This is a genomic window from Staphylococcus sp. AntiMn-1 (assembly GCF_001663395.1).
In the GTDB taxonomy this organism is placed as follows: domain Bacteria; phylum Bacillota; class Bacilli; order Staphylococcales; family Staphylococcaceae; genus Staphylococcus; species Staphylococcus equorum.
Map to the genome: position 1 here is coordinate 461,372 of NZ_CP012968.1, position 57,671 is coordinate 519,042.

The following is a 57,671-nucleotide window of genomic DNA, read 5'->3' on the forward strand; positions in this document are numbered from 1 at the left end:
TTTATTATCAAATTACCAAAGTTAACTGATAATGAGATGTTATAGCACTTACTTGAGTGTTACTGTTTAAATTAAACAATAATATAAAGACCGACGAAATCATTATTGTTATTTCGTCGGTCTTTATTATCAATTATGCTTACAAACTTACTAAAGAGTGTATATTTCCTATAATTCAGTCGCTTTCACTCCTTTTTAACATATTTAGAGCAATAGTATTGTTTTTATCTGAGTAATAAGCTATGATATATTTATAAAAATTTAGGATATTCATCTTCGGGGTAGGGTGCAATTCCCAACCGGCAGTAATTAAAGCCTGCGACCCATTTATTTTCATTTAAATAAATGGCTGATCTAGTGAAAATCTAGAGCCGACAGTAAAGTCTGGATGGGAGAAGATGGAGGGTTGTTTGTTGTGCTATTAAATCCTCCTATTCGATAAAAGATGAATGGAAGGAGATAATTTAATATGCAACAACAAACAAAACGACTTATTACGATAAGTATGTTAAGTGCGGTTTCTTTTATATTGATGTTTATAAAATTTCCAATACCATTTTTACCGCCTTATTTAACTTTAGACTTTAGTGATGTACCCGCATTATTAGCTACATTCACACTCGGACCGCTCGCTGGTATTATTGTGGAATTTATAAAAAATTTATTGAACTTTTTATTCAATCTTGGAGATCCAGTTGGTCCAGTTGCTAACTTTTTAGCAGCATCCAGTTTTTTACTGACAGCTTATTATGTCACTAAAAACAAATATAACCTTAAATCACAAATTATAGGTTTTACTGTAGCAACTATTGTGATGACAATTATTTTAAGTATCTTAAATTACTTTGTGTTGTTACCTTTATATGGCATGATTATGAATTTATCTGATGTTGTTGAAAACGTTAAGATTGTTATTGTATCTGGCGTTATTCCATTCAACATTATTAAAGGCGCTATTATTTCTATAGTGTTCATTGTTTTATTTAAACGTTTAAAAAATGTATTACCAAAATAAATTTAAAAATATCTGGAGATTAATACTCAGATAAATAAAAACAGGGTGATTTCTATTGAAGTAATACAGAAATCACCCTGTTTTTATATTTTAAATTAACTATTAATAATTCAGAACCATCTTAGACATAAAAATTAGCATGTTCCACATAATGAGAACACGCTAACCTTAAACATAGCCATTAGTAATTATAGATAGTAATCACTGTTTTCAGGCAAATGCTTATTATATATAATTAAGTATAAACGGCAATACTTACTTTTATGGAACTAACCTTGCTTTTATTCAAACTTTAATGCATCTCCATCAAATGATTCTTCTTCAATTTTAATTGAATCAGTAGGACAACCATCTAACGCATCTTCCATATCCTCATATAATTCTTCCGGCACCTCTGCTGTACCTTTGTTGTCATCTAGTATCACATAGGCAATACCTTCATCATCATAGTCATATATATCAGGGGCAGCGGCACCACAAGCACCACATGCAATGCATGTATCCATATCAACAATTGTATATTTAGCCAATTTCTTCGCCTCCTTTGACAAAAATGCTACACTAATAGCACAATTATTATTGTAGTCACTGTACTAAGTTTTTTCAAATGTTTTCGTTTTATAAAATGAGGGAGTAAACATGTATAATATAATCCAATTTGCACAAACACATGCACACAATTACAAAACTGAAAAAAGTATATTTAATATTATCACAGGGAAAAAGTCACATCAAACTTTTTTTGATGCCTGTAGTCAACAACTCTTATCATTATATCACAGCATGCCTAACTTGAAATATCAGTCGTTTGAGCGATACCTCAATCAATTTAATGATCAACATAATAGCTATCAAAATATCGTTAATCATCCGAGACATACGTTTGATAGTTTAACCAATACATTTAAAGCCATACAATTGTTAACTCAGACCCTATCTAACACACAACATAAGGTCTATCAATTCGTACCTATTACTCAACATAGTACTGTACACCAACAAGTTAAATTTGTATATAAAGAAATTATAAGCAATCAATTACAAGAACAATTCGTTGCAGAACTTACAACATTATTCCAATCTATACTGAATAAAAATAATACAATATATATTCACTATTACCTACAAGGTTTTGAAGAAAGTATGTATACACGACAACAAATCAGTTTAATAGAAGACATACCACAAGAACACTTATTTGAATTAGAATTTACAGATTTGGTCACTTTAATGTACGAGATTGAGCACGAGTCTAACTATCCACTGTTAAACAAACTCATTGTGCTACCATCATTATTAAATAAAACAGAGCAAACTTACTTAGGTTTACAAAATGGATTAAACTTCGAACAACTGGCTGCACAACAAAATGTTAAACCTAATACGATAGATGATCATATTTTAGAACTATTTATAAAAGGCTACATATCGAATTATGAAGATTATTTAACACATTCAACTTATACTGATTTCATGACTTACTACATTTCACATCGTAGTGAGAGGCTACGCAATTATAAAGAAATATTTCCGGACCTCAGCTATTTTGAATTGAAATTGATTATCGTTGGAATTGAGAGAGGTGAAATCAATGTTGCAACATGAGCTGAAAAAGTGGTTCGGGTTTGAGGATTTTAAACCTGGTCAACAAGAGATTATAGAAAGTGTATTGAACAATGAAGATACATTAGGTATTTTACCTACAGGAAGTGGTAAAAGTCTTTGTTATCAATTACCAACCTACATACGTCAACAACCGACACTCATCATTTCACCCCTCATTTCTTTGATGGATGATCAAGTCATGCAACTCAAATTACACGGTGAACATCATGTTTGTTGTATTCATTCAGGTATGGATGAAAATGAGAGAAAAAGAAACATTGAAGCACTAACAAAAAGTCGTTTTATCTATTTAAGTCCAGAATTTATACTCCAACCACAAAATTTTAAACTCATTAAAAATTTGGATATCGGCATGGTCGTATTAGATGAAGCACATTGCTTATCTGAATGGGGATATGATTTCAGACCTCACTATGCACTTATAGGTAAAATTATCTCCCGTTTTCCGACAGCAACCGTGCTTGCGCTTACAGCAACTGCACCGAATTATTTAACTTATGATTTAAACAATATGTTAAAAAAGTCTTTTCATGTTATTAAAACGAGTATGAACAGAGACAATATTTCTTTAGCACATAAAAATTTCAAAGATGATGAAGCTAAATTAAAATGGTTACTACCAGCATTAGAAAATTCAGGACCTACAATTATTTACGTTTCTTCTAAAAAAGTGTGTCTAACTTTAGCAAAAGAAATATATAATTATGGTTTTTTAACAGGAATATATCATGGAGATTTATCTTATCAAGAACGGCACACAGTTCAGCATCAATTTTTAAATAATGAAATACCTATCATCGTGGCAACCAGTGCATTTGGTATGGGCATTAATAAAAAAGATATACGTTCTATTTTTCATTACCACCTATCGACAAGTCCATCAAACTATATGCAAGAAATTGGTCGCGCTGGTCGTGATGGGGCAGACAGTCAAGCAATTAGTTTATTTCAACCTGATGATAGTTTTTTACTAGAAACACTATTATTTACGGATATGATGACCACTAATGACATAGATGCTTTTGAAACAGGTGCCTTTGTAACTCCGGACAAATTTGAAATATTAGAAATTTTAAATAGCTATTACTCATTTGCTGAGTTACGTACGATATTCGACAGGACCTATCAGCGAAAACGCCAAGGTTATATACGTATGCTAGGATACAAAAACCTAGACCAATGCCGACGCACTTATATGATGGAATTCTTTGGTGAAACGTTAAGTAAAAGACCTGATCAATGCTGTGATAATGATTCTGATTTAAATGTAATTAATTTAATTAATAGAAAAAAAGTAAAAAGAAAAATGGATTTTAATGAAAAAATACAAAATTTGTTTAAATAATAGACAAATACTTTACTTCACTTTTTCAAACAAGCTATAATACTACATATATACTAGCTTAATAGTAATTTTTTGCATAAAAAGTTATACATATTTACTTATTTTTAGGGTATAACAGTATATACTTAAATTAAAACAAGGAAGGATGATGAATTTGTCTAACAACAATTTTAAAGATGATTTTGAAAAAAATCGTCAATCCATTGATCCAAAAGAACATCAAGACAATGCAAAGGATTCCGTTAACGGTTCAGTTGACAACGTAAAAGAGGAAGTTTCTGATAAGACAGACGAACAATTCCCTCCTAGAAACGCTCAAAGAAGACAGCGCAGACGTGACACAGCAACAAATCAGAATCCAAATAATCAGCCTGAACAAGATAAAGGTGAAGTTCAAGGCGATGATCAATCACTACAAGATAATAACGCATCAGAAGCAGATTATGATAATAATAACTCAACAAAAGATCCTTCGAAGAATAATGATTTAAACCCCGAATCTACGAACAATCAAAATAACAAAGGAAACCAAAATGATTCCAACGAAAACGTTGAATCACAAAAAGATAATGAATCTAATAAAAAAGGTGCTGCTGTAGCTGGTGGCGCTGCTGCAACTGGTGCAGGTGCTTATGCTGCTGGAAAGCACAATGATAATAAAGATTCAGCAGAAAATGACTTAAATGATAATGAACAAAATATCAACAACTCTGATAACGAACGAGCAGACAAATCAGATGATGCTTCGCATTCAGAAAATGATAACAATAGTTCTAAGAAAAAGGGTGCTGCTGTAGCTGGAGGTGCCGCTGCCGCAACCGGTGCAGGTGCTTATGCTGCTGGAAAGCATAGCGATAATAAAGATGAACATAACCAAGATAACAACCAAGATAATAACAATAAAGCAACCGAGCAGAATAAAAATGAACAAGATATAGAAGATCAAGATAAAAAAGATCAAGATAAAGAAGGCTCTAAGAAAAAAGGTGCTGCTGTAGCTGGAGGTGCCGCTGCAACTGGTGCAGGTGCTTATGCTGCTGGCAAGCACAAAGGCAACAAAGACAATAAAGATAATCACAGCGAAAACGAAGCACAAGATAAAGATGAAAAGAACAAAGAAAAAAATGGTTCTAAGAAAAAAGGCGCTGCTGTAGCTGGTGGCGCAGCTGCTGCCGGAACAGGTGCTGCCGCAGCGGCACATTCTAAAGCTGGCGGTGGCAATGGCAACGGCGGTAATGGTAATGGCGGCAATGGTAATAATGGTGATAACAATGACGACGATAATAAGAAAAAGAAAAAAGGCGGTTTATTAGGTAAATTATTACCAATATTGGCTGCGATATTAATATTAGCTGCAATTGCTATTTTCGGTGGCATGGCTTTAACTGGCGATGACGAAGGTGACAAAAATAGCGATGACAAAAAAGTAGCTGATAATAAAGATAGTAAGTCTGATTCTGAAAAAGATAAAGATGAAGATAAAAAATCAGAAGATGATAAAGCCAATAAAGATGAAGACAAAGATGACTCATCTTCAAACTCAGAAGACAGCAATAGTGGTTCAGATTCTGCCAATTCTGATAGCGAAAACGCTGACCAAGCAAACAGTGATGCTAATTCTGATCAATCAAGTAACGATGCTAATTCTGATTCAGCTAGCAACGGTTCACAAGATGCAACAAATAGTACGCAAGACAGTCAAGGTCAAAGCGACCAAAACAGTCAGAGCGGTCAAGATCAACAAAGTGATCAATCTAACGCTCAAAGCAATTCATCTTCAGATCAATCACAAGCAACTAACAACCAAGATAGCGAACAAGCAAATAGTAACTCTGGCCAACAATCACATGTAGTCAATGGTCAAAATCTATATAGAATTGCTATTCAATATTATGGTAGTGGTTCTCCAGAAAACGTTGAAAAAATCAGACAAGCCAATAATCTACAAGGAAATGAAATCCATAATGGACAACGCCTTGTTATTCCACAATAGTTCATCATGTTATAAGTAAAAACCTATTAAACGACCAAACTCTTTAAATTAGTGAGTTTGGTCGTTTTTGTATTTAGTTTTTAAGATTAATAAAGCGTCAATATAATTTGTGCAAGAATATTCGATTTCTATCATTTGGTTTTTTCTAAACTACTGGTATAATATATTGGTGGTATAAGGAGGACAAATAAACTATGCAAACAGTTGAAAGTATAATTATTGGTGGCGGTCCTTGCGGATTAAGTGCTGCTATTGAACAAAAGAAAAAAGGTATTGATACTTTAGTTATTGAAAAAGGAAATGTTGTAGATGCAATCTATAATTATCCAACGCATCAAACTTTCTTTTCATCAAGTGATAAATTAAGTATTGGGGATATTCCATTTATTGTTGAAGAAAGCAAACCACACAGAAATCAAGCTTTAGTATATTACAGAGCAGTGGTTAAGCATCATCAATTGCGAGTTAACGCTTTCGAAGAGGTCCTCACAGTGAAAAAAATTAATAACCGTTTTACGATTACAACAACTAAAGATGTCTATCAATGTAGATTCCTTACTGTAGCAACTGGCTATTATGGTCATCATAATCATCTTGAAGTAGATGGAGCTGAGCTTCCAAAAGTAATGCATTATTTTAAAGAAGCACATCCTTACTTTGACCAAAATGTTGTAATTGTCGGAGGTAAAAACTCAGCTGTAGATGCTGCTCTAGAGTTAGAAAAGGCTGGAGCAAACGTAACAGTTATTTATCGCGGAGAAGATTATCCAAAAGCAATTAAACCTTGGATTCTACCGAATTTTGAATCTTTAGTACGTCATGAAAAAATTAACATGGCATTTAATTCAAATGTTACTAAAATAACAGAAGATAGTGTGTTTTATGAGCAAGGAAATCAAACAATTGAAATTCCTAATGATTATGTCTTTGCTATGATTGGTTATCATCCAGACTATGATTTCCTACAATCAATTGGTATAGATATCAATAGTAATGAGTTTGGTACTGCACCAGTTTATAATAGAGAAACTTATGAAACAAATGTCGAAAATTGCTATATCGCTGGTGTCATTGCGGCAGGCAATGATGCAAATACAATATTTATAGAAAACGGCAAATACCACGGCGGTATTATCACTCAAAGTATTTTATCTAAAAAACAAACACCACTTGAATCATAATAATATAACAAACTAGAGCGTAAGACAGAAATTAAATTTTTCTAATGACATTTTTGTCTCATGCCCAGCTCTGCAAAATCAATTAAAAAATGATGGTTCCTACGTTTAATAAAGTAGAAACCATCATTTCTTTTTTTAAATCATTATAACTGTGATTCGAAATATTTTTTTAACTGCTTAGCGTTTAATTGGTTACTTAAACCTACTAAAAGTTTAAGTCTTGCTTTCGGTCCATTTAATCCATTTGAAAAAACAACGCCTTTTTCAGCTAAGGTAGCACCGCCACCTTCATAGGCATAAATTGGGCCAACAATACCATTAAATGAGCGTGAGACAAGCACAACTGGTATCTCTTTATCTAAACACTTTTCTAGGCCTTCCAAACAAGTAGGTGGAAGGTTGCCTTGTCCTAGACCTTCGATAATAATACCATCAACTTGATGCTCACTATAAAAGTTTAATACATCATTATTCATACCCATATAAGCCTTTACTAAAGGAATGTTTAAATCATGGTTAATATCATTTAAAACTAAATGTTCGTATGGTTTATGGTGGAATTGAACACTATTTTTTGTCACTACGCCCAATGGTCCATGATTAGGACTCTGGAATGTATTCGTATTGGAGGTATGCGTTTTAGTCACATTTCGTGCAGTATGAATTTCATCGTTAAATACAACCATAACACCCATATCTGCTGCATTATCACTTGAAGCCACTCTAATAGCTGAGATAAAATTATATAAACCATCTGAGCCAATTTCATTTGAAGAACGCATAGCACCCGTAATTGTTATCGGTTTTGAAACATTTATAGTAAGATCTAATAAGTATGCCGTTTCTTCTAACGTATCTGTACCATGTGTAATAACAAACCCATCATAATTTTCATCCCTATTAGCATCTTCAATAATAAGCTTTAATGTTTCTACATACTTTATATTCATATGTGGGGATGGAACGTTAAATGGCGTAATTTCTGTTACATCAGCATATTGTTTAATAATGTCTTGATGGTTGGATATTGGATTGTCTGAATTTGTTACTACTTTATTAGTTTCATCTTGTGACATGCTAATCGTCCCACCAGTATGTATGAGAAGAAGTTTTTTCATATGGGCATTCCTCCTATTTATAACTTACATATTTATGATAAAATATTATACATAAAACAACAAGGAAGGTTTACTAAAATGAAATTAATTAATATCGCACTTGATGGACCTGCTGCAGCAGGGAAAAGTACAATAGCTAAACGCGTTGCTGCACAATTATCTATGATTTATGTAGATACTGGCGCAATGTATCGAGCTATAACTTATAAATATTTACAACAAAACAAGACTGAAGACTTCTCGCAATTGATAGATTCATCTGAATTATCATTAACATATGATGAAGAAAAAGGTCAGAGAGTCATTTTAGATAACTATGATGTTACTGATTTTTTAAGAGAAAATAATGTAACAAACAATGTTTCCTTTGTAGCATCTAAAGAAGCTGTGCGTACTTTTGCAGTTAAGAAGCAACAAGAATTAGCAGCTCAAAAGGGCATTGTTATGGATGGTAGAGATATCGGAACAGTTGTATTGCCAGATGCAGATTTAAAAATTTATATGATTGCCTCTGTTGAAGAACGTGCAATGCGTAGACAAAAAGATAATGAACAAAGAGGCATCGACTCTAATGTAGAACAATTAAAGCAAGAAATTGCGGATCGAGATAATTATGACATGACACGTGAAATTTCACCTTTGAAAAAAGCGGATGATGCAATTACGGTAGATACAACTGGTAAAAGTATTGAAAAAGTAACTGAAGAAATTTTATCATTAGTTACTGAAATTAAATAAAATAATAGTTTTTTTATAAATACAGCGTATTATAGTGCCGTTTCTTTTTAAATTGTGTAAAAAGGTTATATAATAACTAATGTAGGGTATATAAATAAGGTACATTTTTATATCAATTAGATCTGCATATATATAAATAAATGTAAATTTTAGGTAAAAATTTCAAAGCTTTAGTTAGCTATAAACCCTGATTTTACAACTTTTTAACAAATAGAATTTGAATTCCTATAATAAGGGGGAATTTCTTGACAATTCTGTCAGTTTATAAGATGTTATAATTATGTAGTGTAATAAGGAGGCAGACAAAATGACTGAAGAATTCAACGAATCAATGATCAAAGAGATTAAAGAAGGGGATACGGTTACTGGTGAGATTCAAGAAATTGATGAAAAACAAGTAATTGTAAACATTAACGGTGCTAAATTTAATGGTATTATCCCTATTAGTCAACTTTCTACGCATCATATAGACAACCCAGGTGATGCTGTCAAAGTTGGTGATGAAATTGGTGCATATGTTACAAAAGTAGAGTATGACGAAGAAAATGAGACAGGTGCTTATATTCTTTCTAAACGTCAACTTGAAACAGAAAAATCATATGAATTTTTACAAGAACAATTAGACAACAATAAAACGATTGAAGCTAAAGTCACTGAAGTAGTAAATGGTGGTTTAGTAGTCGATGTTGGTCAAAGAGGGTTTGTTCCAGCTTCATTAATTTCAACAGACTTCATTGAAGATTTCTCTGATTTCGAAGGACAAGTTCTTAAACTAAAAGTGGAAGAACTAGATCCTGCTAATAATCGTGTCATTCTTAGTCGTAAAGCTGTAGAGGCATTAGAAAATGCAGAGAAAAAAGACGATTTATTAAATTCACTTAATGAAGGCGATGTTATCGAAGGTAAAGTTGCACGCTTAACTAACTTTGGCGCTTTTGTAGATATCGGCGGCGTAGACGGACTTGTTCACGTTTCTGAATTATCTCATGAACACGTTAAATCTCCAGAAGACGTAGTATCTATTGGAGATACAGTTAACGTAAAAGTAAAATCAGTTGATAGAGATTCAGAGCGCATTTCATTATCAATTAAAGATACTTTACCAAGTCCATTTGAATCAATAAAAGGTGAGTTTAACGAAGGTGATGTCATCGAAGGAACTGTTGTTAGACTAACTAACTTCGGTGCCTTTGTTGAAATTAAACCAGGCGTTCAAGGTTTAGTACACATTTCTGAAATAAGACATACTCACATCGGTTCACCAAGCGAAGTATTAGAGCCTGGAGAAGTCGTAGGTGTCAAAGTACTAGGTGTCGACGTAGAAAAAGAACGTATTTCGTTATCTATTAAAGCAACATTAGAAGCGGAAAATGTAGTTGAAAGTGATAGTGCCACTACGAAATCATACTTGGAAAGTGGTTCTGACGATGATGACAACCCTACTTTAGGTGATGTTTTCGGAGATAAATTAAAAGACTTCAAGTTTTAACGTATAAATTTAACACCAATTTTAAATCTTGTCCTAACATCTATTTAGGACAAGATTTATTTTTATGTAATCTCTAAAAACAGTTTTTTTAAAGCTAACCTAATAATATTAGTACAGATTAAATATTTCTTTTGATTTACTTTCCCCTTATGATAGAATTATAGAGATTAAAAAAGAGAGGAAGTTAGTTATGACTAAACCTATAGTAGCAATTGTAGGCAGGCCCAATGTAGGCAAATCTACAATTTTCAATAGAGTCGTAGGTGAGCGTGTATCTATCGTAGAAGATACACCCGGTGTGACTCGAGACAGAATTTATTCATCAGGCGAATGGTTAACACATGATTTTAACGTCATCGACACAGGTGGTATTGAAATTGGTGACGCACCATTCCAAACACAAATAAGAGCACAAGCAGAAGTTGCAATTGATGAATCTGATGTCATTATTTTTATGGTTAACGTACGTGAAGGTTTAACACAAAGTGATCAAGTTGTTGCTCAAATGTTGTATAAATCAAAAAAACCTGTTGTTTTAGCAGTTAATAAAGTAGATAATCCAGAAATGAGAAATGAAATCTATGATTTCTATGCGCTTGGCTTTGGCGACCCTTATCCAATTTCTGGTTCGCATGGTTTAGGTCTAGGTGATCTTTTAGATGAAGTTGTCAAACACTTTAAAGAAGAAGAACCTGATCCATATGATGACGATACGATTCGCTTATCTATTATCGGACGTCCAAATGTTGGTAAATCTAGCTTAGTCAATGCAATACTAGGTGAAGAACGTGTTATCGTTTCGAACGTAGCAGGAACAACACGTGATGCAGTCGATACTCAATATACTTATGACGACCAAGACTATGTCTTAATTGATACAGCGGGTATGCGTAAAAAAGGTAAAGTATATGAAAATACGGAAAAATATTCTGTATTACGTGCCCTAAAAGCCATCGAACGCTCAAACGTTATTTTAGTTGTTATTGATGCTGATCAAGGCATTATAGAACAAGATAAACGCGTGGCCGGATATGCTCATGAAGAAGGTAAAGCTATTGTAATCGTAGTAAATAAATGGGATACAGTTGATAAAGAAACGAATACTATGAAAAAATTCAAAGATGAGGTTCGTAAAGAATTCCAATTCTTAGATTACGCTGAAGTTGCATTTGTTTCTGCAAAAGAAAGTCAAAGACTTAAAACGTTATTCCCTTATATTACACAAGCCAGCGAAAACCATAAAAAACGCGTGAAGAGTTCAACTTTAAATGAAGTAATCACTGACGCTATTTCTATGAACCCAACTCCGACTGATAAAGGTCGTAGATTGAACGTTTTCTATACTACGCAGGTAGCAATTGAACCACCAACCTTTATCGTTTTTGTAAATGATGTAGAATTAATGCACTTTTCTTATAAACGTTATTTGGAAAATCAAATCAGAGCAGCATTCGGTTTTGAAGGTACACCTGTGCATATTATACCTAGAAAGAGAAATTAATTATCGGAGGAGATATTCATGTATAAAGTAACAGTCTTTGGTACAGGAAGTTTCGGTACAGCTTTAGCAAATGTTTTAGCTGAAAATGGACACCAAGTATTGATGTGGGGTAAAAATGAACAAACAATCAATGAAATTAATAAACAACACATCAATAGTAAATATTTAAAAACAGCTAAGATTAATGATTCAATCAAAGCAACATTAGATATTAAAGCTGCTATAAATTTTTCTGAAGTTTTTTTAATGGCATTGCCTACAAAAGCTATTAGAACAGTAGCAAGCGAAATTGATTCACTTTTATCAACTCCAAAAACATTTATACATGTAGCAAAAGGAATAGAAAATGATACTTATAAACGTGTCTCTGAAATGCTAGAAGATTCTATTTCAGCAGAACATAATGCAGGTATCGGTGTATTATCAGGCCCAAGTCATGCAGAAGAAGTTGTCATTAAACAACCAACGACAGTTGCTGCATCTTCTAAGTCACCTGAAGTAAGTAAATTAACACAAGACTTATTCATGAATGATTATTTACGTGTTTACACAAATGATGATCTTGTAGGCGTTGAATTAGGTGGCGCCTTAAAAAATATCATCGCTGTAGCAAGCGGTGTGATTTCAGGTATGGGCTTTGGTGATAATGCTAAAGCAGCACTCATGACAAGAGGTTTAGCTGAAATTAGCCGTTTAGGTGAAAAACTAGGTGCTGATCCTATTACTTTCTTAGGTTTAGGGGGCATTGGTGACTTAATCGTTACATGTACATCTACGCATTCTAGAAACTACACTTTAGGATTTAAATTGGGTGAAGGAAAATCATTAGACACAGCGTTAGATGAGATGGATATGGTTGTCGAAGGTGTGTACACCACAAAATCAGTTTATCATTTAGCAAAAGCGCAAGATGTTGACATGCCAATAACGAATGCACTTTACAGTGTATTATTTGAAAACAGACCTGTAGATGAGAGTGTTAAAGATCTTATGGGCCGTGGAAAAAAATCAGAATAATGAAGCATTATTACACTTTTTAACAAATATATAGCAATTTGTTGTTAAAATCCTATTATTTCAACGTTTTCTGCGCATAAATCATTGCAGTTGCAGTATTCGTTGTGTTAAAGTCATACCATAATGATATTAAGTATCATTATAAACCCTAGGGGAGGTGAATTCATAATGAACAAGACAGATTTAATTAATGCTGTTGCAGAGCAAGCTGATTTAACTAAAAAAGAGGCTGGTTTAGCTGTAGATGCAGTATTCGAATCAATTCAATCATCACTTTCTAAAGGTGAAAAAGTACAATTAATTGGATTCGGTAACTTCGAAGTACGCGAACGTGCTGCTCGTAAAGGCCGTAACCCACAAACAGGTAAAGAAATTGATATCCCTGCAAGCAAAGTTCCAGCATTCAAAGCTGGTAAAGCATTAAAAGACGCAGTTAAATAATTCTTTACTAAAACTAAAGCCCTTTTATAAGGGGCTTTTTCTTTTTTATACACTTTTAATTTAAGAACGTTAAACAATTTGCATTTATTTATACTTAATATGATATCATTCGATATAACGTTGAAATAAATTAAATATTATAATTGTCACAGCGCTTAATATAAATTAAATTATACATACATAAGTCAAAATATTAATCGCTTCATCACTCTAAAAATGTATTTATACAAATACTTCATACATAAATATTTACCACTATAACTATCGTTGTTTTATTTTTCTCTATATAATGTTAATATGTATATGGATAATAACGTGAGGTGTGAACATGGAAACGACATTAAGCATATTAGAAAAACAAATTGTATATAGACTTAAAGGTATACATTATTATGAATCTATAGCTATTGATGAAAACTTAGCGCAAATTCTCGATTCATATGATATTCCTGAAGAAGCTAGATTGGCTTGCCTCACAATAGATACTGCGATGCGTCATTTAGACGAAGTTTCTACAACGTTATCGTCTAAAAAGTCTATTTTAATTGGTGACTTATTGAGCGCACATTTTTATACATTATTAGCAAAGTTAAACGCTCCAACTTATCAAAAAGAAATAAGTGCAGCAATCGTTGAAGTGAACGAAATGAAGTCGTCAATACATCACGGTGCACTTACTAAAGAGAACATCAGTCAATATATATTAAAAGTTGAAAACCTATTTCCACGTATTACAATTCAACATTTTGCTCCTGATGCCAATCTTGAATCACTCAATGATAAATTATTAGCGAACTTAGCTAAAAAACATCCTTCTTATTTAAGTAAATTTTCTAAAGATGAATTAATTACATTTTTAGGTGAAATAAAGACTGAAATACATTCAAAAAAGAGGTAATTAACTATGGCAGATAATAAAGCAAAAAAAGAACAAGTACATGACGTTTTTCAAAATATTTCTGGCAAATACGATCGCCTAAATAATATTATTAGCTTTGAGCAACATAAGACTTGGAGAAAACGGGTTATGAAAGAAATGAACGTTAAACCTGGTAGTAAAGCTTTAGACGTATGTTGTGGTACTGCTGATTGGTCTATCTCACTCAGTAAGGCTGTAGGCCCCACAGGCGAAGTCATTGGTGTAGATTTCAGTGAAAACATGCTCGAAGTCGGCAAAGGTAAAACACAAGATATGCATAATATACAACTTGTACATGGCGATGCAATGAATCTACCATTTGAAGACAATGAATTTGATTATGTAACCATTGGATTTGGTTTACGTAATGTACCTGACTATTTAGCTACACTTAAAGAATTATACAGAGTGCTTAAACCAGGCGGTATGGTTGTCTGTTTAGAAACTAGCCAACCTACAACACCAGTATTCAAACAAGGTTATAAACTCTATTTTAAATTTATAATGCCTATTTTCGGTAAAATTTTTGCAAAATCCAAAGATGAGTATGAATGGTTACAACAATCTACTTTTGATTTTCCAGATAAAGAAAAGTTAAAACGTCTGTTTACTCAAGCAGGTTTCAGTAATATAAAAATACGTAGCTTTACAGGTGGCGTTGCAGCGATGCACCTTGGCTATAAATAAAAAATGAATCAACCAAAGGTGATTAACGTGTCAAAGTTAAACATGAATAGTGAAATAAAGAAAATCGAAAAGCGATTAGAACAATCTCTTATAAGCAATGATAAAGTACTAGAAGATGCTTCTTATCATTTGTTTTCTTCAGGTGGTAAACGCGTTAGACCTGCCTTTGTAATTTTAAGTAGCCAGTTTGGTAAAGAAATGAATGAGGATGTTTATCGTGTAGCTGTTGCGCTTGAATTAATTCATATGGCAACTTTAGTTCACGATGATGTCGTAGATAAGAGTGATAAACGTCGAGGAAGCTTGACTATAGCTAAAAAGTGGGATCAAAATACTGCTATTCTTGCCGGTAACTTTTTACTTGCATCAGCGCTTGAACATATTTCTAGCATTGAAGATAACCGTATTCATTCGGTGATTTCAAATGCCATCGTTGAAGTATGTATGGGGGAGCTATTTCAATTTCAAGATCAATTTAATGGTTATCAAACAATCACGAGTTATTTGCGCAGAATTAATCGCAAAACAGCATTACTGATACAATTATCTACAGAAGTAGGTGCGATTGCTTCTGGTGCTGATTTGAAAACAGTTCATAATTTAAAAATGATTGGTCATTATATTGGCATGAGTTTTCAAATTGTTGATGATATCCTCGATTTTACAAGTACAGAAAAAAAATTAGGGAAACCAGTTGGTAGTGATTTAATGAATGGTCATATCACTTTACCTGTATTATTAGAAATGAGAAAGCACCCAGAGTTTAAAGCACAAATACAACAACTTACTCCAGATACAGATCAAGAGACGTTTGACTATTGTATCCAGCGCATTCAATCATCTGATGTTATACAAGAATCACAAGTAATCAGTGATAAATATTTAGAAAAAGCATTAAACCTACTTGATCAATTGGAAAGCGAAGCTGCTAAACCTTTATTTAAGAAATTAATTAAAAAAGTGGGGAAAAGAAATTTATAATTACATGAAAAGCATTGAAAGCGCTTTAATTACCTGTTAATATATTAATGTATCTCAAAACATAATATTTTATTGATACATAGTCATGTACATTATTACTGTACAATTGATACATAACAAACAGGGGGATTCACACATTATGGAAAGAACATTTCTAATGATCAAACCAGACGCGGTACAACGCAATTTGGTAGGAGAAATCATTTCTCGTATTGAACGTAAAGGACTAAAGCTTGTAGGCGGTAAATTTATGACTGTACCACAGTCACTTGCAGAAGAACATTATGCAGAACACACAGATAAACCGTTCTATAACAAATTGATTGACTTCATCACTTCTGCACCAGTTTTCGCTATGGTAGTTGAAGGTGAAGATGCAGTAAATATTTCGCGTCATATTATTGGTAAAACTAATCCATCTGAAGCTACACCAGGCACTATTAGAGGAGACTTAGGTTTAACTGTAGGTAGAAACATTATTCATGGTTCAGACTCGGTAGAATCAGCTAAAAAAGAAATTAACCTTTGGTTTAAAGCTGAAGAATTAAGTGATTATACTGGATCACGTGAAGCATGGTTATACGAATAACGTTAACTTCAATAAATCATAGGCTTTATGAAATGAATTATTATAATAAAAAAGCTAACTGAAAAATTCAGTTAGCTTTTTTATTTTATGTTTAACATTTATTTATACACTATACTAAGTATAGTGTATAAAATGTTGTAGATGGAGAGTAAGAAATCAAATTGAACCTTTGCTTTCTTTTCCTCCTATTAAATAGATAATATTGGAAAATGTTAATATTTCTATATAAAATCTAAAGTTATTACTATAAAAAATATTCAAATGTTACACTTAAAACATGGAAGTTTTCATAAGATTCAATATTTGTAAATTTTTCTGTTAATTTGAACAATTGAATGTGATAAGATATAGAGAATATTATAATTTAAAGTACTAAAGGAACGGAGTGGGAAAAGTATGAGATATTTAACTTCTGGTGAATCACATGGACCACAGTTAACTGTAATTATTGAAGGTGTACCAGCAAATCTAGAAATCAACGTAGCAGATATTAATGAAGAAATGTTTAAACGACAAGGTGGATACGGCAGAGGTCGTCGCATGCAAATTGAAAAGGATGCAGTTGAAATTGTTTCAGGAGTGCGTAATGGCTATACTTTAGGTAGTCCAATCACATTGATTGTTACAAATGATGACTTTACACATTGGAAGAAAATCATGGGTGCTGATCCAATAAGTGAAGAAGATCAAGACAATATGAAACGTGTAATTACTAAACCACGCCCTGGCCACGCTGATTTAATTGGTGGTATGAAATACAATCATAGAGATTTAAGAAACGTGTTAGAGCGTTCTTCAGCAAGAGAAACTGCTGCACGTGTTGCAGTAGGTGCAGTTTCTAAAATTTTATTAAAACAATTAGATATTAACTTTTATAGTAGAGTGGTTGAAATTGGTGGCATCAAAGATGATATCGAATATGACCTTGAAACGATTAAAGCTAATATTGATAAAAATGATGTTCGTGTTGTAAATGATGAGATAGCTCAAGAAATTCGTGATAAAATTGACTCAGCTAAAAAAGCAGGCGATACAATAGGCGGTGTAGTTCAAACAATTGTCGAAGGCTTACCAGTAGGTATTGGTAGTTATGTACATTACGATCGTAAACTTGATGGTAGAATTGCCCAAGGCGTTGTAAGTATTAATGCATTTAAAGGGGTAAGCTTTGGTGAAGGATTCAAAGCAGCTGAAAAACCAGGCAGTGAAATTCAAGATGAAATCTTGTATGATACTACAAATGGTTACTACAGAGGTTCAAATCATTTAGGTGGATTCGAAGGTGGTATGTCTAATGGTATGCCTATCGTGGTTAATGGTGTAATGAAACCAATCCCAACACTTTACAAACCACTAAACTCCGTTGATATTAATACAAAAGAATCATTTAAAGCTTCTATTGAGCGTTCTGACAGCTGTGCTGTACCCGCAGCAAGTGTTGTAGTTGAGAATGTTGTAGCATTTGAAATTGCAAAAGCATTACTTGAAGAATTTCAAAGTAATCATATAGAACAGTTAAAATCACAAATAGATGAGCGTCGTTTATTAAATATAGAATACTAAGTAGCAATTTAAAATTTATGAAGTAACTAGGTGAGCATATGAAATTAGAAACTACTTATACATCCAATAACTATCCAATTATTGTAGAACACCATGCATTAGATCAATTACATCAATATATAAATGATTATAAAGATGTTGTGTTGGTAGTTGATGAAACGGTAAATAATAATTGGAATGAAAAGATAGATTTTATCAGTTCTGAATATGGCGCACATAAACTTATCATTCCTTCTGGTGAAACGACAAAATCGTTAGCCTTTTATGAAGAAACGATTGAAGTATTACTCAGTAAACAATTAACACGTGATACTTGTTTAATCGCAGTTGGCGGTGGTGCTACTGGCGATTTTACAGGATTCCTTGCTGCAACCTTATTAAGAGGTGTAGATTTTATTCAAGTACCAACGACTATTCTTGCACATGATTCAAGTGTAGGAGGCAAGGTAGGTATTAATTCTAAACATGGTAAGAATTTAATAGGCGCCTTTTATAGACCTAATGCCGTTATTTATGATTTGAACTTTCTAACAACTTTACCCTATGGAGAAATTTTAAGTGGGTATGCAGAAGTTTATAAACATGCCTTATTGAGTGACATGGAAGCTGTACAAAATATTGAAACACAATACTCTGATCAGCCAGTACTCGCTTCGTTAAATGAAATTGAATATTATTTATTTAAAGGAATCCAAACGAAATTAAATATTATCGTCAAAGATGAAAAGGAATCCAATGTCCGTAAATTTTTAAATTTAGGTCACACATTTGGACATGCAGTTGAATACAACTTTAAAATTCCTCATGGCCATGCAGTGATGATAGGCATTATTTATCAATTTATTGTTGCTAATAAAGTCTTAAATAGAGATTTTGATATATCTCATTATTTTAATTATTTAGTCTCATTAAATTACCCATTAGATATCATTAATGAATTTGAGTTTGAAACCTTATATCAACTCATGTTAAAAGATAAGAAAAATGATCAACAAGGGATTCAAATGGTATTATTGGATGGCATTGGCAATCCTGTGGTAAAACACATAGATAAGCCAACACTTCTACATGCATTCACAGATTTCCTAACATATTTTAAAAAGTAGGTGGATTTTTTGACAAACAGTAAAACAATTGATATTAACGGACCATTGATTGGTGAAATAGAAGTACCAGGAGATAAATCTATGACACATAGAGCCATTATGTTAGGTTCTCTTGCATCTGGCACCTCTACAATATATAAACCACTTCTTGGTGAAGATTGCCTGAATACAGTGGAAATTTTCCAACAATTAGGTGTTGAAATTACTGTTGGCGAAGATAAAATAGAAATTAATTCTCCTGGTTATAAACACTTCAAAACGCCTCATCAAGTACTTTATACAGGTAATTCTGGTACAACGACACGTTTGGTGGCTGGTCTGTTAAGTGGTTTAGGCATTGAAACTGTTATTTCAGGTGATGAATCTATTGGTAAAAGACCGATGGACAGAATTATGAAACCTTTAAGCTTAATGAACGCTAATATAACAGGCGTCGATAATAATTACACACCGCTAATCATTAAACCTGCACAAATTAACGGCATGTCTTATCAAATGGAAGTTGCGAGTGCACAAGTGAAAAGTGCAATTTTATTCGCCAGTTTGTTTGCAGAAGAGCCGACAACTGTTAAAGAATTAGGTACAACACGCAATCATACAGAAACGATGTTCCAACATTTCCATATTCCTATTACTACTGATGGGAAAACGATAGAAATGCCAAAACGAGGAATCGAACATATTCAATCCGTAGATTTTCATGTGCCAGGTGATATTTCTTCAGCAGCATATTTTATAGTGGCGGGCTTGATAACAAAAGACAGTGATATTACAATTCACAATGTTGGCATAAACCCAACACGTTCAGGTATTATAGATATCGTGAAACAAATGGAAGGGAACATTACGCTATTCAATCAAACAGATGGTCCAGAACCAACTGCTTCAATCCGCATACAATATTCACCTGATATGAAACCACTCCAAATTGATGGAGATTTAGTGCCAAGAGCAATTGACGAAATTCCAATTGTAGCATTACTATGTTCACAAGCTGAAGGTACAAGTATTGTAAAAGATGCAGAAGAATTGAAAGTTAAAGAAACAAATCGTATTGATACGACTGCGAATATGCTAAATTTATTAGGATTTATGTTACAACCAACAAGCGATGGTATGATTATACATCCTTCAACTATGGAGCAAACAGCAACAGTCGATAGTTTTACTGATCATCGTATAGGTATGATGCTTGCTATTTCATCATTATTAACAGATGAATCGTTAACTATTAATCAATTTGATGCTGTAAATGTTTCTTTCCCAGGTTTCTTAACGAAGTTAAAACAATTAGAAAAAGAGGGATAAAAGTATGGAAGATATCTATAAACTCATAGACGATATCAACTTACAAAAATTAGATAACTTAGACACTCGTGTGAATGAAGCATTAAGTTCTCCAAAGGACGATGCACTTTTTATACTTGGTGAAACGTTATATAATTACGGTTTAATGCCTCAAGGGCTCGAAGTATTCCGTACGTTATACCATAAATATCCTGATGAAAGTGAACTACTTATCTACTTCATCGAAGGTTTAATGGCTGAGAATCAAACTGATGAAGCTTTAGAATATTTAAACCAAGTTGAATTATCAACTGAACGTTTAATGTTAGAAGCTGATTTATATCAACAATTAAATATGTTAGAAGTTGCGATAGATAAATTAGTCGACGCCATAGATATAGAACCAAATGATCCAATTATACACTATGCACTTGCTGAATTATTGTATTTTGACGGACAATACTTACGTGCAGTTTCTGAATACGAAACTGTGCTTGAAACAGGCGAATATCAAGTGAATGGCACAAATTTATTTTCTCGCTTAGCAGATTGTAGTTTGCAAAGTGGAAACTACAGTGATGCGATTAAAATGTTCGATGAAATCAATGAAGAAGAAATGGTTTCTGAAGATTACTTTAAAAAAGCGATTGCTTATGAAAAAAATGAGCTCTCTCAAGAAGCAATTAATTTAGTTCAAACACTATTATCTAAAGATCCTGACTTCTTACAAGGCTATTTTTATCTGCAACAACTTTATGAAAATGAACATAACCATGCAGAAGCCATTGAAATTGGTAAAGAAGGCTTGAGATTAAGTCAATTTTATAAAGAGTTGATGGTATCAACAGGCAGTATAGCAATTGAACATGGCGATGCTAATGAAGGTGTACAATTATTATTGCAAGCCTTAGAAGTTGATAATGCTTACCAAGAACCACTTTTAATCCTAAGTGATTTATATAGACAAGAAGAAGACTACGAGGCACTTATAGCATTATTGAAATATGTTGATGAAGAAGATTTAGATCCCGTGTTTATGTGGCATTTAGCATTTGCGTTAGGACAAGAGGAACGTGACAAAGAAGCACAACATTTCTTTGAATTAGCATATCCAACATTGCACACGCAATCTGCGTTTCTAAGTGATTATTATTTCTATCTAGTTGAAATCGGACAAATTGAACAAGCAAAAACAATGCTAAATCAATTACTGGAATTAGATCCAAGCAATGAAACATGGCATGATGAAGCAGAAAGATTATTATCTTTCTAGTCAAGGAAGGTGAGTAAGATGAGTAATACCCTACAACAAGTGAAAGCTAATTTCATTGAATATCTGCTTTTTCAATATCAGTTTAAATCTAGGATTAGTGTGTGGGTATTAAACTTAATTAAGTCTTCACCTGAGTTACTACAACAAATTCATTTTGTGGATGAACTCATTTCCGATCATCATATTTTGGAAATTGCTATGGAAGATACTGAGCAACAAGGAATCAGGTTTACACTTAAAAACCAGCAGTTGATTAATAGTGACGAAATCTTCAATTATATAGCAAATGATGCTGTGTCTTTTGATATCAAACTGCATTTTAGCAAAGCACAATCTCGAGAGACTCGTTTAGATGAATTATTATTAATGCAATTGTTACATTCACCATACTATGCTATGTATATGCAAGACATCTATAGTATCCCGCTATCAAAGCAAAGCGAGTCCTCTATTATCACGCATTTACAAGATAATATTGATTTAAGTTTACAATTGCATGATAAAGCACTGTTTTATCAATTAACTCAAATCCTTAATACTTTTGAGTTAAGAAATGTAAAAAAAACAATGAAGGATTGACCTTATGAATATAAAATCTTTATGGCATTTACTCATTTATAATAAAGGTGTACTTTACTTTCTGCTTATTTGTAATTTATTAGGCACGATATATGGTTATATATGGTATGGTAATCAACTGAGTGTATCGAGTTGGCAGTTCATACCGTTTGTGCCAGACAGTCCAACCGCTTCATTATTTTTATGTATTGCATTAATCGGACTTATCGCAGGTAAGAACTTACCAATTATTGAAGCTTTAGCTTTTGTATCGCTGATAAAATATGGTGTATGGGCAGTTATTATGAACATCATTATGTTTATACAATACGACTCAGTTACAATTATTGGCTGTATGCTTATATTTTCTCACGGTATTATGGCTATAGAGGCATTTTTCTTTTACCCAAGATTTAAAATTACTATTCTTGCTTTTACTATTGCTGTGATATGGGTATTCCATAATGACATTATTGATTATGTATTTATGCAATATCCTTACTATGATTTCATTGCTAACCATGTTGAAGGTATTGCTTACCTCGCGTTTTGGTTAAGTGTCATACCTTTAGTGCTATATTTAAATTTAACTCGATTTAAAAGGATAAAATATTTGACCATCATTAACGTTCACAGTAAAATGTTTATAAAGGAGTGAGGATTTTTGTCTTTTATCTATATGATTATATATTTTGTTATTCTAATGGTATTGCCTTTATGGGCGCAGCACAAAGTTAAGTCTAATTATGAAAAATATTCACAAGTAAGATCGACAAGTGGTAAGACAGGTCAAGAAGTTGCTATAGAAATACTTCATGCAAACGGCATTTATGATGTTGATGTCGTTGAAGGAAAAGGGTTCTTAACAGATCATTACGACCCTAGAAAAAAAGTTCTCGTGTTATCACCAGCTAACTTCAGTAGACCTTCAGTTGCTGGTACAGCAATTGCAGCCCACGAAGTTGGTCATGCGATACAACACGCAGAAGGTTATTTCTTCTTAAGATTCAGAACATCTTTAGTACCACTAGCTAACGTAGGTAGCTCAGTTGGTTACTTAGCAGTATTTGCAGGTATTATTTTAACTACTATGCAAAGTACTTTAGGTTCTACAGCATTATGGATTGGAATTGCATTCATGTCTCTTGCAGTATTATTCTCAATTGTTACACTACCAGTTGAATTTAACGCAAGTAGTAGAGCTATGAAACAAATAAAAAGCTTAGACATTGTTAATGAAAAAGAACACCGCCATGCTAAAAAAGTACTTACAGCAGCGGCAATGACTTATGTTGCTTCAACTGCAGTTGCATTAGCAGAGCTTGCAAGATTTATTCTTATTGCTAGATCAAGTGAATAATAATATAAATAAGGTTGAGACATATAATTATGTCTCAACCTTATTTTTTTAGTCATCTTTGCAGGAGTGAAACGACGAAATCTTATTAGAAAAATTAGATTTCTGTCTTGCTTCCATTTTTGTTTAAACTGACATTCTTATTATTTCGGATTTAAATCTCACCAAAAAACACATCTAAGCAAAAATATTAATTTACTCACTTTTAAAAAGAAGTGGTTACTACTTAATTACGTGTAATAATGAAATAAACAAATTAAAACGATTATAGTCAAATAGTAAATAATATAACGGTTAACTATTGCAGGAATAATGCATGAAGCCTAAAATTAGTCTATACTATATAAGAAACCGTTAGAATGTGAGGCGTATATGATGAAGACTATGAAAAATATGCAAACTGAAGTGGATGACTATATTGGTCAATTTAAAACAGGGTATTTCTCTCCCTTAGCTAATCTTGCGCGATTAACTGAAGAAGTTGGTGAACTGGCAAGAGAGATTAATCACTACCATGGTGAGAAAAAGAAAAAAGAGACAGAAGACGAAAATACAATTAAAGCAGAACTAGGTGATAATTTATTCGTTTTATTATGTATTGCCAATTCTTTAGATATTGATATGACAGAAAGCTTTGATGAAACAATGAAAAAATTTAATACACGTGATAAAGATCGTTTTGAACGAAAATAATTTAATTTGAAATAGAAAGGGTGTCCCACCTTATGAAAATAGGCATTACTTGTTACCCATCTATGGGTGGTTCTGGAATCATCGCCACTGAATTAGGCATAAAACTTGCTGAACGTGGGCATGACATCCATTTTATTACATCTAATATACCTTTTAGAATACGCAAGCCATTACCAAATATCACGTTTCACCAAGTTGAAGTCAATCAGTATGCTGTTTTTCAGTATGCTCCTTATGACATAACTTTAAGTACTAAAATTGCTGAGGTTATCAATGAGTATGATTTAGATTTGTTACATATGCACTATGCAGTCCCTCATGCAGTTTGTGGTATTTTAGCAAAACAAATGTCCAAAAAAGACATTAAAATTATGACTACATTGCATGGGACTGATATAACTGTACTAGGTTATGATCATTCTTTAAAAAACGCAATTAAATTTGGTATAGAAGAAAGCGATATTGTGACGAGTGTAAGCCAGTCACTCGCAAAACAAACTAATGATATCATTGAAACAAACAAAGAAATTATTCCAATATATAATTTTGTTCGGGAAAATGAATTTCCAACAAAACCCGATGTACAAACTGAAGAAGATGAACGATTAAAAGCTTGTTATGGAATAAAACCAGAAGAGAAAGTTTTAATTCATGTTTCAAACTTCAGAAGTGTAAAACGTATTGATACAATTATCGATACATTTGCAAAAGTACATAAATCTATGCCGTCAAAATTATTATTATTAGGCGATGGTCCAGAATTAATGGATATGAAACAAAAAGCACGTGATCTAAATATTGAAGATGAAGTTCTTTTTTTAGGAAAACAAAATTGGGTTAGTGAATTTTATCAAATTTCAGACTTAGTCTTACTACTAAGTGAAAAAGAAAGTTTTGGTCTAACACTACTTGAAGCAATGAAATCTGGAGTAGTGCCAATTGGATCTACGGCTGGTGGAATTAAAGAAGTCATTAAACATGAAGATACTGGTTTTTTAGTTGATGTAGGTGATAGTACAAGCGCAAGTGAGTATGCCTTAAAATTACTCACAGATGCAAAGCTTTATAAAACAATGCAAACACAAATGCTAGCAGATGTCTCAGAACGCTTTTCGTCTAACTTAATTGCAGATCAATATGAGTATTACTACAAAAAATGTTAGAGGGTAACAATGACTAAAACATTATTCGAAGCGGCAAAGCCAATTTTAGAAACTTTACAAAAACATCAGTACCAAGCATTTTATGTTGGTGGGGCAGTTAGAGATTACTTAATGCAAAAATCAATTCATGATATCGATATTACGACTAGTGCCACACCAGATGAAATTGAAGCAGTATTTGATAAGACCATTCCTATTGGTAGGGAACATGGCACGATTAATGTCGTCTATAATGGCGATCAATATGAAGTGACAACTTTTCGTGCTGAAGGTGAGTATGATGATCATCGTAGACCTAATGAAGTCTTTTTTGTAAGAGACTTATACGAAGACGTAAAACGAAGAGATTTTACAATGAATGCCATTGCTATGGATGTGAATTATCAAATCCATGATTACTTTGATGGACTAAAAGATATAGAACAGCGATTAATCAAGACAGTTGGAGATCCAGCAGAACGATTTAACGAAGATGCATTACGTATTATTAGAGGTTTGCGCTTTCAATCACAACTTGGGTTTACGTTGGAGAAAGCTACATTTAATGGTATGCATGCCCATATAGCAGATATTGCGCATTTATCTATTGAACGTATCGTAATTGAACTTAAAAAATTAACATTAGGTCAATATGTGGCCCAAAGTTTCAATAATTTAAAGTACTTTAATACATTTAATTATATACCATTTTTTAAACGTTTTGACTTATCAAAATTCATATTAGAAGAATCAATATCATTATCAATGTTAATTGCATTCTTAAAAGCACAACAACCCGATGTTGACACACAGCTGTCAGATTTGAAAATTAGCAACAATGAAAAGAAATATATCACTAGACTCGAACGCATGTTACAACAAATGCCAGAAATCCACAGCAAACAAAGTTTGAAGTTATTTGTTTATGATTTCGGAAAAGAAGATATACTACAAGTACTAAGTTATGAACGTATGCTCAATAGTAATAATATTATAAAAGTATCTCCATTGATTTTTAATGCTGCTTCCATCAATGAAATTAGCCAAAAGTTACCGATTTCATCAAGAAAAGAAATGGATATAAATGGTAAAGATATATTACAAGTATTAGATAAACCAAGTGGTGCATGGCTTAAACCCATATTACGTCAAGTTGAATGTGCCATACTATCAGGTGAGGTCAAAAACTTTAAACCAGAACTGCTAAAGTGGGTGAAAACACATGTCCAAGTATAGTAAAGATGTTGTTCAAATGTTATATCAGCACCAACCTGATTACATATCGGGTCAATTTATAGCAGAACAACTAAGCATTTCACGTACAGCTGTAAAAAAAGTAATAGATCAACTTAAATTAGAAGGGTGTCAGATTGAATCAGTGAATCATAAAGGGCATCGCTTAATCCAATTACCTGATAAATGGTATAGTGGCATTGTATTACCAATGCTAAAAGCACAAAATGTATTTGATCATGTTGAAATATTGGAAAGTGTTAATTCAACTCAATTACTGGCTAAGCAAAAATTAGTAGGTAATACAAATACCTTTCTTATTTTAAGTGATGAACAAACACAAGGTAAAGGCCGATTCAATAGGCCTTGGTCCTCTTCCAAAGGAAAGGGCTTGTGGATGTCGATTGTTTTAAGACCTGATGTACCTTTTGAAATGATAACAAAATTTAATTTATTTATGGCTCTAGGCATAAGAGATGCGATACAACAGTTCAGTATCGATCCGGTTACCATTAAATGGCCAAATGATATTTATATAAATAAACAAAAAGTTTGTGGCTTTTTGACAGAAATGGTTGCGAATAGTGATGGTATTGAAGCGGTTATTTGCGGCATTGGTATTAATATGAACCATTTACAAGAAGATTTTAGTAATGAACTACAACAAAAAGCTACAAGTGTCCGCATTCATGCTGACGAAAAAATTAACCGCTACTATTTTTTACAATCGCTTGTAAGTCATATTGAATATCGATATAAACAATTTCTTGCAGAACCATTTTTAACTATTCGAGACGAATACATAGCAGCCTCGAATATTTGGAATAAAACATTAAGATTTACCGAGAATGGTAGACAATTCCACGGAGAAGCGCTTGATATTGATGAAGATGGTTTTTTACTTGTATTGGATGAAGAAAACAATCAACATCGTTTAATCAGTGCAGATATAGAATTTTAACCTCGTTGAAAGGAGGAATGAGAATGACAAAACCGTGTTATGCCGTTATGGATTTAGAAACAACAGGAAACCAATTAGACTATGATGAAATCATTCAAATAGGTATTACTTTTGTTCGTGAAAATAAAATAATCGGCACGTACCATTCAATGATTAAAACAGATTTAGAAATTCCTCCTTTTATACAAGCATTAACATCAATAGAAGAAGCAATGTTAAATCAAGCACCATATTTCCATGAAATAGCTGAAGATATTTATAAACAAATTGATGGTTGTATCTTCGTGGCACACAATGTTGCTTTTGATTTGAACTTTATAAAAAAATCTTTTAAAAATTGTGATATCAACTATCGTCCCAAAAAAGTAATGGATACGTTAGAATTATTTAAAGTCGCTTTTCCAACAGATAAAAGTTACCAGTTAAGTGAGTTAGCAGAAGCACATGGCATTGTTCTAAACAACGCACACCGTGCTGACGAAGATGCTGCTACAACAGCGCAACTTATGATACTCGCATTTGAGAAATTCGAAATGTTGCCTTTAGATACTTTGAAACAACTATATTATTTAAGTAAGAATTTAAAATATGATTTACATGATATTTTATTTGAGATGGTACGTAATCATAAAGATAAGTCACTAGAGGATGTTTATGACCAATTCGAACAAATTATTTATAAAAAACAAAAAGATTTCAAAGCACCAACAGTAGATTTTGATGGCACTTTGAAAGATTTATATACCTTGATTACTAAGGAACTTAATTTGACCTATCGACCACAACAATTATATCTTTCAGAGATTATTTTAGAACAGTTAATGAATAGTGAAAAAGCAATGATTGAAGCACCACTTGGAAGTGGCAAGTCATTTGCGTATTTACTCGCTTCTTTAATGTATAACATTGAAACTGGTAAACACGTAATGATTTCAACTAATACTAAATTATTACAAAACCAATTATTGGAAAAAGATATACCTGCGCTTAAGCAAGCTTTAAATTTCAAAATAAATGCTACTTTAATAAAAAGTAAACGTGATTATATTTCATTAGGTTTAATCAGCCAAATCTTGAAAGAAGAAGCCAGTAATTATGAAGTCGGTATATTAAAAATGCAATTATTAATTTGGATTACCGAAACAGACACAGGTGATATTCAAGAGCTAGACTTAAAGGGCGGACAAAAAATGTATTTCGAACAAAAGCTAGAGACTTATGTACCTGTTCGAAATGATATACATTACTTCAACTTCATTAAACGAAATGCTCAAAATATTCAAATTGGTATTACAAATCATGCCCATTTAATACATGCTGCACATGATAATTCTATTTATCAATTATTTGATGATTGCATTATCGACGAAGCACATCGCTTGCCTGACTATGCTTTAAGCCAAGTAACCAATGAATTGAGTTATTCTGATATCAAATATCAACTCGGCTTAATTGGTAAGACAGAAAATGATAAGCTGCTTAAATCTATCGATCATTTAGAACAACAAAGAATACTTGAAAAATTAGATATACCGCCTATAGATGTTTTCGGGTTAAAAACAACAGTCAATGAGATACATGATTTAAATGAACAATTATTCACTACTATTTTTGAAATCATTCAAAGTTCTGAAGTGCATGACGATGAAGTTCACAAGCTCCATTTTGTCTATCATTTTAACGTTGCACCAATTTTGAACGATTTACATTCAATTATTCATAAACTTAATATGACTTTAGAATTCTTCAATGGTATGAGTCACAAAACAATCAAGTCTGTGCGCAAACAAATACTTTATATTAATGATCGTTTTAAAGAAATTGAGCACAGTTTAAAAAATAACCACACAAGTTATTTATCAATTAAAAATATAAATCAAAAATCAACAATTAGACTTAATGTCAAAGACTATGATGTTAAAGAAATATTAACGACACAAGTATTAGATAAATTTAAATCACTTACATTTATTTCAGGCACATTAACGTTTAACCATTCATTTGAAAATTTCAAACATTGGTTTAATAAAGATATCGTCTTTAACACGTATGAGATTGATTCGAAGGTAATGTCACCAAACCAAACTACCGTATTCATACCTAATGATGTGGCTTCATATAATTATAAAAGTATTGATGATTATGTGAGTTCTATCGTTAATTACGTGATTGAGTATATTAACATTGTAGAGTCTAAATGTTTAATACTATTTACAAGTTATAAAATGATGCATATGGTTCAAGAGTTATTAAATGAATTGCCGGAATTTGAAGACTATGTCGTTTTGACACAACAGCAAAATCAAAACTATAAGATTGTTCAACAATTTAATAGTTTTAATAAAGCAATCTTACTTGGCACAGGTACATTTTTTGAAGGCTTTGACTTTCAATCTAATGGCATAAAATGCGTCATGATTGCTAAGTTACCTTTTATGAATCAAAACAATACAAAATATTGGTTAATGGAATCTGAGTTTACTTCTACATTCAAAGATTATGTATTACCTGATGCTGTAACGCGTTTCAGACAAGGCCTCGGTAGATTGATACGTAGTGAAAATGATAAAGGCATTATCGTATCCTTTGATGATCGCTTAATTCGTAGTAATTACAAACAATTTTTTGAACAATCGTTAGAGAGTTACCGTCAAAATAAAGGTGATATCAAACAATTTTCAAGCATACTCAAGAAATTAAAAAAAGAGGACAAACGTAATTAATAAACTCAGCACCCACAACTAGAACTTATACATCTATTTTGTTAAAATATATAAGGATAAAGAAAAGAAGACTACAATATTATTAGGAGACTGGCTATGAAGACAACGATTAAAGAAGCTAAACAATATCTTAACCAAGAAGTTACTATTGGCGCTTGGTTAACTAATAAACGTTCAAGTGGGAAAATAGCATTCCTACAATTAAGAGATGGTACAGGCTTTATGCAAGGCGTCGTAGCAAAAGCAGAAGTAACTGAGGAAACATTTAAATTAGCTAAAGAATTAACACAAGAATCATCTATTTATATTACTGGCGTTATTTCTGAAGATAATCGCTCAGATATTGGTTACGAAATGCAAGTGAAATCAATAGAAGTAATCTCAGAAGCTCATGATTACCCAATTACACCTAAAAGTCATGGTACAGAATTTTTAATGGACCATCGTCATTTGTGGTTACGTTCTAAAAAACAACATGCTGTAATGAAAATTAGAAACGAGATTATTCGTGCAACTTATGCATTCTTTAATGACAATGGTTTCACAAAAATTGATCCACCTATTTTAACAGCAAGTGCACCTGAAGGCACAAGTGAGCTATTCCATACAAAATACTTTGATGAAGACGCGTTCTTATCACAAAGTGGACAGCTTTATATGGAAGCTGCTGCAATGGCTCACGGTAGAGTGTTCTCATTTGGTCCAACATTCCGTGCTGAAAAATCTAAAACACGTCGTCATTTAATTGAATTCTGGATGATTGAACCTGAAATGGCTTTTTGTGAACATGCACAAAGTTTAGAAGTTCAAGAACAATATGTGACATATGTGATTCAATCTGTATTGACAAATTGTAAACTTGAACTTAATGTATTAGAACGTGATACATCTAAACTTGAAAAAGTAACTACACCATTCCCACGTATTACATACGATGATGCTGTAGTATTCTTAAAAGAACAAGGTTTTGACGATATAGAATGGGGCGAAGATTTCGGTTCTCCTCATGAAACGGCTATCGCTAATCATTATGATTTACCAGTGTTTATCACTAACTATCCAACAAAAATTAAACCTTTTTATATGCAACCGAATCCAGAAAATGAAGATACTGTACTATGTGCAGATTTAATTGCACCTGAAGGTTATGGTGAAATTATAGGTGGGTCTGAACGTATAAATGACCTTGACTTACTAGAGCAACGTATTAATGAATATGGCTTAGACGCTGAAAGTTATAGCTATTATTTAGATTTACGTCGTTATGGCAGCGTACCTCATAGTGGTTTTGGTTTAGGCTTAGAAAGAACTGTGGCTTGGTTATCCGGTGTGGATCACGTTCGTGAAACAGCACCATTCCCACGCTTACTTAATCGATTATATCCATAATATTTTAAATAATATAATAAGATTCACAAACAGCGTCCAGTCCACAAATAATGGCTGGACGTTTTTATAACAATATCAAAGATGGGAGGGTTAATTTGGATAGAGAACAATTAAAAACAAGACCTATTGTAATTCGAAAAGAACTACTTGATCATTACAATGAATTAGGCTTAAATGAAACAGAGTTAGTGATTTTAATCAAATTATTACATGCCTCTGAAACATCTAATAAACAACCTTCAATTGAAACTTTACAGCAAGGATCTGCATTAGATTCAAGAGAAATCACTTCAATCATTCAAACTTTAATACAGCATGATTTACTAGAACTTAATGTTAATAAGGACGAAGAAGGTAAGTTCACTGAATATATGAACCTTGACCAATTCTATGATAGGTTAAGTGAAATTATGCAACAAATGAATGTAAAACAAGTCGAACATGAATCTGAGCTAGAGTTCAATACATTATTTCAAAAAATAGAACAAGCGTTTGGCAGACCTTTATCTCCATATGAGATAGAAACATTAAATCAATGGTTAGATATAGATAAACATGATTTAAGTGTCATTCAAGCTGCTTTAAACGAAGCAGAGAGCCAAAATAAAATGAGTTTTAAATATATCGATCGTATTTTACTAAATTGGAAAAAGAATAATGTAAAAACGATTGAAGATTCGAAAAAAATTAGCCGCCAATTTAACCAACCTAAAATGAAACATACAGTTAGTAAGGTCCCTAAATTTGATTGGCTGAATGGGGAGAATCCAAATGGTAAGTAATAAAAAAGCACTTGAAATGGTTGATGTCATAGCTGAAATGTTTCCAAATGCTGAATGTGAACTTGTCCATGACAATGCATTTGAACTTACAATTGCTGTACTCTTATCTGCACAAACAACTGATATTTCTGTAAATAAACTTACGAAACCTTTATTTGAAAAATATAAAACACCAGAAGATTATTTAAGTGTGGATATTTCAGAACTAGAAAATGATATACGTACTATTGGTTTATATAGAAATAAAGCCAAAAATATTCAAAAATTAAGTCAATCGCTTTTAGATAAATTTGATGGTAAGATTCCTCAAACACACGCTGAGTTAGAAAGCTTAGCAGGTGTGGGTAGAAAAACGGCCAACGTTGTTATGAGCGTAGCTTTTGGAGAACCTTCATTAGCTGTAGATACACATGTAGAACGTATCTCAAAACGTTTAGGTATATGTCGATGGAAAGATAATGTACGTCAAGTAGAGGATAAATTGTGTACAGTAGTTCCTAGAGAAAGATGGAACAAAACACATCATCAACTCATATTTTTCGGTCGCTATCATTGCTTAGCACGTAAACCGAAATGCGATGTTTGCCCATTATTCGAAGATTGTAGAGAAGGTCAAAAGCGCTATAAGGCAAGTTTGAAAGAGGCATGAACAAAATGATTACAAAAGAAGATTTTACAAAGTTAGAACTGGAATTGGATTCATACGCGAAAGTAAAAAAACTAAAATCACCAGAAGCAAAACGATTGTTAGATCAATACTTTAATCTGATTCAACTTTACTTTCAACAAATTAATGGTATTGAAATTATTGATTTTAAATACTTAGATGAATATGCTGTCGTTCCAATGAATTTCGAAGAAAGATATCATTATATGATAGCACGTAAATATCATTTTATGGGTTACAGCCAAATGAAAACATTAAAATCAGAACTTATTAAAATGAACGCATCTTATCAAATTCGTCTAAAAAACAAACATTAAAACAATAAAAACAGTGTAAGCTCTCAAAGTTAGAACAATTACGCTGTTTTTTATTCATTATTGTATTTATTTGATGAATTAATATGTATAAATGTACTTTAACTAAAAACAAAGACCCGATTTCCAATTAATATGGAAACCGGGTCTTTTAAAATTGAAGTCTTGTTATTGTGTACTATTTGAAGTAGCTGTGCCACTTCTATTTGCATTTGTAGTATTTGTACCGTTTGCATTGGTAGTGTTTGCACCACTTGTATTATTGGTATTTGTGCTACCAGTATTGTTATTACTTGAACTATTACTGTCTGAATCACTATCCGAATCATTATCTGAGTCACTGTCTGAATCGCTGTTATTGCCTTGACCTTTAGGATTATTATCAGTTGTATTGTCATCAGACTCACCTTTAACTGATAAATTATCTTTACTGTCTCCGCTAACAGAGTCTGGTTTCGTAAAGTCTTCACCATCACGTGGTGAAATAGTAGACATTACATCTTCTAATAGGAATTGAGGATATTCTTGTTCATCACTTCCTACAAAGGAGTTAGTTCCACCTTGTTTAACTTCATTGAATCCCATCCATACAGACATACTGTATTTAGGTGTGAAACCATTAACCCAAACATCTTTAGCAGCATCATCAGGTAAATTATATTGTTGGTAAGTTTGTTGTCCATACGTACCTGTACCTGTTTTAGCGCCTATGTTTACTCCAGAGATGTCGTGTCCATATGCAGAACCATAAGCTTCAAATGTACCTTTTAGCACTTCAGCTAGCATATAAGCAGTAGAATCTTTCATAGCTTTTTTGCTTGTATGGTCATATTCAATGACTTCACCATCTTGTTTTTCAACTTTTTCAATTGAATGCGCATTGTTGTACTCGCCACCATTTGCAATTGATGCAAATGCTGATGCTAATTGTGTAGGTGAGAACTCAGATGCAGAACCACCTAGTACTTCAGAAGGTCCAATATCTCCTTCATATTCTAATCCTACTTTTTCAGCGAATTCCTTCGGCGCATCATTTCCAGCATTTTCTTTCGTTGATTGCCAAGCTTTTAAGGCAGGGATGTTGAAACTTTGACGTAATGCATCATAAAGTTTAACCGTTCCGTGACTTTCCATGTCATAGTTTCTGAATGTAACACCATCAACTTGGTATTCCTCTTCATCTTTCATAGCATGGTCAGTTGCCCAAGACATGTTTTCAATTGCTGGGCCATAAGATAAGAATGGTTTTAAAGACGATCCGGTAGGGTGTGCGTCTGTTGCTAAGTTTCTATCAACGACGTCTTTATAATCTCTACCACCAGATATTGCAACAAGTTCGCCAGTTTCACTATCTACAATAGATGAACCAACTTGTTGATCCTCATTTTTATAGTAGCTACCATTATTAATACGATCTTGCAATGTTTCTTGAACGTCTTTGTCCATATTTGTATGGATCTTAATACCACTATTTAATACAGATCCTAAATCTTCATCTTTAAACTCTTTATTATTCATAAGTTCTGATTTTACAAAGTTAATATATGAATCATATTCTTTTTTAGAATCATCTTTACTTACTTGTCGCTCTTCATTAGTTCGTTGAACAAGTGTATCTTGTATTTTAGTATCTTGTGCTTTTCTTTCTCTTCTTTGGAAATCCTATCATGATATTCCATGAGATAAAGCACAGTGTTTTTACGTGATTCCGCTTCTTCAGGATTATCATAAACATTATACGTATTTGGTACTTGTGGTAAACCGGCAAGATATGCTTCTTCAGTTAAAGTCAAATCTTTCAATTCTTTATCAAAGTAATACTTAGCTGCCGCTTTCACACCATAAACACCATCAGAATAATAAATCTTGTTCAAGTACATTTCGAATATTTCATCTTTACTGTACTCTTGTTCTAATCTGTATGATAAGTACGCTTCTTGTGCCTTACGTGCAATAGATTTTTTATCTGTCAAGAATGATCGTTTAACAACTTGTTGTGTTAAAGTCGATGCACCTTGCGAACCAAATCCACCAGTAATATTTTTGGCAACAGCGCCGAACAGACGTTTATAGTCTAGTGCACCATGACTGTAGAAGCGATTATCTTCTGTAGCTAATACAGCATCCTTCATTCCTTTAGGCACTTCATCTAATTCAACATGTTCACGTCGTTGTCCGTTATCAATTGTTTTCACCAATTCTCCATCTTTATCATAAATCTTAGCTGGGATTGGATCTTGTAATTTTGACTCAGTAAACGCTGGAGCTTTCCAAGCATAATAAGCAAATAACAAGATACCTATTAACGCTAAGACAATGAACGCAATGATAAGAAAGCCAACTATCTTGATTATCGTTCGTTTAATATTCCTATTCTTTTTTTGATCGGACTTGCCTTTCTTGTTAGATTGGGAAGTCCTTTTTTTCTCCGTCATACGCGGTCCTCACTTTCATCTAATATCAACTTATCAACAGCTTTGAGGTAATTCAATCGTGGTTGATACTGATAAGGAATATAGTAACCATTTTTTCTTACTTCTTCAACCGTTACCGACTTTTTAATGTTATTCGTATGTCTTTCCCAAAAATATTTAAACTTAGAATAGGGAAGGAGATATACTTCATCAAGCGTTTTAAATCGAATTAATAAAAATACTATCCCATTTTGTTTGAAACAAGACGCCATATGTGAAACTTGGTGTTCATGCATATTACTCAATGGGAAAGAAGTCTTATTTTTCGTTTCTTTCGCTTCAAAGTCAAGGTAATGTCCATTATAAATACCATTATAATCAGTTGTAGACGGCGTTCGGAAATAAGCCTCATTAATTACAGCCTTACTTCTCATAGGATAATGAACATTTACGATTTGAACAGGCGTTGGTTTTTTATGTATAACCGCCATTCCATGGTTCAAATAGTATGTGTTCGACAGTTCGATATCATTTTCAAGCGTCATACCTCTGCCACCATAGTCTATTTTACCCGTTTGACCCTTATGAGTTCGTCCGACTTGAGACTTATTTCTATTAAATGGTTTCCCATTAGGGTAATTCATTGTTTTTCACCACTTTAGTTTGGAAATCAAAAACTTTTTCCATTATACCCGACTTTGGCAAATTTTTCCAAACCTTGAAATATGAATCAATGTATTTACAAATACATCAAGTACATTTTAACGTGCTTTGCATAATTAAACAATATTTGGAACTAATTAAGGCGCTATTATAACATAAATGTAAGACGACGCTTTAGAAATGACTCACATTATCTTTTATGGTAAATTTATTGTGTAGGAGGAAACTTCATGCAACAGTTAATTACGCAATTATTAGATGATGTACAGCTTATGCAAGATAAATATGAATCCGTAAAAGCATCTGGCGAAGATTATGATTTTTATTCTGTTGTCGTCCCATTCACGAACAATATTGATGAATTACTCACATCCTTTATTCAATATGAAACTCAAATACTTCGCTTGCAATATATGAACAAACAAAAATTTGATTTATTAGTTTCTAATATCGAAGAATTATCTGTGGAGTGCCATTTTAAACGCTCAAGCCGAAAGTTGTTCACAGAAAAAATTAAGGCTGTTCAATATGATTTAAGCTATATTCAAAGAAGTGAGTTGTATCTATGATAAAAACAGTTTATGTCACAGGTTATAAATCTTATGAACTTAATATTTTCAAAGATGATGCTCCAGAAGTTTCCTATTTAAAAAAATTTATAGCACATAAATTAAATCAATTGATTGAAGAAGGCTTAGAATGGGTATTAATACAAGGACAGATGGGTATAGAGTTATGGACAGCAGAAGTAGTACTTGATTTGAAGGCAACACATCCAGAACTTAAATTAGGTATTATTACGCCATTTCATGGTCACAGCGATAGATGGAACGAACAAAATCAAGCTAAATACCAAAATATCACGCAAAAGGCTGATTTTGTAGATAGTGTGTTTCATTCACCATACGAAGGACCTCATCAATTTAAACAGACAAATCAGTTCATGTTAGATCATACAGATCAAACATTATTAATATATGATGAGGAGCAAGAAGCAAGTCCAAAATTCTTCAAGCAAATGTTAGTTGATTTTATGGAAAAAACAAATTATACTTGTGACATTGTGACGTTCGATGAATTAACTAAGTTCATCAATGATTTACAGTGGTCTCAAGAACAAAGTTTCGAATGAGGTGGGAAAAAATGGCAGATATTTCATTGAAATTATCAGCAAAGGATATTTATGAAAAAGATTTTGAAAAAACTATGACACGTGGTTATAGAAGGGAAGAAGTCGATGCCTTCTTAGACGACATCATAGCGGATTATCAAAAAATGTCAGACTTAGATAGTGAAGTTGTTAAGCTTTCCGAAGAAAACAACAAACTAAAAAAAGAACTTGAAGAACTTAGATTACGTGTAGCGACGTCAAGACCACAAGAAAATAAGAATTTCTCTTCCAATAGTAATGCTGCAACTAAGAGTAATAACAACAATAACAATAATAATGTTGATATTCTAAAAAGAATTTCTAACTTAGAAAAAGCGGTATTTGGAAAATAACACGCTAATGAATAATTATAGTGTGTGCAAATCGTAGATATAGCTTCATCTACATAAAACCAAGTTTTGATTTCATTCAAAACTTGGTTTATTTTATTTGTTTAGCCGTCTAAAGCATGGTATACTTTCAAAGATGGTGTTTTGGGTGATCGCTATAGCAATATAGAGGAAAGTCCATGCTCACACAATCTGAGATGATTGTAGTGTTCGTGCTTGATGAAAAAATAAGTCAAGGCATTAAATTGACGGCAATGAAATAACCTAAGTCTTATAGATACGGTTAAAATAGTTTGAAAGTGCCACAGTGACGTAGCTTTTATAGAAATATAAAAGGTGGAACGCGGTAAACCCCTCGAGTGAGCAATCCAAATTAGGTAGGAGCACTTATTTAACGGAATTCAACGTATAAATAGGACATGCTTTTAAAAGCATGTAGACAGATGGTTACCACCAGCGTACGAGTGTATCTAGTACACGATTGCAGTACAACGGTACAAAACATGGCTTACAGAAATATCATCACTAGACCCAAGCTCTCCCACATAGGAGAGCTTTTTTAATTTCTAAAGTTATAGAAGGTATTCATTAAACTGAGTTGCATTAGAACTTAGTACATTGTCATATCTATTTAAAAAATTTTTTGATAAAATATAAGTAAATCTTTATTTAAGAAGGAGCAAACTAATGTATCAATTATTAGCCGTATGTCCTATGGGATTAGAAGCAGTTGTGGCGAAAGAAGTTCAAGAATTAGGTTATGAAACAACTGTCGAAAATGGCAGAATATTTTTTGAAGGTGACGAATCTGCAATTGTTAAGTGTAATTTATGGTTACGTACAGCCGACAGAATTAAAATTGTAGTAGGTCAATTTAAAGCCACTACATTTGATGAGTTATTTGAAAAAACAAAGGCCTTACCATGGGAGACAATCGTTGAACAAGATGGTAATTTCCCAGTACAAGGCCGTAGTGTGAAATCAACGTTGTTTAGTGTGCCTGATTGCCAAGCAATTGTAAAAAAAGCAATTGTTGAACGTTTAAGACGTGCGTACCAAGAACGTGGTTGGTTAAATGAAACAGGTGCAAAATACCCAGTAGAAGTTTCAATATTAAAAGATAATGCACTCCTTACAATAGACACTTCTGGTTCAGGGTTGAATAAACGTGGTTACCGTTTAGCTCAAGGTGAAGCACCAATTAAAGAAACACTAGCAGCAAGCTTAATTCGTTTAGCGAATTGGACAGGTGACACACCGTTAATAGATCCATTCTGTGGTTCTGGCACAATAGCGATAGAAGCTTGCTTAATCGCGCAAAACATTGCTCCTGGATTTAATCGTGATTTTGTTTCTGAGAAATGGGACATGATGCCTGACAATTTATATGATGAAATGAGAGACGAAGCAGACCAACAAGCTAATTACGATAGAAAACTTGAAATTTATGCTTCGGATATCGATCCAGAAATGATAGATATTGCACGCAGAAACGCTGAAGAAGTGGGATTAGCTGATATTATTCAATTTAGCGTGAAAGATGTTAATACACTTACAATAGATACAGATGAGCCAATCGCACTTATAGGCAACCCGCCATATGGTGAACGTATTGGGGACCGTGATGAAGTAGAAGTTATGTATCGCTATATAGGTGAACTAATGCAACAACATCCTCATCTATCAACTTATATTTTGACAAGTAGTACAGAATTTGAACATTTAGTTAACCAGAAGGCAACTAAGCGTAGAAAGTTATTTAATGGATATATTGAATGTACGTATTATCAGTATTGGGGTAAGAGAAAACCTCAAAATTAAAAATTTAATAGAGTGAAAAGTAGAAAGAGATGCATCTTTTGAACACTGAATTTAAAAAGGGAATCGTATTTGCTTTTGGTGCATATATTTTATGGGGTGTTCTACCCATATATTGGGATTTAATTAGAGAATTAGGCGCATTTGAAATTTTAGCATATAGAATTGTGCTTTCGATGATATTTATGCTATTTGTTGTAGTGTTCACTAAAAATACTGAACCCTTTAAACGAGATGTTCATCAACTCTTTACAAACCCAATTCAACTCATTGCTATTATTGCAGCAGGTTATGTAATTACAATTAACTGGGGCACATTCATATGGGCTGTAGCAAATGGTCACGTACTGCAAACTAGCTTAGGATATTATATTAATCCACTCGTAAGTATTATACTTGCACTCATATTCTTGAAAGAACGTTTTAATAAATTAGAGTGGATCGCAATTGCATTAGCAGTTATAGGTGTGCTCTATATGACATTAAAAATGGGTGTATTCCCAGGTATTTCGCTATTATTAGCAAGTTCGTTTGGTTTATACGGGTTAATTAAAAAACTAGTACCGATAGATGCCATTAGCAGTATCACTATAGAATGTATTGCTACTGCTCCAGCAGGCTTTATATATCTATGGTATATATGGCAACAAGGAAGTTCTTCTCTAGGAGTCAATAGTTCATCATTTTGGCTATTATTTTCAGGGGCGATTACAGCGATTCCGCTAATATTGTTTTCAGCAGGTGCCCGTAGAATCCCATTGTCATTAACCGGCTTCATTCAATACATCGCTCCAACATTGATGTTTGTATTAGGGATATTCTTATTTAAAGAACCATTTAATATTGACCAGTTAGTAACGTTCATATTTATATGGATTGGTATTATTGTCTATAGCATTTCTCAATACTTTAAAATTAAGAAAGATAAAAACCCTTTAATTCGTTAACAATTTAAGCTTATCATTACATTTAGATCTCTAGATGTTGAGAGACTGGGACATATCACGTGTCTCAGTCTCGTTTTTTATTTTGTCAGTGGCTGACTGAATTGAAAATGCGCTTATATCAAACTATTAAAGAAATACTACTTCATTTATTGTAATCAAGTAGTTCTTATTCAAGCTTTCCAACGATTGTATTACATTTTACAGTCACCTATGTCGGGCTCACACATACGACGAAATTTTATTAGAAATATTAAATCTCTGTCCCACTCCCTTAACATATCTAGAGATTTTACAATTCCACACATTATATGTACAAAAATGCATATCGCTAATATAGCTATGGTGATTAATCATCAATACATTATAGTAATCCAATTAAGCACTCAGATTGTAATCAAGTATGTTTTAAGTTTAATATGAGGGTAAAGAGGTTAACTATAGTACTGTGAGTTTAAACAGATTATATGTAATAAGCCTACTTCAGTCTTAGTAATGAAAAGAAACGAAGTAATATTTTTGATTAAATAGCAAAGTTATTAAAAACAATAATATAATATTGGAGTGATTGGATGACAAGAGTATTAATTCTAGGGGCAAATGGTGCAGTTTCTAAAGCAGCTATTAATTCTTTTTTAGAAAACACATCCTATACCTTAAGATTATTTTTAAGAGATGCGAATAGATTACCTGACTTTGCATCAGATAGAATTCGTGTGCGAGAAGGTGACGCTACTAACTTTGACGATGTTAATAGTGCAATGGACGATGTAGATATCGTCTTAGCTAGTTTATCAGGAGACCTTGATAAAGAAGCAGCAACTATTGTAAAAGCAATGCAAACAAATGATGTGAAACGTTTAGTCTTCGTAACATCTTTAGGTATATATAATGAGGTCCCAGGAGAGTTTGGGGAATGGATTCAACAACAAATAGGTGATAGATTACCTGTTTATAAAGCAGCAGCTGATATTATTGAAAGTTCAGGGCTAGATTATACTATTTTTAGACCAGCATGGTTAACACATACAAATGAAATTGATTATGAAATTACTCAAAAGAACGAATCATTCAAAGGTACAGAAGTATCTAGAAAAAGTGTAGCAGCTGTCGTTGTTAAAATCGCTAAAGATCCAAGTCTTTATTTAAAAGAAAACATAGGTATCAATAAGCCGAATACTGATTACAATAAACCTAAAGGGAGTTAATAATAAGTAGATATATAAAGACTGAGTAAAACAATAGACAGACTATCAATACTGAAGCGTATATATAGATTAGTTCATCATAAACTACCTTATGCTGGTGTCATTCCAAATTTGTTTGGAGTGACTTTTTTATTACGATTGTTTTATATCATAACAACCCATTTCTATAATCATGCTAAGTGATTAGAATACACTACGTACATAACGTAACATTAAGATAAATTATCATTAATACGGATTAAAAGAAATTTAATTTCACTTACTACCTTTAGACAAACAATAATTTGTTATACAATAAGTTTAATTACATACAAGTAATCAAAGGGGATACATATAATGTCTAATACTGAGCAACTCGATATTTTATATAAACTAAAAAAAGAAGTTGAAAAATCAAATAATGGACGTCTTGTCCACATCATCAATCAAGTTATTAAAAAGGTATACTTAGAACAATATACTGCAACTTTTGTAGGCCACTTCTCAGCAGGTAAATCTACTTTAATTAACTTACTCTTGGAAGAAAGTATTTTGCCAAGTTCGCCTGTACCAACAACAAGTAATACGGCTATTGTGTCTGTGTCAGACGAACCAGGAATTATTGCAAACTTAAGCAATCAACAATATACATTATTAAATAATTACGATGAAGTTAAACAAATGAATCGTGAAAACATAGATGTAGAATCTGTAGAAATAAAATTCCCATCAGATAAATTCAAAAAAGGTTTCACGTTACAAGATACACCTGGTGTAGACTCTAATGTTGCAACACACCAATCAAGTACAGAGGAATTTATGTATACGAGTAATGTACTTTTTTATACAGTAGATTACAACCATGTGCAGTCAGCTTTAAATTTCCAATTTATGAAACAGTTAAATGCAGCAAATGTGCCAGTGGTATTTGTAATTAATCAAATAGACAAACATAGCGAAGAAGAAATTACTTTCGAGACATTTAAAGATCGTGTAGAGAAATCAATCGCTGAGTGGGAAATCGAATTAGATCAAATATTTTATGTCTCAAAATATGATCATGAATATAATGAAATTGACACGCTTTCTAATTATTTAATTGAAAAAGACACCCATAGAGAATCTATCGAGGATTATGTGGAACGAATTGTTGAATTTATTACTGATGAACAATTATCTTATATTCAATATGAAATTCAAGATATTTTAGATCAACTTGATATTTTCGAAGCGGATTTTGACCAAGCTTATCTCAATTTCCAACAAAACCAAGAGGTCAGTGAAGAAGCCAAGTTATTAAATAACCCTGATGAATTATATGACTTTTTAAAGCAAAAACGTAAAGATATTTTAGATAATGCATATATCATGACGCATGATACTAGAGAAAAAATCAAAATTTATTTAGAAAGTCGTACGAAAGACTTTAAAGTCGGCGGTTTATTTAATAAAAAACAAAAAACATTAGAAGAACAACAAAAGAGATTAACAGCAGTTGTAGAACAACTCCAAGACAAAGTAAATCAAGAAGTCAGACAACCACTAAGAGAAGACATGTCATTTTTAACACGTTTTATAAATTCTTCAGAGGTAAATGACGACATTCTTAATCAACATTATACAATACACCCAGAACTCATAACTGATTTATATCAAATGCAAATAACAATTAGTAATCAATATGTTTTAACATTTGCAGATGATTTGATGGCTTCACTTAAAAAATTTATTGCAAAAGAATCTGACCCATTATTTAAAAAGGCTATTAAACATTCACAAGCAAATGATATCGGTACAGAACAAGAAGACGATTATAATGATTATGTGAAATTTATGGAAATGCGTAATTTGAGAGAGTCTCTGGAAACACAAAACTATATGCATTATTACATTCATATGGATGACTCTTTAGATAAATTAATAGACCGAACAGAAATCAAATACACAGCACAAGACAATACTGATACTGTCAAGATGAGTAAAAGAAACACAATTGAGAAACATTACGATAACCAAGACAATACGCAAAACATCAAAAATGCACTTGAATTAATTCAAGATATACCTTTATTCGAACAAACAAAAAAAGACATTGATGATACATTAACGAGATTAGAAAATAAAGTTGTGAAAATAGGGGTCTTTGGTACATTTAGTGCAGGCAAAAGTAGTTTGATTAATGCCTTACTGGGTGGCTCGCACTTAGTCAGTTCACCTAATCCAACCACTGCAGCAATGACTGAATTAACTTATGGACATGAAAGTCAGATTACACTTAAATCATCTGAACAACTTTTAGACGAGTTAAATCAAGTTTTCGAAATTGAAAATAAAGCATTTGATAGTATTGAAACGTTTTTAAGTAAAAATACAGATAAAATCAAAGCGACTTTGGAAAAAAATCAATTGGCTTTTGTGAACGCAGTTGAAAAACATTACAGTATGTATAAACACATGTTAGAAGAAGGTCAAACACATACTATTCCACAAGATGATATTAAAAAATGGAGTGCAGAAGATGAGTATGCAACGTTTGTAAACACAGTACACCTTAAACTACCAATCGATTGGTTAAAAGATAAAATCATCGTTGATTCCCTAGGATTACATTCCAATAATCAACGTCATACAAATGAAACTGAGAAAATACTAACATCTTCAGATTTAATCTTATATGTAAGTTATTTTAATCATTCGTTTACAAACAATGACAAACGCTTTATTGAACATATGAAAGAAATGAATCAATTAAATGAAAATCAAGCTTTCAAAATGATTATAAATGCTACTGACTTAGCAGAAACTGATGAAGATTTAAATGCTGTGATAGAATATGTTGGTGATGCTTTAACTCAAGTTAACATGGATTCAGACATTTTTGCTGTTTCCAGTAGAGAAGCACTTAAGTCTGGCGATAAAGGAATAGATAAATTACAAGAGAGTATTCAACACTTTACTCAAGTTGAATCTAAATATATACTTCAACAACAAATGTTAAAACAACTCACACATATTTCCGAAGCGTTTGAACAAATGATTGAAGAAACAAAGAACAACAAAGCTCAAATTGAACAACGTAAACAAAAATTAAAAAATTATGAACAATCAACAGTGTTGAGTTATAACATATTACAAACTGCAGAACAACGTGCTTCAAATGAGGTAGAAGACCAAATCTATCACTTAAACGAACGCTTGAAATTACAATTACAAGATGAAGTCAAATCTATTTATAATGGACAAATGACAAAAAATAGTAATTTCAACGAAGAAAAACGTCTATCTACAAAAATTTATTTAGATCAAATTCATCAACGCTTGTACTTAGAGCAATCCTTACTTGTTGAACGCGTCAAAAAATATTTCCACGAACAATTGCATAATGAAATTGCACCGTTAAAGCAAAAACTTGAACAATTGCATGTGTTTATCGAACCAAAATTTGATAAAAACAATATTGAATTAGATGAACCTTATTTAAAAGTTGAGTTAAGTCATATGGTTGATGCATTACCTAAATCACTTTCTAAAAAGAATATCCTGCAACCTAAGACACAAGGTGAGTTACAAGAACAAATTACTCAAGAAACAATCAAGTTACTTGCCCCTTGTATCGCTGATCTTAGAAAAGCACTCAATGAAATCGTCTTAGTTATGAACGAGAATGCTGAAACAAAATTCAAGCAATTTGAAAGTGATATTCATCGTCAAATCAAAGAATTATTATCATTTGAAATCGATGATGCATTGATTCAACAATTGCAAGAAACGAACGCACAATTAAAAGTGCTATTGTAAACAAGAAAGAGGTACACAAAATGTCTAATAAAATATTACTAATAGATGGCATGGCTTTATTATTCCGCCATTTTTATGCTACAAGTCTTCACAAACAATTTATGCGCAATTCTTCAGGTACACCTACAAATGGCATACAAGGATTTGTGCGTCACGTGTTTAGCGCAATCAATGACATACAGCCAACACATGTAGCTGTATGCTGGGATATGGGGAAATCCACTTTTAGAAATGATATGTTTGATGGTTATAAACAAAATAGACCAGCACCACCTGAAGAACTTATCCCTCAATTTGATTATGTGAAAGAGGTTTCCAATCAATTTGGTTTTGTTAATATTGGCGTTCAGAACTATGAAGCTGATGATGTTATTGGAACGTTAGCACATCAATATTCTGATGAAAATCAAGTTTATGTAGTAACTGGTGATAAAGACATACTACAATGTATCAATCCCAATGTAGAAATTTGGTTAACTAAAAAGGGGTTCAGCATTTATAATCGCTACACGCTTGATAGATTCCAAAGTGAATATGGATTGAATCCGTTACAACTTATTGATGTAAAAGCCTTTATGGGAGATAGCGCAGATGGTTATCCCGGCGTAAAAGGCATAGGAGAAAAAACGGCAATTAAACTTATTCAAAATTATGGTTCTGTAGAATCTGTCGTTGACGCAATAGATGAATTGACACCTGGTCAACAGAATAAAATAAATAATGATATGCAAAACTTAAAGGTTTCCAAGTCTTTAGCTAAAATTCACACTGAAGTGCCTTTAGATACAACAACATTATTACAAGATATGAAATTTGGTACAGATATCACTAAGATATTAAATATCTGTAACGAACATGAGTTATACGTATCCGGAAAATACTTATCTACTCATTTCAGTTAAGCATACAAATAAAAAAGTGGTTGTCAGCAATCCCTTCGGAAAGCTAGCAGCCACTTTTTATATTATTTGCCTTTTTTATTTTTAGTGATTTTATACAGTGCATTTTTAGCATGATGATTTGCTTCCTTATTTTGATTTCTAGGAATCCATCTTACAAAAAGTAAATCAAACTGTTGTTCTAATTTTAACATTTCACGATAATAAGGTTTGAATTTATCATTTTTTACGCGTCCCTTATTCAAACTATCTTCAATTAATTTTGAATCTGTATAAACTATCGCCGTCGTCACTTTGTGTTTCACAGCACTTTCTAAGGCAAACACCAACGAGGCCCATTCAGCACTATGATTATCCATTATACCCAAACTAGTATCATACTGAATTCTTTCGTTGTCTGTTACTATGACAACTGCACAAGCACTTTCACCTGGATTACCGGCAGTAGCTGCATCAAAATATATTTTCGCCATAAATTCACCCACATTATTTAAGTTAATCTTATCTTATCAAAACTATTTCATTTATACTATATAAGCACTAACCATATCAGTTGGAAATTCAATATATTTTTCGTATCCTAGATATATATTGAATTTATACTTGAATAGTCGGAGTTAAGCAAGAGAGGTCTGATACTTTGAAAAATATGTTTATTATACATGGTTACCAAGCACATACTGATAGTCATTGGTTTCAATGGTTAGCTACTAAAATGAAAGCTTCTGATTATAAAGTTGAAGTCATACATTTACCAAATTCAAATCATCCAGATATAGATCAGTGGTACAAAGCATTACACAATAGTATGGCACATAAATTGAATTCTGAAACGCTTATTGTCGCTCATAGCCTTGGAGTAATAACCGTACTTAATTATTTATCTCAACTTTCTCAATACCCGCATATTAAAGGGTTATTTTTAGTTTCAGGCTTTAATGAAACATTAGAGAATTTACCAGAATTAGATTATTATATCAATCAAACTAACGTTCAACTTGATCGCATTAATGCTCAACATATTATTACTATCGGTAGTGATTATGACCCTGTTGTTAGTATTAGCGCAACAGATAGATTATCTAAAGCTTTAGGAACTCAAACAATTCATATTCCACACAAAGGGCACTTTCTAGCTAGCGATGGTTATGAAACATTTGAATTTTTAAAAGAACAAATTATCACTATTTTAAATCAAAAAAACTCTGAAATTGGTATATAACCAATTTCAGAGTTTTTTAGTAACCTTCATCTAATTTTTGTATTTTACCTTTTCGATACATAGATTTTGCCCAGTAACCGAATGGCACGTTAAATATTGTAGAAATTATTTTCAACAAGTAAGTTGTTATAAAAATTTCAAAAACTGCTTCATTTGGCATTGTCCCTAAAAACGCAATAGCTACGAATAATGCTGTATCTATAATATTACTAATTATCGTACTTCCATATGCTCTAATAATAAACGTACTATCTGAACTGAATACCTTTTTAATCAATGAAAACAGCAGTACATCTAAGTGCTGTCCAATGATATATGCAATAACAGAACCTAACGCTATTCTAGGTACAAGATTAAATATTGTATCTAGTGCACCTTGAGTCGTGTCCACTGGAGATGGGGTGAAGTATAACGATAGTTGCATGACAATAATCATGACTAACGTTGAACTAAAACCTAACCAAACCGCACGCTTTGCAATTTTTCTACCATATATTTCATTCAAAATGTCAGTAGCTAAATATATCGATGCAAACATTACATTACCTAACGTTGCAGAAATAGTAAAAATATCTACTGTTTTTATTACTTGTATATTAGCAATAATTGTACCAATTGCAATCCAAGCAATTAATCCTTGTTTTCCAAAAAAACGATACATTGCGACTAATAATAAAAATGTGATTAAAAACGTTAACACACCAAAAACTTCGTTAAACAATTTAAATTCCTCCTAAATTTTGATGATGCGGGTGTTTAGAAACCGCATATTTAACAACTGCATAATCTTATCAGAAAAATTAAAAATTGCAAGTATACTTTTAAAATTAATACACCTTATTTTTAGATTAATCTTAATTGCAAATTTAATATTAAACAATCGTAGTTACAAATGATATAATACCTTCAAGCGTCAAATCTTAATATAATTAAATACTTTTATTTACAGAAACACAGGAGAGTGAAGTTTATTCTAACTTATTCTGAAAAAGAAGCAATTGATGCGATAGATCATTTAATGAACACCTACTGCAAAGAATGCTTACTTAAAAACCATATCAGAAAGACTGAAGGAAAAACCCAAGCACATCACTTTTGTATAAATGAGTGTTCAATTGGAAAACAAATCAAACAAATAGGAAATGAATTACAATAAGGAGGATTTATAATGGAAATTTTAAATGTAGAAGCAACACCAAATCCAAATACAATGAAATTTGTATATAGCATTGAAGGTGGAGACACAAAACCCAATACGTATACTAAAGTAAAAGAAGGTCAGCCTGAATTTATTAATGCAGTATTAGAAGTAGAAGGCGTAAAATCTATATTCCAAGCTATGGATTTTATTTCAGTTGATAAACAAGCTAATGTTGAGTGGGATGATGTATTACCGAATATATTAGCAACGTTAGAAAGAATATAAATATAACAAGGAGGTTCCTTGATGGAAATTGTTCGTGTTGAACCTACACCAAGTCCAAATACAATGAAAATTGTCTTGAGTGAGAAAAGAGAAGATAATAAATCAAATACGTATACTGCAGTTGCCGAGGGACAACCTCATTTTATTAATGATGTATTAGCAATCGAAGGCGTTAAGTCTATATTCTATGTCATGGACTTTTTAGCAGTGGACAAAAAGCCAAAATTTGATTGGGAAGATGTTTTACCTAATGTAACTGCAACGTTAAATGAAGACCAAGAAGAAATAAATGAACCTTTACCAGATGAACATTATGGAGAGGTTAAGGCTGAAGTATTAAAATTTAAAGGCATTCCTTACCAAATTAAACTTACTACAAGCTCTGAAGAAAAACGCAAACAATTACCAGAAGTTTATATCGACAGCATGCTAGCTGCACAAAAAGATAATGATAATATCGTCTTTCTTCGTAAATGGGATGATTTAGGTGTGCGCTATGGTGATTTAGATGAGATTATGTCTGAAGTATTTGAAGAAATCACTGCTATTTATCCTGAGGAACGATTAAAAACACTTGTGCAAGAAGCATTAGCTACAAATATTGTTGTTCCAGAAAAACAATATCAACATGTTTCCCTTGAAGCTTACCAAGCTGCTGATGATTGGAAAGAACGATTAAGAATGTTAAAATCCTTTCCAACACCAACTGTACAAGATTTTCCACTATTAGGTGAAGCAGTGAGTGATGAGCAAAAAATACCCTTGAGACGTGAAGCTATCGTACTACTTGGAATGGTGGAAGATAAAGCTGTATTACCTTATCTGTTTAAAGGGTTAAATGACAAAAGTCCTGCAGTAAGACGTACAGCAGGAGATTGTTTAAGCGATTTAGGTTTTAAACAAGCGCTGCCAGAAATGGAAAAAGCGTTAAATGATTCGCAAAAGATTGTAAGATGGAGAGCAGCAATGTTTATCTTTGACGAAGGTGGTCCTGAACAACTCGAATCATTAAGAGCACATGCAGATGACCCTGCATACGAAGTCAAATTACAAATAGAGATGGCAATTTCTAGAATAGAAAATGGTGACGAAGCTTTAGGATCCGTTTGGAAACAAATTGCTAACAGAAACAAGTAATTACTGATAAAAATGAATTAAAAGATAAATTTTAGGAGTGTTATCAATGAATGCATATGATGCTTATATGAATGAATTATCTACTCAAATGCGTAGTGAATTAACAGAACATGATTTTGAAAGTTTAGAATCTGCTGAAGCAGTTTCTAATTATATGAACAATGTCGGAACAGATGACACAACTTTTGTAGTTATTAACTCTACATGTGGTTGCGCAGCTGGGTTAGCAAGACCTGCAGCAGTGACTGTAGTTGAACAAAATGATAAAAAACCTAGTAATAAAGTCACAGTTTTTGCAGGACAAGACAAAGAAGCTACTGAAGAAATGAGATCATTTATTCAGCAAGTACCATCAAGTCCATCATACGCTTTATTTAAAGGTCAAGAATTAAAACATTTTATTCCTCGTGAACATATTGAAGGTAGAGATATTCAAGATATTTGTATGGATATCAAAGATGCTTTCGATGAATATTGCTAGTTACTTAATTTAATATAATCTGTTATTTTATATTAAATGGTAATGGTGATTGAATCTGGATAAACGTTACTTTAAACCAACCTATTATATCTTACTTATTATTTAAGATATGGTAAGTTGGTTTTTTAAATTTAAAAATAATGCTACATTTTAAACGTTTTCAAAGAAATAATGTATACTTTGTATAAAATGACTTATTTTTTACACTATTAATAGTAAACTCTTTTAATTGTTAGTGATTTCCAATAAGATAAATATAAATAATAGAAAGGAGTGTGGTTGTTATGCTTAATAGTTTTGATCAATCATATCACAATCTATGCGAAGAAATTTTAGACATCGGTAAACAAAAAAATGATCGCACAAATACAGGTACAATTTCAAAATTCGGACATCAATTAAGATTTGATCTATCGAAAGGGTTTCCTTTATTAACAACTAAAAAAGTATCCTTCAAATTAATTGCCACGGAGTTATTGTGGTTTATTAAAGGTGATACGAACATTAAATATTTACTCCAATATAATAACAACATTTGGAATGAATGGGCGTTTGAAAATTATGTAAAATCATCAGATTATAAAGGACCAGATATGACCGATTTTGGACATAGAGCACAAGCAGATGAATCATTTAATAAAATATATAAGGAACAAATGCAACAGTTCAAACAACAGATTTTAAACGATGATGCATTTGCACAAAAATTTGGTGACTTAGGAAATGTATATGGTAAACAATGGCGCGACTGGGAAGATAAAGATGGTAACCATTTCGATCAACTTAAGACTGTTATAGAACAAATCAAAAACAATCCGAATTCTCGACGTCATATTGTGTCAGCTTGGAATCCAACTGAAATAGATACCATGGCATTGCCACCATGTCATACGATGTTTCAATTCTATGTACATGAGGGTAAATTAAGTTGTCAGCTTTATCAAAGAAGCGCAGATATATTTCTAGGCGTCCCTTTTAATATTGCTAGTTATAGCTTATTAACGCATTTAATTGCTAAGGAATGCGGACTAGAGGTGGGAGAATTTGTGCATACATTTGGTGATGCACATATTTACGCTAATCATATTGACGCTATAGAAACACAATTATCACGTGATGGTTTTGAACCACCTCAATTAAAAATCAATAGTGATGCTTCTATTTTCGATATCAATTACGAAGATCTGGAAATTATAGATTATGACTCTCATCCAGCAATAAAAGCACCAATAGCAGTGTAATCTACAAAACGATTAAAATTGATTAATAGCTTAATATATAATGAATATTAAAAAGTAAAGTTAAAATCTTGCTATATTAGCATTAAGGAGGAAATTTATGACACTTTCAATACTTGTGGCGCATGACCAACAACGTGTTATCGGCGTAGATAACACATTACCTTGGCATTTACCGAATGATCTTAAGCATGTAAAAAAATTAAGCACTAACCATACACTTGTGATGGGGCGCGCAACGTTTGACTCTATAGGAAAACCACTTCCTAACAGGCGAAACGTTGTATTAACTAGAAATAAATCATTTCAACATGAGGGCGTTGATGTCATTCATTCTATGGAGGATATATTTGATTTACCTGGCCATGTTTTCGTATTTGGTGGCCAATCATTATTTGAAGAAATGATTGATAAAGTTGACGATATGTATATCACAGTGATTGAAGATAAATTTAATGGGGATACATTTTTCCCACCTTATACATTCGAAGACTGGGAAGTCGAATCATCAGTTAAAGGGGAATTAGACGAAAAAAATACAATTCCTCATACTTTTTTACATTTAATTCGTAAGAAAAATTCATAGGAGGACATTATGATTAAAAAGAAAATTGTAACCGATTCAACTTCAGACTTATCAAATGACTATTTGGTTGAAAATGATATCCATGTTGTACCACTTAACTTAACAATTGATGGAAAATCATATGTAGATCAAGTAGATATCACTTCTGAAGCATATATACAAAAAATACAGGATGATGCAGATGTTAAAACAAGTCAACCAGCTATTGGCAAATTCATTGAGATGTATGATGAATTAGGTGCTGATGGTTCTGAAATCATTAGTATTCATATCACTTCAGGATTAAGTGGTACTTATCAAACTGCGCTACAAGCCAGTCAAATTACTGATAGCAATGTAACTGTTATAGACTCTAAATCAATTTCTTTTGGTTTAGGTTATCAAATTCAGCACGTTGTAGATTGGAATAATGAAGGTATTCCAACTGAAAAAATTATTGAAAAATTGAATGAATTGCAAAAAAACATTAAACTTTATGTCGTTATAGGCCAACTTAATCAACTTATTAAGGGTGGACGTATTAGTAAAACAAAAGGTTTAATTGGGAATATGATGAAAATTAAGCCAATCGGTACAATTGTTGATGGAAAACTTGAAATGTTACACAATTCACGTACGCAAAATGCAAGTGTTCAATTTTTAAAGAAAGAAATAAGTCACTTTATAGGTGATAAGAATATAAAATCTATTGGTATTGCTCATGCCAATGTCATCGAATTTGTAGATAAGGTTAAAAAGCAATTTTCTGAAGAATTTAATTTCAATCATTTTGATACTAATGTAACAACACCTGTTATTTCAACACATGCAGGTCAAGGTGCAATTGGTTTAATTGTTTTAAGATCTTAATATAATCTTGATTCATATACGTAGTTACTATTATTAAGAAAATTTACAGTATTTATATTATTTATAAACAATTTGATAGCATATCTCTTAAAATAATGGTAACTTTATGACAAAATAGATATAGGAGGTATATTATGGCTTATGCGACATTAGCTGGCGGTTGTTTCTGGTGTTTAGTTAAACCTTTTACTTCTTATCCAGGTATCGAAAATGTTGTTTCTGGTTATAGTGGTGGCCATTTGGATAATCCTACTTACGAAAGTGTAAGCACGAACCAAACTGGTCATGTAGAAGCAGTACAAATCACATATAACTCTGAAATCACTTCCTTCGAAAATATTTTAGATGTTTATTTCAAAACATTTGACCCAACTGATAATGGTGGCCAATTTTTTGATCGTGGTGAACACTACGAACCAGCCATTTTTTATCACAATGAAGAACAAAAGAAAGCTGCAGAGGCAAAAATACAGCAATTAAATGAACAGGCTATTTTTAATAATCCGGTAATTACACCCATTAAACCTTATAAAAACTTTTATCCTGCTGAATCACAACACCAAGATTATTATAAGAAAAATCCACTGCATTATGAGCAATATCAACGTGGATCAGGACGTAAAGCATTTATAGAAAAACATTGGGGGAACAAAATGATTAAAAAAAGTAAAGATAGTTTAAATGAAATGGAATACCTAGTCACTCAAGAAAATGGAACAGAACCTCCATTCCAAAATGAGTACTGGAACCATTATGAAAAAGGCATTTATGTCGATAAAATTTCAGGAAAACCTTTATTCACCTCAGAAGAAAAATTTGAATCAGATTGTGGTTGGCCTAGTTTTTCTAAAGCTCTAGATGATGAAGAAGTAGTTGAACTTGTAGACAAAACTTTCGGCATGGTACGTACAGAAGTACGCTCAGAAGATGCAAATAGTCATCTAGGTCATGTATTTAATGATGGACCGAAAGAAAGTGGCGGTTTAAGATATTGTATTAATTCCGCGGCAGTTCAATTTATTCCTTTCGAAAAGCTTGAAGAATTAGGCTATGAAGATTTAATATCACATTTTGAAAAATAAGGAGCGAACAAGATATGTTTAAAAAATTATTCGGCAAAGGTAAAGAAGTCAATAAGGATAGCGTTATTTATGCGCCAATTACAGGGGAATATGTAAAAATCGAAGATATTCCAGATCCAGTTTTCGCACAAAAAATGATGGGCGAAGGTTTTGGAGTAAACCCAACAGAAGGCGAAGTCGTATCACCAATCGACGGAAAAGTAGATAATGTATTTCCTACTAAACATGCTATTGGTTTAAAAGCTGATAATGGTTTAGAATTACTCGTTCATATCGGTTTAGACACAGTTCAATTGGATGGTAAGGGATTTGAAGTTTTAGTCGAAAGTGGAGATGTAGTAAGCGTTGGAGATCCATTATTACGTTTTGACTTAGATTATATTAAAGAAAATGCGAAATCTGTAATATCACCAATCATTATCACAAATTCTGATAATACATCATCTCTTAATATTGAGGATGTAAATTCTATTATTAAAGGCGAAACAAAAATCGTTGATGTGACAATGAACTAATGAAAGATCATTCATTTTATCAATTTGTGCTAACGGCAAGAGGTCGTAAAAATGAAAAAGGTGAATTAGCAGAAGCAATTTTTGATGATTTATCTTTTCCAAGGCAAGAGAAAGATTTTCATAATATATCTGATTATATAGAGACACAAGGTAATTATCCCATTTCAATGGCTGTGTTCGATGATTTATATGAAGAATATACAGAATGGCTAAAATTTTAAATCACTTAATATTTGTGTAAATAGATTCAAATATATTAAAATATTATAGTGTCATATAAGTAGCTGGGATTAATCGAATATGGTTCAATCCCAGCTTTTTTATTTTAGCTGAACTTTAACAGTAATTTTTACATATGTAGTAGGAAGTGATTAAATGTCAGATCATAATGACATATATGAGGAAAATAACAACGACAGTAATAACGATAATAATCACCAAAATAAATCTAAATTTTTAAATTTCAAACGCAGTCATTTTATTTTATTAATAATAGTTACTGTGATTATCACAGCACTCATTGCAGTATTTGCAACAATTGGCGTTAGTAATTGGAAAAGCGGATTAAATAGTGATCAACGAACAGAAATGCAAAAGGTCCAAGAAGTTTATAAAACTTTAAATGATGAATACTATAAAGAAACAGATTCCGAAAAATTATCTGAAGCTGCTATTAATGGAATGGTAAAAGAATTAGATGACCCGTATTCTGATTATATGACTAAAAAAGAAACAAAATCTTTTAATGAAGATGTTTCTGGAGACTTTGTAGGCATCGGCGCAGAAATGCAAAAGAAAGGTAATAAAATTGAAATTACAAGTCCAATGAAAGATTCACCAGCTGAAAAAGCAGGTATACAACCTAAAGATGTTGTGACTAAAGTTGATGGTAAATCTATTAAAGGGCAACCATTGGAAGCCATCGTAAAAAAAGTACGTGGCAAAAAAGGAACGAATGTTACTCTAACAATTGAAAGAGCTAATCAAGCCCATGATATTACAATTAAGCGTGATAAAATACACGTGAAAAGCGTTGAATATGAAAAACAAAATGACATTGGCGTTTTTACTATCAACAAATTCCAAGATAGTACTGCAGGTGAATTAAAATCTGCGATTATCAAAGCACATAAAAACGGCGTCCGCAAAATTGTTTTAGACTTAAGAAATAACCCAGGTGGTTTATTAGATGAAGCAATTAAAATGGCTAATATTTTTATTGATAAAGGTGAAACTGTCGTACAACTTCAAAAAGGCGATCACAAAGAAGAAATAACAGCTTCTAATGACGCGTTAAAAGAAGCAAAAGACATGGAAGTATCAATTCTTGTTAATAAAGGCTCTGCAAGTGCTTCCGAGGTGTTTACAGGCGCTATGAAAGACTATGACAAAGCCAAGGTTTATGGTTCTAAAACATTTGGTAAAGGTGTTGTTCAAACAACAAATGAATTCGATGACGGATCATTATTAAAATTTACCAATATGAAATGGCTAACACCAAATTCACACTACATTCATGGCAAGGGAATTAAGCCAGATGTGAAAATTAGTGAACCAGAATATCAAACTTTAAATGTTATACCTAATGATAAAACATATGAGTTAGGGGATAGCGATAAAAATGTTAAAACAATGAAGTTAGGATTATCTGCATTGGGCCATAAAGTAAATAATAACTCTAATGAATTTGATAATGCTTTGCAAACTGCTATTGAATCATTCCAAAAAGAAAATAATTTGGAAGTACATGGCACATTCGACAAAAAAACAAATGAAAAGTTCACTCAAGCGCTTGTCAACAAAGCCAATAAAGAAGACACTGTTTTACAAAAACTTCTTAAAAAATTAAATTAACTATAGTGAGGTACTATTTCTATGATTAGAATTGCCAACAAAAATGATTTATCAAGTGTGCTAAAAATTGTAAAAGAAGCTAAAGCAATCATGAAACAAGATAATAATAATCAGTGGGATGAAAAATATCCTTTGGAACAGCATTTTAAAGATGATATACAAAAAGGAACACTTTATGTACTAGAAGAAAATTCTATAATTTATGCTTTTATAGTTGTCGACCAACAACAATCAGAGTGGTATGATGAATTAGAATGGCCAATTGACAGAAGTGGTGCATATGTAATCCACAGACTTGCTGGATCAACAACTTATAAAGGGGCTGCTACTCAGTTGTTTAACTTTGCCGTTAAACTTGCACTCGACCATG

57 protein-coding genes, 1 other RNA gene, 2 pseudogenes and 1 riboswitch (2 of these 61 running past the window's edge) are annotated in these 57,671 nt (G+C 32.4%); of the genes and pseudogenes, 54 read left to right on the forward strand and 6 right to left on the reverse strand.

The window, feature by feature from the left end; all coding sequences use genetic code 11:
* Positions 1 to 45 carry the final stretch of an ATP-binding protein gene (locus AOB58_RS02365; protein WP_064783577.1) on the forward strand. It extends 1,731 nt beyond the left edge of the window, so the window shows 45 of its 1,776 coding nt (coding positions 1,732–1,776); the start codon falls outside the window, past its left edge; it ends in the stop codon at positions 43 to 45.
* 223 nt (positions 46 to 268) lie between these two features.
* Positions 269 to 404, forward strand: a riboswitch (FMN riboswitch).
* 65 nt (positions 405 to 469) lie between these two features.
* Entirely contained in the window at positions 470 to 1,015 is a 546-nt protein-coding gene (locus AOB58_RS02370) for an ECF transporter S component (protein WP_002507555.1), read from the forward strand.
* A gap of 281 nt (positions 1,016 to 1,296) precedes the next feature.
* Here AOB58_RS02370 and AOB58_RS02375 read toward each other — a convergent pair whose 3' ends face one another.
* Complete coding sequence (locus tag AOB58_RS02375) at positions 1,297 to 1,545, reverse strand: ferredoxin (protein ID WP_002507556.1); 249 nt, start codon at positions 1,543 to 1,545, stop codon at positions 1,297 to 1,299.
* Between the two features lie 109 nt (positions 1,546 to 1,654).
* On the opposite strand from AOB58_RS02375, the gene AOB58_RS02380 reads away from it, so the two are divergent.
* The 4 genes from AOB58_RS02380 to ypdA all read left to right on the forward strand — a co-directional run bounded on the left by AOB58_RS02380 (position 1,655) and on the right by ypdA (position 7,160).
* Positions 1,655 to 2,620 (forward strand): helix-turn-helix domain-containing protein, encoded by a 966-nt coding sequence (locus tag AOB58_RS02380; RefSeq protein ID WP_021339221.1) that lies wholly within the window; start codon positions 1,655 to 1,657, stop codon positions 2,618 to 2,620.
* Positions 2,607 to 3,986: a RecQ family ATP-dependent DNA helicase gene (locus AOB58_RS02385; RefSeq protein ID WP_002507558.1), complete on the forward strand. Its 1,380-nt coding sequence runs from the start codon at positions 2,607 to 2,609 to the stop codon at positions 3,984 to 3,986. Before AOB58_RS02380 ends, AOB58_RS02385 begins: the two co-directional genes overlap by 14 nt.
* A gap of 148 nt (positions 3,987 to 4,134) precedes the next feature.
* Entirely contained in the window at positions 4,135 to 5,979 is a 1,845-nt protein-coding gene (gene ebpS, locus AOB58_RS02390) for an elastin-binding protein EbpS (RefSeq protein ID WP_064782901.1), read from the forward strand.
* Positions 5,980 to 6,173: 194 nt separating this feature from the next.
* Positions 6,174 to 7,160, forward strand: a complete 987-nt coding sequence (gene ypdA / locus AOB58_RS02395; RefSeq protein ID WP_002507560.1) for a bacillithiol disulfide reductase YpdA — start codon at positions 6,174 to 6,176, stop codon at positions 7,158 to 7,160.
* Positions 7,161 to 7,303: 143 nt separating this feature from the next.
* On the opposite strand, the gene AOB58_RS02400 is transcribed toward ypdA, so the two are convergent.
* The gene (locus AOB58_RS02400) at positions 7,304 to 8,278 is read right to left on the reverse strand and encodes an asparaginase (protein WP_021339219.1); all 975 of its coding nucleotides are present in this window, start codon (positions 8,276 to 8,278) and stop codon (positions 7,304 to 7,306) included.
* A 78-nt stretch (positions 8,279 to 8,356) separates the two neighbouring features.
* Between AOB58_RS02400 and cmk the strand changes: the two genes are divergently transcribed.
* From cmk to AOB58_RS02525, 25 genes are all read left to right on the forward strand, one after another.
* Positions 8,357 to 9,016: a (d)CMP kinase gene (cmk, locus tag AOB58_RS02405; protein WP_031265979.1), complete on the forward strand. Its 660-nt coding sequence runs from the start codon at positions 8,357 to 8,359 to the stop codon at positions 9,014 to 9,016.
* Between the two features lie 307 nt (positions 9,017 to 9,323).
* The gene (gene rpsA / locus AOB58_RS02410) at positions 9,324 to 10,505 is read left to right on the forward strand and encodes a 30S ribosomal protein S1 (RefSeq protein WP_064782902.1); all 1,182 of its coding nucleotides are present in this window, start codon (positions 9,324 to 9,326) and stop codon (positions 10,503 to 10,505) included.
* Positions 10,506 to 10,695: 190 nt separating this feature from the next.
* Entirely contained in the window at positions 10,696 to 12,006 is a 1,311-nt protein-coding gene (gene der, locus AOB58_RS02415) for a ribosome biogenesis GTPase Der (protein WP_021339217.1), read from the forward strand.
* A gap of 18 nt (positions 12,007 to 12,024) precedes the next feature.
* Complete coding sequence (locus tag AOB58_RS02420) at positions 12,025 to 13,023, forward strand: NAD(P)H-dependent glycerol-3-phosphate dehydrogenase (protein ID WP_064782903.1); 999 nt, start codon at positions 12,025 to 12,027, stop codon at positions 13,021 to 13,023.
* 168 nt (positions 13,024 to 13,191) lie between these two features.
* Positions 13,192 to 13,464 carry an HU family DNA-binding protein gene (locus tag AOB58_RS02425; protein ID WP_002483248.1) on the forward strand — a complete coding sequence of 91 codons (273 nt, stop codon included), beginning with the start codon at positions 13,192 to 13,194 and terminating at the stop codon, positions 13,462 to 13,464.
* A gap of 328 nt (positions 13,465 to 13,792) precedes the next feature.
* Positions 13,793 to 14,362, forward strand: coding sequence for a hypothetical protein (locus AOB58_RS02430; protein ID WP_021339215.1), 570 nt, complete (start codon positions 13,793 to 13,795; stop codon positions 14,360 to 14,362).
* A 6-nt stretch (positions 14,363 to 14,368) separates the two neighbouring features.
* On the forward strand, positions 14,369 to 15,070 hold the full coding sequence (locus AOB58_RS02435) for a demethylmenaquinone methyltransferase (RefSeq protein WP_002507567.1): 702 nt from the start codon (positions 14,369 to 14,371) through the stop codon (positions 15,068 to 15,070).
* 27 nt (positions 15,071 to 15,097) lie between these two features.
* Complete coding sequence (locus tag AOB58_RS02440; protein ID WP_169926928.1) at positions 15,098 to 16,051, forward strand: polyprenyl synthetase family protein; 954 nt, start codon at positions 15,098 to 15,100, stop codon at positions 16,049 to 16,051.
* A 139-nt stretch (positions 16,052 to 16,190) separates the two neighbouring features.
* Complete coding sequence (ndk, locus tag AOB58_RS02445; RefSeq protein ID WP_002507569.1) at positions 16,191 to 16,640, forward strand: nucleoside-diphosphate kinase; 450 nt, start codon at positions 16,191 to 16,193, stop codon at positions 16,638 to 16,640.
* A 396-nt stretch (positions 16,641 to 17,036) separates the two neighbouring features.
* Positions 17,037 to 18,203 (forward strand): chorismate synthase, encoded by a 1,167-nt coding sequence (aroC, locus tag AOB58_RS02450; RefSeq protein ID WP_021339212.1) that lies wholly within the window; start codon positions 17,037 to 17,039, stop codon positions 18,201 to 18,203.
* 38 nt (positions 18,204 to 18,241) lie between these two features.
* Positions 18,242 to 19,309 carry a 3-dehydroquinate synthase gene (gene aroB, locus AOB58_RS02455; RefSeq protein ID WP_064782904.1) on the forward strand — a complete coding sequence of 356 codons (1,068 nt, stop codon included), beginning with the start codon at positions 18,242 to 18,244 and terminating at the stop codon, positions 19,307 to 19,309.
* Positions 19,310 to 19,318: 9 nt separating this feature from the next.
* Positions 19,319 to 20,617, forward strand: a complete 1,299-nt coding sequence (gene aroA / locus AOB58_RS02460; RefSeq protein ID WP_021339211.1) for a 3-phosphoshikimate 1-carboxyvinyltransferase — start codon at positions 19,319 to 19,321, stop codon at positions 20,615 to 20,617.
* 4 nt (positions 20,618 to 20,621) lie between these two features.
* Positions 20,622 to 21,869 (forward strand): tetratricopeptide repeat protein, encoded by a 1,248-nt coding sequence (locus AOB58_RS02465; RefSeq protein WP_021339210.1) that lies wholly within the window; start codon positions 20,622 to 20,624, stop codon positions 21,867 to 21,869.
* 18 nt (positions 21,870 to 21,887) lie between these two features.
* Positions 21,888 to 22,448 (forward strand): YpiB family protein, encoded by a 561-nt coding sequence (locus AOB58_RS02470; RefSeq protein ID WP_064782905.1) that lies wholly within the window; start codon positions 21,888 to 21,890, stop codon positions 22,446 to 22,448.
* A gap of 4 nt (positions 22,449 to 22,452) precedes the next feature.
* The gene (locus AOB58_RS02475; protein ID WP_064782906.1) at positions 22,453 to 23,085 is read left to right on the forward strand and encodes a DUF1405 domain-containing protein; all 633 of its coding nucleotides are present in this window, start codon (positions 22,453 to 22,455) and stop codon (positions 23,083 to 23,085) included.
* 6 nt (positions 23,086 to 23,091) lie between these two features.
* A complete protein-coding gene (locus tag AOB58_RS02480; RefSeq protein ID WP_002512429.1) occupies positions 23,092 to 23,787 on the forward strand; it encodes a zinc metallopeptidase in 696 nt (231 codons plus the stop codon).
* A 372-nt stretch (positions 23,788 to 24,159) separates the two neighbouring features.
* Positions 24,160 to 24,477 (forward strand): nucleotide pyrophosphohydrolase, encoded by a 318-nt coding sequence (locus AOB58_RS02485; RefSeq protein ID WP_002512428.1) that lies wholly within the window; start codon positions 24,160 to 24,162, stop codon positions 24,475 to 24,477.
* A 32-nt stretch (positions 24,478 to 24,509) separates the two neighbouring features.
* Entirely contained in the window at positions 24,510 to 25,640 is a 1,131-nt protein-coding gene (gene bshA, locus AOB58_RS02490; RefSeq protein ID WP_064782907.1) for an N-acetyl-alpha-D-glucosaminyl L-malate synthase BshA, read from the forward strand.
* 9 nt (positions 25,641 to 25,649) lie between these two features.
* Positions 25,650 to 26,855 (forward strand): CCA tRNA nucleotidyltransferase, encoded by a 1,206-nt coding sequence (locus AOB58_RS02495; RefSeq protein ID WP_064782908.1) that lies wholly within the window; start codon positions 25,650 to 25,652, stop codon positions 26,853 to 26,855.
* A complete protein-coding gene (locus AOB58_RS02500; protein ID WP_021339206.1) occupies positions 26,842 to 27,813 on the forward strand; it encodes a biotin--[acetyl-CoA-carboxylase] ligase in 972 nt (323 codons plus the stop codon). Before AOB58_RS02495 ends, AOB58_RS02500 begins: the two co-directional genes overlap by 14 nt.
* Before the next feature lie 23 nt (positions 27,814 to 27,836).
* Positions 27,837 to 30,536, forward strand: coding sequence for a helicase C-terminal domain-containing protein (locus tag AOB58_RS02505; RefSeq protein ID WP_064782909.1), 2,700 nt, complete (start codon positions 27,837 to 27,839; stop codon positions 30,534 to 30,536).
* Between the two features lie 96 nt (positions 30,537 to 30,632).
* Positions 30,633 to 31,925: an asparagine--tRNA ligase gene (gene asnS / locus AOB58_RS02510; RefSeq protein WP_021339204.1), complete on the forward strand. Its 1,293-nt coding sequence runs from the start codon at positions 30,633 to 30,635 to the stop codon at positions 31,923 to 31,925.
* Positions 31,926 to 32,020: 95 nt separating this feature from the next.
* The gene (locus AOB58_RS02515) at positions 32,021 to 32,707 is read left to right on the forward strand and encodes a DnaD domain-containing protein (protein ID WP_021339203.1); all 687 of its coding nucleotides are present in this window, start codon (positions 32,021 to 32,023) and stop codon (positions 32,705 to 32,707) included.
* Positions 32,697 to 33,356, forward strand: coding sequence for an endonuclease III (gene nth / locus AOB58_RS02520; RefSeq protein ID WP_002507584.1), 660 nt, complete (start codon positions 32,697 to 32,699; stop codon positions 33,354 to 33,356). Before AOB58_RS02515 ends, nth begins: the two co-directional genes overlap by 11 nt.
* A gap of 5 nt (positions 33,357 to 33,361) precedes the next feature.
* A complete protein-coding gene (locus tag AOB58_RS02525) occupies positions 33,362 to 33,691 on the forward strand; it encodes a YpoC family protein (protein ID WP_021339202.1) in 330 nt (109 codons plus the stop codon).
* 377 nt (positions 33,692 to 34,068) lie between these two features.
* Here the strand turns inward: AOB58_RS02525 and AOB58_RS02530 are convergent.
* Positions 34,069 to 36,123: pseudogene (locus tag AOB58_RS02530) on the reverse strand (transglycosylase domain-containing protein); the annotation flags it as partial.
* On the reverse strand, positions 36,120 to 36,746 hold the full coding sequence (gene recU / locus AOB58_RS02535; RefSeq protein WP_002507587.1) for a Holliday junction resolvase RecU: 627 nt from the start codon (positions 36,744 to 36,746) through the stop codon (positions 36,120 to 36,122). The pseudogene AOB58_RS02530 and the gene recU, both read right to left, overlap by 4 nt.
* Before the next feature lie 249 nt (positions 36,747 to 36,995).
* Here recU and AOB58_RS02540 point away from each other — a divergent pair, with 249 nt between their 5' ends.
* The 9 genes from AOB58_RS02540 to AOB58_RS02580 all read left to right on the forward strand — a co-directional run bounded on the left by AOB58_RS02540 (position 36,996) and on the right by AOB58_RS02580 (position 46,914).
* A complete protein-coding gene (locus AOB58_RS02540) occupies positions 36,996 to 37,334 on the forward strand; it encodes a DUF1798 family protein (RefSeq protein ID WP_002507588.1) in 339 nt (112 codons plus the stop codon).
* Positions 37,331 to 37,897 (forward strand): SLOG family protein, encoded by a 567-nt coding sequence (locus AOB58_RS02545; RefSeq protein WP_064782910.1) that lies wholly within the window; start codon positions 37,331 to 37,333, stop codon positions 37,895 to 37,897. Before AOB58_RS02540 ends, AOB58_RS02545 begins: the two co-directional genes overlap by 4 nt.
* Positions 37,898 to 37,908: 11 nt before the next feature.
* Positions 37,909 to 38,268 (forward strand): cell division regulator GpsB, encoded by a 360-nt coding sequence (gpsB, locus tag AOB58_RS02550; protein WP_002507590.1) that lies wholly within the window; start codon positions 37,909 to 37,911, stop codon positions 38,266 to 38,268.
* 137 nt (positions 38,269 to 38,405) lie between these two features.
* An RNA gene (gene rnpB / locus AOB58_RS02555) (RNase P RNA component class B) lies at positions 38,406 to 38,781 on the forward strand.
* A 171-nt stretch (positions 38,782 to 38,952) separates the two neighbouring features.
* A complete protein-coding gene (locus tag AOB58_RS02560; protein WP_002507591.1) occupies positions 38,953 to 40,086 on the forward strand; it encodes a THUMP domain-containing class I SAM-dependent RNA methyltransferase in 1,134 nt (377 codons plus the stop codon).
* Positions 40,087 to 40,124: 38 nt separating this feature from the next.
* Positions 40,125 to 41,030: an EamA family transporter RarD gene (gene rarD, locus AOB58_RS02565; protein WP_064782911.1), complete on the forward strand. Its 906-nt coding sequence runs from the start codon at positions 40,125 to 40,127 to the stop codon at positions 41,028 to 41,030.
* A 569-nt stretch (positions 41,031 to 41,599) separates the two neighbouring features.
* Positions 41,600 to 42,235 (forward strand): SDR family oxidoreductase, encoded by a 636-nt coding sequence (locus AOB58_RS02570; protein ID WP_021339197.1) that lies wholly within the window; start codon positions 41,600 to 41,602, stop codon positions 42,233 to 42,235.
* A gap of 336 nt (positions 42,236 to 42,571) precedes the next feature.
* The gene (locus AOB58_RS02575; protein ID WP_064782912.1) at positions 42,572 to 46,012 is read left to right on the forward strand and encodes a dynamin family protein; all 3,441 of its coding nucleotides are present in this window, start codon (positions 42,572 to 42,574) and stop codon (positions 46,010 to 46,012) included.
* A 20-nt stretch (positions 46,013 to 46,032) separates the two neighbouring features.
* On the forward strand, positions 46,033 to 46,914 hold the full coding sequence (locus AOB58_RS02580; protein ID WP_064782913.1) for a 5'-3' exonuclease: 882 nt from the start codon (positions 46,033 to 46,035) through the stop codon (positions 46,912 to 46,914).
* 62 nt (positions 46,915 to 46,976) lie between these two features.
* On the opposite strand, the gene AOB58_RS02585 is transcribed toward AOB58_RS02580, so the two are convergent.
* On the reverse strand, positions 46,977 to 47,384 hold the full coding sequence (locus AOB58_RS02585) for a ribonuclease HI family protein (protein ID WP_064782914.1): 408 nt from the start codon (positions 47,382 to 47,384) through the stop codon (positions 46,977 to 46,979).
* 167 nt (positions 47,385 to 47,551) lie between these two features.
* Between AOB58_RS02585 and AOB58_RS02590 the strand changes: the two genes are divergently transcribed.
* Positions 47,552 to 48,133 carry an RBBP9/YdeN family alpha/beta hydrolase gene (locus tag AOB58_RS02590; protein WP_064782915.1) on the forward strand — a complete coding sequence of 194 codons (582 nt, stop codon included), beginning with the start codon at positions 47,552 to 47,554 and terminating at the stop codon, positions 48,131 to 48,133.
* 16 nt (positions 48,134 to 48,149) lie between these two features.
* On the opposite strand, the gene AOB58_RS02595 is transcribed toward AOB58_RS02590, so the two are convergent.
* Positions 48,150 to 48,854, reverse strand: a complete 705-nt coding sequence (locus AOB58_RS02595; RefSeq protein ID WP_064782916.1) for a queuosine precursor transporter — start codon at positions 48,852 to 48,854, stop codon at positions 48,150 to 48,152.
* 240 nt (positions 48,855 to 49,094) lie between these two features.
* Here AOB58_RS02595 and AOB58_RS02600 point away from each other — a divergent pair, with 240 nt between their 5' ends.
* The 13 genes and pseudogenes from AOB58_RS02600 to AOB58_RS02655 all read left to right on the forward strand — a co-directional run.
* Positions 49,095 to 49,289, forward strand: coding sequence for a zinc-finger domain-containing protein (locus AOB58_RS02600; protein WP_021339191.1), 195 nt, complete (start codon positions 49,095 to 49,097; stop codon positions 49,287 to 49,289).
* A gap of 12 nt (positions 49,290 to 49,301) precedes the next feature.
* On the forward strand, positions 49,302 to 49,559 hold the full coding sequence (locus tag AOB58_RS02605) for a NifU N-terminal domain-containing protein (protein WP_064782917.1): 258 nt from the start codon (positions 49,302 to 49,304) through the stop codon (positions 49,557 to 49,559).
* 21 nt (positions 49,560 to 49,580) lie between these two features.
* Positions 49,581 to 50,696 carry a conserved virulence factor C family protein gene (locus tag AOB58_RS02610; RefSeq protein ID WP_002512418.1) on the forward strand — a complete coding sequence of 372 codons (1,116 nt, stop codon included), beginning with the start codon at positions 49,581 to 49,583 and terminating at the stop codon, positions 50,694 to 50,696.
* 46 nt (positions 50,697 to 50,742) lie between these two features.
* Complete coding sequence (brxA, locus tag AOB58_RS02615) at positions 50,743 to 51,177, forward strand: bacilliredoxin BrxA (RefSeq protein WP_064782918.1); 435 nt, start codon at positions 50,743 to 50,745, stop codon at positions 51,175 to 51,177.
* Positions 51,178 to 51,461: 284 nt separating this feature from the next.
* Positions 51,462 to 52,418: a thymidylate synthase gene (locus AOB58_RS02620; protein ID WP_002507602.1), complete on the forward strand. Its 957-nt coding sequence runs from the start codon at positions 51,462 to 51,464 to the stop codon at positions 52,416 to 52,418.
* 97 nt (positions 52,419 to 52,515) lie between these two features.
* Positions 52,516 to 53,001 carry a dihydrofolate reductase gene (locus tag AOB58_RS02625; RefSeq protein WP_056935645.1) on the forward strand — a complete coding sequence of 162 codons (486 nt, stop codon included), beginning with the start codon at positions 52,516 to 52,518 and terminating at the stop codon, positions 52,999 to 53,001.
* A gap of 9 nt (positions 53,002 to 53,010) precedes the next feature.
* The gene (locus AOB58_RS02630; protein ID WP_002507604.1) at positions 53,011 to 53,850 is read left to right on the forward strand and encodes a DegV family protein; all 840 of its coding nucleotides are present in this window, start codon (positions 53,011 to 53,013) and stop codon (positions 53,848 to 53,850) included.
* A gap of 134 nt (positions 53,851 to 53,984) precedes the next feature.
* Positions 53,985 to 54,503, forward strand: a pseudogene (gene msrA, locus AOB58_RS13730) (peptide-methionine (S)-S-oxide reductase MsrA); the annotation flags it as partial.
* The gene (msrB, locus tag AOB58_RS13735; protein ID WP_002507606.1) at positions 54,504 to 54,932 is read left to right on the forward strand and encodes a peptide-methionine (R)-S-oxide reductase MsrB; all 429 of its coding nucleotides are present in this window, start codon (positions 54,504 to 54,506) and stop codon (positions 54,930 to 54,932) included.
* A gap of 14 nt (positions 54,933 to 54,946) precedes the next feature.
* Positions 54,947 to 55,447: a PTS sugar transporter subunit IIA gene (locus AOB58_RS02640; protein ID WP_021339186.1), complete on the forward strand. Its 501-nt coding sequence runs from the start codon at positions 54,947 to 54,949 to the stop codon at positions 55,445 to 55,447.
* On the forward strand, positions 55,447 to 55,668 hold the full coding sequence (locus AOB58_RS02645) for a YozE family protein (RefSeq protein ID WP_064782920.1): 222 nt from the start codon (positions 55,447 to 55,449) through the stop codon (positions 55,666 to 55,668). The genes AOB58_RS02640 and AOB58_RS02645 overlap by 1 nt, the downstream gene beginning before the upstream one ends.
* 154 nt (positions 55,669 to 55,822) lie before the next feature.
* Positions 55,823 to 57,301 carry a S41 family peptidase gene (locus tag AOB58_RS02650; protein WP_064782921.1) on the forward strand — a complete coding sequence of 493 codons (1,479 nt, stop codon included), beginning with the start codon at positions 55,823 to 55,825 and terminating at the stop codon, positions 57,299 to 57,301.
* 21 nt (positions 57,302 to 57,322) lie between these two features.
* Positions 57,323 to 57,671, forward strand: the 5' portion of a protein-coding gene (locus tag AOB58_RS02655; protein WP_064782922.1) for a GNAT family N-acetyltransferase. Its footprint extends 161 nt past the window's final position; the window shows 349 of its 510 coding nt (coding positions 1–349); it begins with the start codon at positions 57,323 to 57,325; the stop codon falls past the right edge of the window.

Coding starts and splice junctions, on each gene's coding strand:
- AOB58_RS02465 (WP_021339210.1), top strand. CDS start 20,622: ATGGAAGATATCTATAAACTCATAGACGATATCAACTTACAAAAATTA.
- AOB58_RS02495 (WP_064782908.1), top strand. CDS start 25,650: ATGACTAAAACATTATTCGAAGCGGCAAAGCCAATTTTAGAAACTTTA.
- AOB58_RS02620 (WP_002507602.1), top strand. CDS start 51,462: ATGCTTAATAGTTTTGATCAATCATATCACAATCTATGCGAAGAAATT.
- AOB58_RS02540 (WP_002507588.1), top strand. CDS start 36,996: ATGCAACAGTTAATTACGCAATTATTAGATGATGTACAGCTTATGCAA.
- asnS (WP_021339204.1), top strand. CDS start 30,633: ATGAAGACAACGATTAAAGAAGCTAAACAATATCTTAACCAAGAAGTT.
- msrB (WP_002507606.1), top strand. CDS start 54,504: ATGATTAAAAAAAGTAAAGATAGTTTAAATGAAATGGAATACCTAGTC.
- AOB58_RS02585 (WP_064782914.1), bottom strand. CDS start 47,384: ATGGCGAAAATATATTTTGATGCAGCTACTGCCGGTAATCCAGGTGAA.
- AOB58_RS02570 (WP_021339197.1), top strand. CDS start 41,600: ATGACAAGAGTATTAATTCTAGGGGCAAATGGTGCAGTTTCTAAAGCA.
- AOB58_RS02640 (WP_021339186.1), top strand. CDS start 54,947: ATGTTTAAAAAATTATTCGGCAAAGGTAAAGAAGTCAATAAGGATAGC.
- AOB58_RS02605 (WP_064782917.1), top strand. CDS start 49,302: ATGGAAATTTTAAATGTAGAAGCAACACCAAATCCAAATACAATGAAA.
- AOB58_RS02625 (WP_056935645.1), top strand. CDS start 52,516: ATGACACTTTCAATACTTGTGGCGCATGACCAACAACGTGTTATCGGC.
- AOB58_RS02430 (WP_021339215.1), top strand. CDS start 13,793: ATGGAAACGACATTAAGCATATTAGAAAAACAAATTGTATATAGACTT.
- AOB58_RS02385 (WP_002507558.1), top strand. CDS start 2,607: ATGTTGCAACATGAGCTGAAAAAGTGGTTCGGGTTTGAGGATTTTAAA.
- AOB58_RS02650 (WP_064782921.1), top strand. CDS start 55,823: ATGTCAGATCATAATGACATATATGAGGAAAATAACAACGACAGTAAT.
- AOB58_RS02425 (WP_002483248.1), top strand. CDS start 13,192: ATGAACAAGACAGATTTAATTAATGCTGTTGCAGAGCAAGCTGATTTA.
- nth (WP_002507584.1), top strand. CDS start 32,697: ATGGTAAGTAATAAAAAAGCACTTGAAATGGTTGATGTCATAGCTGAA.
- AOB58_RS02475 (WP_064782906.1), top strand. CDS start 22,453: ATGAATATAAAATCTTTATGGCATTTACTCATTTATAATAAAGGTGTA.
- AOB58_RS02610 (WP_002512418.1), top strand. CDS start 49,581: ATGGAAATTGTTCGTGTTGAACCTACACCAAGTCCAAATACAATGAAA.
- gpsB (WP_002507590.1), top strand. CDS start 37,909: ATGGCAGATATTTCATTGAAATTATCAGCAAAGGATATTTATGAAAAA.
- der (WP_021339217.1), top strand. CDS start 10,696: ATGACTAAACCTATAGTAGCAATTGTAGGCAGGCCCAATGTAGGCAAA.
- ndk (WP_002507569.1), top strand. CDS start 16,191: ATGGAAAGAACATTTCTAATGATCAAACCAGACGCGGTACAACGCAAT.
- AOB58_RS02380 (WP_021339221.1), top strand. CDS start 1,655: ATGTATAATATAATCCAATTTGCACAAACACATGCACACAATTACAAA.
- AOB58_RS02525 (WP_021339202.1), top strand. CDS start 33,362: ATGATTACAAAAGAAGATTTTACAAAGTTAGAACTGGAATTGGATTCA.
- AOB58_RS02485 (WP_002512428.1), top strand. CDS start 24,160: ATGAAGACTATGAAAAATATGCAAACTGAAGTGGATGACTATATTGGT.
- ypdA (WP_002507560.1), top strand. CDS start 6,174: ATGCAAACAGTTGAAAGTATAATTATTGGTGGCGGTCCTTGCGGATTA.
- AOB58_RS02470 (WP_064782905.1), top strand. CDS start 21,888: ATGAGTAATACCCTACAACAAGTGAAAGCTAATTTCATTGAATATCTG.
- AOB58_RS02630 (WP_002507604.1), top strand. CDS start 53,011: ATGATTAAAAAGAAAATTGTAACCGATTCAACTTCAGACTTATCAAAT.
- recU (WP_002507587.1), bottom strand. CDS start 36,746: ATGAATTACCCTAATGGGAAACCATTTAATAGAAATAAGTCTCAAGTC.
- rpsA (WP_064782902.1), top strand. CDS start 9,324: ATGACTGAAGAATTCAACGAATCAATGATCAAAGAGATTAAAGAAGGG.
- cmk (WP_031265979.1), top strand. CDS start 8,357: ATGAAATTAATTAATATCGCACTTGATGGACCTGCTGCAGCAGGGAAA.
- aroC (WP_021339212.1), top strand. CDS start 17,037: ATGAGATATTTAACTTCTGGTGAATCACATGGACCACAGTTAACTGTA.
- AOB58_RS02370 (WP_002507555.1), top strand. CDS start 470: ATGCAACAACAAACAAAACGACTTATTACGATAAGTATGTTAAGTGCG.
- AOB58_RS02645 (WP_064782920.1), top strand. CDS start 55,447: ATGAAAGATCATTCATTTTATCAATTTGTGCTAACGGCAAGAGGTCGT.
- brxA (WP_064782918.1), top strand. CDS start 50,743: ATGAATGCATATGATGCTTATATGAATGAATTATCTACTCAAATGCGT.
- AOB58_RS02580 (WP_064782913.1), top strand. CDS start 46,033: ATGTCTAATAAAATATTACTAATAGATGGCATGGCTTTATTATTCCGC.
- AOB58_RS02505 (WP_064782909.1), top strand. CDS start 27,837: ATGACAAAACCGTGTTATGCCGTTATGGATTTAGAAACAACAGGAAAC.
- ebpS (WP_064782901.1), top strand. CDS start 4,135: ATGAATTTGTCTAACAACAATTTTAAAGATGATTTTGAAAAAAATCGT.
- AOB58_RS02560 (WP_002507591.1), top strand. CDS start 38,953: ATGTATCAATTATTAGCCGTATGTCCTATGGGATTAGAAGCAGTTGTG.
- AOB58_RS02545 (WP_064782910.1), top strand. CDS start 37,331: ATGATAAAAACAGTTTATGTCACAGGTTATAAATCTTATGAACTTAAT.
- bshA (WP_064782907.1), top strand. CDS start 24,510: ATGAAAATAGGCATTACTTGTTACCCATCTATGGGTGGTTCTGGAATC.
- AOB58_RS02400 (WP_021339219.1), bottom strand. CDS start 8,278: ATGAAAAAACTTCTTCTCATACATACTGGTGGGACGATTAGCATGTCA.
- AOB58_RS02435 (WP_002507567.1), top strand. CDS start 14,369: ATGGCAGATAATAAAGCAAAAAAAGAACAAGTACATGACGTTTTTCAA.
- AOB58_RS02420 (WP_064782903.1), top strand. CDS start 12,025: ATGTATAAAGTAACAGTCTTTGGTACAGGAAGTTTCGGTACAGCTTTA.
- AOB58_RS02575 (WP_064782912.1), top strand. CDS start 42,572: ATGTCTAATACTGAGCAACTCGATATTTTATATAAACTAAAAAAAGAA.
- AOB58_RS02500 (WP_021339206.1), top strand. CDS start 26,842: ATGTCCAAGTATAGTAAAGATGTTGTTCAAATGTTATATCAGCACCAA.
- aroB (WP_064782904.1), top strand. CDS start 18,242: ATGAAATTAGAAACTACTTATACATCCAATAACTATCCAATTATTGTA.